Below are 57,671 nucleotides of genomic sequence, written 5' to 3' on the forward strand. Positions count from 1 at the left end.
CATTCGAAGTCATAATAATAATCGTATCTTTAAATGAAACTGTTCGACCTTGTGAGTCGGTTAGGCGGCCGTCATCAAGAATTTGCAAAAAGATATTCATGACTGAAGGATCTGCTTTTTCAATTTCATCTAACAAAATTAAACTGTACGGATTATGACGAACTCGTTCGGTTAATTGACCAGCTTCTTCATAACCGACGTAGCCAGGAGCAGAACCAATTAGTTTCGAAACAGAATATGATTCCATATATTCAGACATATCAAAGCGAATCATTGCTTCTTCTGTACCAAACATTTGCTTAGCCAATTGTTTAGCCAGTTCAGTTTTACCAACTCCAGTTGGACCAACAAATAGGAAAGATCCAATTGGGCGACCTGATTCGTTAAAGCCGATTCGGTTTCTTCTAATAGCTCGAGCAACTTTGTCAACTGCTTGGTTTTGACCAATAACGTGTTTTTCAAGCGTTGGTGCCAAGTTTTGCAGTTGATTTTCTTCTTGCTTTTGTAGTTCGCCAACTGGGATACCAGTCTTTTCTTCTACAATTTTGTTCATGATTTTACTGGTAATTACTGGTGATTTATCAGGATCGACCTTTTGGTCTTGCATCTTGGTATATTTGTCGATTTGGTCACGATAATAAGCCGCTTTTTCGTAATCCTCGTTTTTAAGGGAGTCTTGCTTTAATTTTTGGGCTGCATCGATCCGTTCTTTAATTTTATCTTTATCAACAAACGGGATGGTAAGATTCATCCTAGAACCTGCCTCATCCAATAGGTCAATTGCCTTATCGGGTAGGAACCGGTCTTGGATATACCGTTGCGATAATTCAGCAGCTGCTTTAATGGCATCATCAGTATAGTGAACATGGTGATAGTCTTCGTAGCGCTTCTGAATCCCTTGTAAGATTTTAACTGTTTCTTCAACTGAAGGCTCTTTTACTTCAACTGGTTGGAATCGACGGGCTAAAGCAGAGTCTTTTTCAATATCCCGATATTCTTTAATTGTTGTTGCACCAACTAGTTGCAGTTCGCCCCGGGCCAAAGCAGGTTTAATAATATTACCTGCGTCCATGCCGCCTTCGGCATTGCCAGCACCGACAATTTCATGAATTTCGTCGATAAATAGAATAACATCGTCTTTACTTTGCAATTCTTTAATTAGTTGTTGCATTCTTTGTTCAAATTGTCCGCGAATCCCGGTTCCTTGAACTAACGAAACCACATTTAATGAAATGATTTGCTTGTCCTGCAATTTGGCTGGTACTGAGCCGTCAACAATCTGTTGAGCTAAACCTTCAACAACTGCCGTTTTACCAACTCCAGCCTCTCCAATTAAGACAGGATTATTTTTGGTTCTTCTATTTAAAATTTCAATCACTCGAGCGATTTCTTGATCGCGACCAATGACTGGGTCAATTTTACCTTTTTTAGCAAGATCAGTCAGATTTGTTCCGTATTGCTCAAGCAAAGAATTACCATTTGGTCCTTGACCTCCACCTTGGTTTAGTGGGCCTTGCGGGCCTTGGTTTAAATTGCCCCGTGAATTACCATTCATTGAGCCAAACAAATCTCCGAAATCACCAAAGAAATTACTATTTCCGTTTTCGTCCATATTAATATTTCCTTGTTGTTTTAAATCTTGATAACATTTTCCACATAAATTTATTTCTTGACTTTGACCATTTACCTTAGCAAACAGGTGAATGGAGGCTGGTCTTTTTTGACAGTTTTGACAAAGCACTGATAGTTACCGCCTTTCATTTTTGATTTACTAAATTATATAATTAGCACTCTAAACAGTCAAGTGCTAACTACTGAATTTTATTTTTGCTATATTAGGTAATGATGGTAAAATTAATTCTTCAGATAAATGTTAATTTGATTAAATTAATAAAGAGATGGTAAAGATTTGGATTATCAAAAAATTCTTGAACAATTGGTCCAAGGAGAGCTAGAGCAATACGAAGTTGAGCCTGATAAGGCGTTTGAATTTCAATCAGCACTAAGATCTTTTGGCAAGAGACAAAATATCAAGGGGCGGGCTTTAAGAGGTGGAAAAATTGTTTATACAGGTGTAAAGTAGAAAATTACGATGTAAACTGTTACAATTATGTTGTCTATTGTGCCAAAAAATGATAGGCTAATACACGAATAGGTAGTTACTACCAGTTTGATTTTTCAATTTAAAGGAGATAATTATAATGGAAAAACGCGATTTTCATGTTGTTGCAGATACAGGTATTCATGCTAGACCAGCTACCCTTTTGGTACAGGCTGCGTCAAAGTTTGGTTCAGATATCAATCTAGAATACAACGGCAAGTCAGTTAACTTGAAGTCAATCATGGGTGTTATGTCACTCGGCGTTGGTAAAAATGCTGATGTAACAATTACTTGTGACGGTGATGATGAAAAAGATGCAATTGCAGCTATTTCAGACACAATGAAAAAAGAGGGCCTAGCTGAATAATGACCAAGACTTTACAAGGAATTGCTGCCAGTGACGGAATTGCTGTCGCACCAGCTTATCTCTTGGTAGAACCGGATCTTTCATTTAAGAAAACTACTGTAACAGATGTAGATAGCGAATTAGCTCGTTACAACGAAGCAATTAAGGCTTCTACTACTGAAGTAGAAAAAATCCGTGATGCTGCTAAGAAGAGTATCGGTGAAGACGAAGCGCAGGTATTTGAAGCTCACTTGATGATTTTGAATGATCCTGAGTTTACTGGTGCGATTGAAACTGAAATCAAGGAACAAAAAGTCAATAGTGAAGCAGCTCTTGATGAAACTGCTCAAAAATTTATTGGTATTTTTGAGGCGATGACTGATAATGCTTATATGCAACAGCGTGCTGGTGATGTTCGTGATGTTTCTAAGCGGATTATGGCACATTTGCTGAATAAGGAATTGCCTAATCCTGCCACAATCGATCATGAAGTGATTGTCGTAGCTCATGACTTGACGCCAAGTGACACTGCACAGTTAAACAAAAAGTTTGTTAAAGGTTTTGTAACTGATATTGGTGGTCGGACTGCTCACTCCGCAATTATGGCACGTTCACTTGAATTGCCAGCTGTTGTTGGTACTGATTCAATCACTAAGGATATTCAAAGTGGTCAAACTTTGGCTGTTGATGGTCTAAGCGGTGATGTTATTATTGAACCAAGCTCTGAGCAAGTGGCAGATTACCAGCAAAAAGGTGAAGCATTTTCTAAACAAAAAGCTGAATGGGAAAAATTGAAGAATGAACCATCAGTTACTGCTGATGGTAAACAATTCACCATTGCAGCTAATATTGGTACACCTAACGATATGCAAGGTGTTAATGATAATGGAGCTGAAGCCGTTGGCTTGTACAGAACTGAATTTCTGTATATGGATTCAAAGGATTTCCCGACTGAAGACCAACAATTCGAGGCTTATAAAGAAGTTATCGAAGGTATGAACGGTAAGCAAGTTATTATTCGTACCATGGATATTGGTGGAGATAAGCACCTTGATTACTGGGACTTACCAGATGAAATGAACCCATTTTTGGGTGTTCGGGCAGTTAGATTATCATTGATGAATAAGGACATCTTCCGGACCCAATTGCGGGCACTCTTGCGAGCATCTGCATATGGTAAGTTAGGGATTATGTTCCCAATGATCGGTACTTTAGATGAATTACACCAAGCAAAAGCAATTTTGGCCGAAGAAAAGGACAAGTTGGTTAAGCAAGGTATCAAGGTAGGCGAAGACTTACAAGTAGGAATGATGATTGAAGTTCCTGCTGCTGCTGTTCTTGCTGATCAATTTGCTAAAGAAGTCGATTTCTTCTCAATCGGAACTAATGACCTCATTCAATATACAATGGCAGCTGATCGTGGTAATGATAATGTTTCATATCTATATCAACCAGCCAATCCAGCTGTTTTACGCTTAATTAAGCACACAATCGACGCAGCCCATGAAAATGGTATTTGGTGTGGTATGTGTGGTGAAGCTGCTGGTGACAGTATTATGTTCCCGATTTTGTTATCAATGGGACTTGATGAATATTCGATGAGTGCAACTTCAATTTTACGGATTAGAAGTTTGATGAAGAAAATCAATACTGAAGATATTAAGGATCTGGCTGATCAAGTCTGCAACGTTTCCCAAACTGCTGCAGAAAATGAAAAACTAGTTAATGACTTGATGAAGAAAATCAATCAATAACGTTGATCAAAGACACATTACATAATGTGTCTTTTTTCTTTAACCTTTTTTGGTAAAAAGTTCATAGATAATTCAATCTTTACACTTATTATGATATATAAATCGAAAAATAACGGTCATTACTTACAAAAGACAAGTAATATGCTATAATGAAATTAAGGTAAATGTAGCAATATTCAAAGGAGCGTGAAATATATGGTAAATTTATATATATCTCCGAGTTGTACCTCGTGTCGCAAGGCTAAGGCTTGGTTAAGGAAGCATGATATTCCTTTCAAAGAAAGAAATATCTTCTCAGAACCCCTTACTAAAGACGAATTGATTCAGATTCTACGGATGACGGAAAACGGCACCGAGGAAATTATTTCTACGCGTTCAAGAGCTTTTCAACAGCTAAAAGTTAATCTCGATGACTTATCTATTGACCAATTACTTGACTTGGTAGAGAAGAATCCAAGTTTATTACGACGTCCAATTATTATGGATGATCGTCGCTTGCAAGTTGGTTATAATGAAGATGAAATTCGTCGGTTCTTACCAAGAAAGGTTCGTCGCCTTGAACTAGAAGAAATGCAAAAGATTGCAGATCTGTAATGTTCAAGTTTATTAATAAAAAAGCGTTAGTTTTTTAGCTAACGCTTTTATTTTATTTCCAAAATAGGCTACAATAAAGAGAAGAAGTTGAGGGAGGCGATGCTTCGTGCAAGTTGAGCATATTGATGCAAACACTATTCGTGTTAGAATTAATAAAAGTGAATTAGCTAAGCGTGGACTTAAAGTATTAGATTTATTAGGTGATAAAAATAAAATTCAACAATTCTTTTATTCAATTTTAGAAGAAGTTGATACTGATCATTCATTTAGCGAAGATAATCCGGTCACTTTTCAGGTTATGCCAAATGATGGAGGTCTAGATTTATTAATTAGCAAGGTAAATAGGGAAAATAAGAATGACGAACTATCAAGTTTTCTTGATGACGTTAATCAACCATTGGATGATGATCCGCGGCATTCATTTTTAGACTTAGATGCTGATGATGATTTAGATGAAATATTTGATGATGAAAAAGATGCTGAGTATTATGAAAATTATGTAAATCAGGAACTTAAAGATCTTAATAGGCGCAAAGCTGAACAAAGAAATGCTTCGCAACCCAAGGTTAGTAAGAATTTCTGGAAATTTCAAAAAAAACAGGCATATAGCTTTAAAGATTTTGGTGTGCTAGGAGAACTAGCTAATAGCCTGCAGGTTAGTGATTTAGACTCGGCACTGTACTATGAGCATGACCGATTTTACTTAGAGTTATCCTTTAACGATGAAAATTATGCTGAACTTAAGCCGGCTGATGCATGGGCAATTGCCAATGAGTATGGCGTTCAAGTTAAGTCTGAAGAAATGGCCAGGGTTAGAACTGTTGGTAAATGTTTAATTGAAACTGCTGCATTAGAGCAATTACGGGGTTGCTTTGCACATTGATTGATTTTTCGAATAATAAATAAAAAAGACAAGGTAACACTTGTCTTTTTTGCGTATTTATTATTAGGTGATAATTTTGTATGCAGCACTTTTAAATGATAAGTTAGTATTAGCGGTAGCCGAAGCCCAATTAATTAAGCAACATGCTAAAAAAATACCGCAACCACAGTATTTTTGTCCTAAATGTTACCAAGAAGTACAATTGGTGACTAAAGTTAATCAACCCTATTTTAAGCATTTTGCCCAAAATAATAAGTCGCTAGGTGAAAAAGCAGAGCATGCTCAGAGTAAACGATTATTGCAATGCGGGCTGGTCGCTGCGGGCTTTAAAACAGCTAGTCAGGAAATTAGTTTAGCACAAGGGCGCTTGCGAGCAGATGTTTTAGCAAATTCACAACTAGCCTTTGAGGTGCAGTGTGCACCGCTCAGTAGCAGGGAATTTGCACATCGACATGCGCTATATCAGCAGATAAAGATCTGTGATGTTTGGATAGTTGGTAAAAGACATTTCTTGAAGCACAAAATAAAAAAGTCACAATTAATTTATTTTCGTAAAAATCAATTGTGGCACGATTATTATTTAGAAGTAGATCCAAGTCAGGAAATTTTAAGGTTAAAATATAATATTCTGCTTGAACCGCTAGTTAATGAATTACATTATCAAACTCAAGAATTTAGATTGACTGCACAGGGATTACAAGCATTATGGCAATTTTCTCCAGAGCTTAAGCATTATAAGGTTGACCAAGTAAGGCAAAAAAATTATCTACAAAATCAGCTAAACCAAAAAACCAAAGTAGGGTTAGAAATTGCAACTCAGTTATATCAACAAAGATTAACAGTAGCAGATTTACCCACCTGGGTTTTTCATGATTTTCGTCAGGTTACAGCAGATAACAATATTACCAAATACCTTAAATCAATCGTAAATGACTAGATGCAAAATACTTAGTTTGTTTTGGCTGTGGTTGATTAGCGCTATTCTTAAAAATATCAATCAGTTTATCATGGGCGACAATTCCTTCAAGTAAGATACCATTATAATTACCACTTTGATTATAAATAATCGTAGTAGGAATATTATGGACATTTAACTTTTCTGCTAAATCTTGATCTCGCTTAATTGAATCGTCAATATAATGACTGACTTTTGCATCTCGAATTTTAGCGAAATTCATATTTAACTTTTCCGCAATTTCTTGTGGTAAATTTTCAGAATAGTCATTAAAATCAGCACTGATTGCTTTTTGTAAATTAAACAGATACGTGCGTGCTTTCTTTTGACCATACGTAAATCTAATTGCGTGAAAAGCCCTTAAGGCTTGATAAGATACCATCGTAAATTGAGGTATATCATTAATTTTTTGGCCCATTTTTTTGCGTCTAATAAGGTCTCCCTTAATGATTTCAGCACTATTAATGGGAATAAAATGAAAACAAATATCAATATTAAGTTCACTAAGAGCTTCTTTTAAAGCAACTTCAGTATTGTAACAATGAACACCAATTGGATTAACAAAGAGAAATATCTCAAACATGGCATAACACCTCATCAGTTTTAGTCATTAGTAACTCTACCAAATATCTGACATTAAAACAAAAGAAAAGCTCATACAATCACATTTAATTTTTATGCAAAAGTGCGCGGGCAATTTTTGCTTGATTTGTGTTAGTTGAATTTTGTGTAAATGAATAGTCTCGCTCAAGTTTAGTAAGGATAGTATTGATTAAATCTGGATTAGAATTTTCTATTTCTAACTCATAGTCTTCATAAAGATCTGGATATTTGGTGGCATCAAGAGTTAATTCACAATCTTTGGGACCGATTAATAAAATACGGTGAGTTTTACTAAAAGTTTGTAACCATAAAGTACAATTATTGGGAAAATTTTTTTGCAAATATTTTCCAACACTACCATTGAAGATTAAGCTATGCTGGTTTTGTGCCTGCTGCACTAGTGACTGTGCCTTTATATGTGTAAGCTCATCATTAATTTCAATTGCTTCATGAAATGTATGACTTGCTGTTAGGGAACCAGGAATTTTTAATGTTTGTTCGGCATGATCGGCAAATATACGAATCCGACAACTAATTTGTTGCTTTTTTAGCAATTCATCTTGAGTATCAAAATAGTAATTTGCCTGATTAAAGTTTGCTTTAACTGGAAAATCAGCACAAATTTTTTGATAAATAGTTTTTGGTAAAAGCGTTTTAGCTTCAATTTCATTATTTTGTGACATATCTGTTTACTCCAATCTGTTTATCTCTATTATATGGTAAAATAAGAATATTGCTTGAGAAAGGAATTATTTCTATGAAGATGGATTGGGACAACTTTTTGTGGCCATATGGCGAAGCGGTTAATGAGTTAAAAGTTAAATTTCGCTGCCTGCGTCAAGGTTTTTTAACTAAAGGTGAACATTCGCCAATTGAATTTGTAGTTGGCAGAGTCAAAAGTGTCGATTCAATTAAAGAAAAGATGCAGCGACGTGTGATTAGTCCGGAAGTAATTGAAACTGATATGCAAGATATTGCTGGGATTCGCATTGTTTGCCAATTTGTCGATGATATCTATAAAGTGGTTGACTTGATTCATGCACGTGATGATATGGATGTTATGGAAGAGCGCGATTATGTGCAAAATGCTAAACCATCTGGATATCGATCATATCACATGGTAATTTCTTATGTGGTTTATCAGCCTGAAGGTGCTAAAAAAATTTTGGCTGAAATTCAAATTAGAACTCTAGCAATGAATTTTTGGGCCACTGTTGAGCATACATTGAATTATAAATATCAGGGAGTATATCCCGATGATATTTCACAACGCTTAAAGTCGACTGCAGAGACGGCATATAAACTTGATGAAGAAATGTCGCTTATAAAAGATGAAGTCCAAGAAGCACAGAAGGTTTTTACAAAAAATAAGGGCAAGGAAAAATCATGAAAGTAACGATTGCGCATAATACTAATCAAGAAACTTTGCGTGTCGTAACTCGTCTAAAGGACTTGCTGGAACAGAAGAAAGAAATCGTATTTGACGCTAAATATCCTGATGTAGTAATTACAGTGGGTGGAGATGGCACCCTGATTAACGCCTTTCATCGTTATGAAAAGCAAATTAGCTCTATTCGTTTTATTGGTATCCATACGGGACATCTGGGTTTTTATACTGATTGGCACAGCTCTGATATTGATAAAATGGTTGAAGCCTTACTCTTACATAAAGCTGAGTCTGCGAAGTATCCATTACTTGAAGTGGAATTGGTTACGGAAGCAAATGAGAAAAAGCGCTTTTTGGCATTAAATGAATCAGCTGTTAAGCGGGTATCGCATACTTTAGAGGCTGATGTTTATATTAATGACCAGTTGTTTGAGAACTTTCGCGGCGATGGCTTATGTATTTCAACACCAACTGGCTCGACTGGCTATAATAAGTCACTTGGTGGCGCAGTGATTCACCCGCAGCTGCGGGCACTGCAAATGGCAGAGATTGCTTCAATTAATAATCGGGTTTTCAGAACTTTGTCATCACCAATTGTGATTGCTCCTGAGCAATGGATAACGATTGTGCCAAATGCAACTCATTTTGTGATGACGGTTGATGGCAGCAGAATTGATGTACACAATGCTAAAAAAATTATCTATCGAATTTCGCATAAGGAAATCCGTTTTGATCGTTTCGGTCACACCCATTTTTGGTCACGAGTGCAGAGTGCCTTTATTGGAGATAATCATGACGCTGTTTAAGTTAGTTGTACAACAAAAGATGCCCCCAAAATTAGGGGCGTTTTTACTTAAGCACGGCTTTTCCAAGCAGGCAATTAATAATGCTAAACATAACCAAGGATTAATTTTGGTTAACCATAAGCGCCGCTATACCAGTTATCAGTTGCATTTGGATGATGAGATTATTTTTGTTCCAGGGCGAGAAAAGCGTAATGTATGGCTACATCCTTCAAACTTACCGTTAGCAATAGTTAAAGAAACTACTAATTATTTGGTAATAAATAAGCCGGCTGGCGTATTATCGATTCCTTCTAGGTTTGAGGATGATAGTGCAGTGGTTAATCGAGTGTTAGGTTATTTTGCGCGAAAAAATCAGCCGGATCTCAAGCCACACGTTGTAACTCGTCTTGACAAAGATACATCAGGACTTGTATTAGTTGGCAAAAATCCGATTGCACACTCGCGTTTTAGTAAAATTTCTAAGACTGATTTTGTTAAAAAATATCATGCAATTGTACACGGTAATTTTGCGTCTGACGAAGCAGTAGGCCTGATTGATGCACCAATTGGACGATCAAGTGAGGCTATAGAGCGTAGTGTTACTACAAGTGGTAAAAAAGCTCAAACGCAATACCAGGTACTTGAACAAGTTGATGGTGCAAGTCTAGTAGAACTGCGTTTATTAACTGGTCGGACACATCAAATTAGAGTTCATATGCAGTTTTTGGGTCATCCTTTATTTGGTGACCAACTTTATGGGATAGCTGATGGATTTCAGAGACAAGCATTGAATTGCTACTACTTAGCTTTTCCTGATCCATTCATGCAACAGCAAAAAATAGAGCTAAAAATTAATGATCCACTTGATATGACTAATTTATGGGGAAAGATAAAAAATAGTGCTAGTTAAAGGAAACTAGCACTATTTTTTATTAAGTATCATCAATCGATAGCAATTTTACTAAGTTAGCTGCAAGCTCATTTACAGATTCAGGGGTATCATTTTTTAACCATTGAATAGTGATGTTAAAAATAGACCCTGAAATAATTAGTACTCGGTATTTGTCTAAATTGTGGTAACTAGCTAGGACTTTTTCGGCATATTCGTTAAATAAGTCTAATAATAAGTTGCTAAAACCATTATCATATAATAATAAAAAATTAGTTTTATTTTTCTTGGCTAAAGTAAAGGCATTTACCAAAACCCAGTTAAAATTTTTTGGTAGCAAAATATTTGCAAAGTTTGGAGATGCTTCGGTAAATTGTATCAATTCCTGGTGGAGATTTTCAACATACCCTTTAACTATGTCTTCTTTATAATAGAAATTACGATAATAGGTAACGCGTGCAACATTGGCTTCGTTAACAATTTCGGTAACCTTAATATCTGAAAAATGCTTTTTTCTTAATAATCGGAAAAAGGCATCAACAATTGCTTTTTTTGCTGCATAATTACGTTTAGTTCCTTGATACATATAACTCCTCTATAAGTAATTAAATACTAATCAGCTTAATGTAACACTTCTTGCAAATTTGTACCAATAAATATAAGAGGCTTTTTTTGCAATTGGTGTTACAAAATGTTTCAATAAATTTTAGTTAAATACTATTTTTAACGACAAAATTAGGAGGCAAAACGATGAAGTTAGATATTAAGGTTTACATGAATGGGCATGAAATTTTTTATGATCAAGTTGAATCAATTGAATATGAAAGAAATAAACATGTTCTTCATGAAATGAAGGCTTTAGGTGCTTCGGTAAAAAATAATGGTCAAGATTTATCCGACTCGGAAATTGATGCATTATCCCAAACTGATGCTAGACGAGTTAATGTTGCTACTCGGAGTCAATACTCAGCTAGTGAATTAGAAAATCTTTACCATGATAAAATTGCTTTGAGTGATCAAATGTGGAAGGATATCAACAAAGACTTTAAGATGGGCGATCCGATGAAAGCGGGTGTGACGGAATTTGAGGTTCATGGTGTTGATCCACAAGTCTTAGCTCAAGGTTTAAGCCCAGATGCCGCAGCAAATGGAAATGCCGAGACTGAATATGAAACTAATCCAGAGCACTTTATTATGACAGGTCACGGTGATGATGGCTTGCATGTTATGGAAACTTTCGGCATGTACGGTGAACCAACTGATATGTTTGTTAATGTAGTTAAGGAAGGTGACTTGAATATCAATTTACCAATTAGACGTGAACCTGACTACCCAATTCTTTCAGTTGGTAATCCAGTTTTGGCATCTGATGGTAGCGAGATTAATAATATTCCATTCCATCAATTTAAGCCTTTACCTGATGGTATTAAAATTAAGGGAGCAATTTTTGTACCTAAAGCCGCGCCAGACGAAATCGTTAGCGGTCATCAGTGGCATCTAGCAATTGAATCTTGGGAGCAAATGCGCTTATTAGAAAAAAACAGCTAATCCTTTAAGCAAGAAAATCAAAAACGACTGATGAATTTTGTTCATCAGTCGTTTTTGATTGGATTAACAGCAATTACTCATTTTCAAATACCACACAGGTTCCTTCCGGCACTTGAATATCTTTTTGAAGTGGCGTTAATGAACCGTTATCAGCATCACGCTCATATAAGGTAGCATTATTGGTATTTTGGTTAGCAACCACGACGTATTTTTCAGCCTGATCCCAATTGAAATCACGTGGAAATTCGCCAAAGGTGGAGATGCGTTGACTAATTTCTAGAGTATGGTCGTCTTTAACTTTAAAGACGGTAATTGAATTATGTCCACGATTAGAAACGTAAATGAATTTTCCATCACTGCTCATTCTAATAGCGGCTGCTCCGTTATGTGCAGTGTAATTTGCTGGTATTGTCGAATAAGTTGCCAAGTTATCAAATTGCCAAGTTTCTTCATTAAATTTGACTAAATTAATCTTGCTTGATAATTCACCTACGACATAAAAATAGTTCCCATCTGGACTAAAGACTAGGTGCCGACTGCCAAAACCCGCCTCATTTTGATATTCAGCGACGTGTTGGAGCTTTTGATTTTTAAATTGGTAAAAATCGACCCGATCATTGCCTAAATCACAACTAACTAAGTTGCCTTGTGGTGTTTGATCGAAGAAGTGAGGATGTGCACCATCTATTTGTTCAGGTCTTGGTCCTAAATTGTCTGCCTTGTGTGTTACTGAATCAAGTAAGGTTAATTTTCCAGCAGTAGTATAGGAATATACGGCTAATTCTGCTGTATGATAATTAGCTGTATAGAGCAACTTGTGCGGTCGATTAATGCCAATATAGGCTGGAGAAGAACCAGTACTCAATGCGGAGTCGGTTTCTTGATAATGTTGCTCAGTTAATTTAAATGCACTGATACCGCCCTTGTCACCAGCATTATTAATAGTAAAGAGCAGTTGCTCATCTTTAACAAAATAGGTTGGCCCACCAATTTTAATTATTTCTTGAGCTTGTCCCACTTTGATTGGTTGCCCCTCAGTAACAGGTAATTCATAGATACCAGTAGCCTTATTTTTAGTGTAGCCACCAATTAATAGTTTCATATTCATGCCTCCATCTGAACATTGTAATATACTTAATTTAATAAGTATAACACGACAAGCAAGGATAAAGAATTTCGTGTTTTTCTTGGGAAATGTTATTTTGTGACCTTGATATTACTTCAGGGCGGAAAGTCTAAGAGGCGACTCTAATGGATCAAAATACAATTCGTAAACTTTATGCTGAAGATGAGCTTACGGCAGTTTATGCTAATTTGCATTCGACTGATAGTGGATTAAGCGATAATGAAGCTGAGCAGCGTTTGCAAAAGTATGGTATTAATGAAATTAAAAAGCCCGAACAGCAAGCACAATGGAAGGCTTTTTTAAAGAACTTCCTGAGTACCATGGCAATTTTATTATGGATCTCGGGTGCGATTGCAATTATTAGTGGCACTGTTGGTCTTGGAATTGCAATTTGGCTAGTGAATATCATTAATGGTTTATTTAGTTTTTGGCAAGAGCGGGCTGCTAAGAAAGCAACAGCTGCACTTAACAACTTACTGCCAACTTATGTCGATGTTATTCGAGCTGGTAAACGGCTGCAAATTGATGCTAAGCAATTGGTTCCTGGGGATGTTTTTATTTTGCAGGCTGGTGATTCGATTCCTGCAGATGCACGGCTAATCAGTACCAATTCGCTGCAAGTTGATCAAAGTGCCTTGACTGGTGAATCTGTTCCAACTGCTAAATCAACTAAATATGCGCCAGGGGAAGGTAGTTATGCAGAAACTAATTTGGTATACTCTGGAACTACCGTTAGTGCTGGGAGTGCTAAAGCGATTGCATTTAACACAGGAATGAATACTGAATTTGGTAAAATTGCTCAATTGACCCAAAAGCAGTCACAAGTAACTAGTCCTTTAACTGAAGAACTTAACCGATTAACTAAGCAATTATCGATTATTGCTGTTTCAATTGGTGTGTTGTTTTTGCTAGCTGCAATTTTCATCGTTAAATATCCATTTGCCAAAGCCTTTATCTTTGCTCTTGGAATGATTGTGGCCTTTATCCCAGAAGGGCTATTGCCGACAGTTACCTTGAGTTTGGCGCAAGGCGTCCGTAGAATGGCTAAAAAGCATGCTTTGGTCAAAGAGTTAAATTCTGTTGAAACTTTGGGCGAAACTACGGTTATTTGTTCCGATAAGACTGGCACTCTGACTCAAAACCAAATGACCGTCCACTATCTATGGACACCTGAAAATGAATATACTGTAACTGGTAATGGTTATGTAAATAATGGTCACGTTGAACTTAAAGGGCAAAAATTAACTTATTCAGCTAATCCGGATTTAGCAAGGGCTGTGCAAATTGCCGCGTTAGACAATGATACTAATGTTCAGCCTAGTAAAACAAAGAATGGTAAACCTAAAATTCTTGGTACGCCAACTGAAGCAGCTTTGGTAATTATGGCGCAAAAAGCAGGATTTGACTTACAAACAGAGCAGGCAAAGTATCCGCGTTTAAGAGAATTACCCTTTGACTCTGAGCGTAAACGGATGTCAACGATTCATCATTTAACTGAGACAGAGAATATTGTTTTTACTAAGGGATCTTTTAGTGACACGATTAAACAGTGTGACCGAATTCAAGCTGGAGGCAAGGTTCGACCGCTATCTGAAGACGACCGCAAGCAGATTGCTAAAGTCAATGCTAATTATGCTGCCCAAGGCTTGCGTAGCATGGCACTTGCCTACCGCGTAATTACAGCAAATAATGATGTCAATCAGCTAACAATTGCTGATGCAGAACAACAATTGGTCTTTGTCGGCTTAACTACAATGAGTGATCCACCACGACCAGAAATTTATGCTGCAATTCGTCGCTGTCATGAGGCTAAAATAAAAATCATCATGGTTACTGGTGATTCAGAATTAACTGCTAAATCAGTGGCCGTCCATATCGGGTTAACTTCAGATAAAGCACGTGTAATTACTGGTAGTGAACTAAGTTCGATGAGCGATACTGATTTACGGGCAGCGCTGCGGGGCGAAGTTATTTTTGCTAGAGTAGCTCCTGAACAAAAATATCGGGTAGTCAAAACGCTGCAAGCAAATGGTGAGATTGTAGCTTCAACAGGCGACGGTGTTAATGATGCGCCAGCTTTAAAGCAGGCGGATATTGGGATTGCAATGGGTTTAACTGGAACAGATGTTGCTAAAGATGCAGCTAATATTATTTTGACTGATGATAATTTTGCCTCGATCGTGGCTGCTATTGAAGAGGGGCGTGCCGTTTATAGTAATATTCGTAAGTTTTTGACCTATATTTTGACCTCGAATGTGCCTGAGGCTTTTCCATCAATTTTATTCCTGTTTTCAGGTGGTCTAATTCCATTACCAATGACGGTTATGCAGATTCTAACAGTTGACTTAGGAACTGATATGTTACCTGCTTTAGGTCTTGGAAGTGAATCAGTGGATCCTGATATTATGCAGCAAGCACCACGTAAACGTAGTGAACATTTGTTAAATCGGCAAGTAATTAGACGGGCATTTTTCTGGTATGGCTTGATTGCCAGCCTTATTTCAGTTGGTGCATATTTGCTGGTTAATTTGCAAAATGGTTGGCCTAATGTAGCTTTGGCCGCTAACGGTCCGGTATATGCACGTGCAACTACTATGGTTTTAGGAACGATTATTTTTACCCAAATTGCTAATGTTTTAAATTGTCGTACTAATAAAATTTCAATTTTTCAAAAGGGCTTATTCAGCAACCGTAATATCTGGTATGGAATTATTTTTGAAATTATTTTGTTTTTAATTTTAACAATAACTCCAGGATTGCAACAAATATTCAATACTAACCAATTATTACCAACCGATTGGTTATTTCTAGCTTGTCTACCAATCCCACTTGTATTAATTGATGAAGCTCGAAAATGGTTGTTCTACCATAAAAAATAAAAAAATAAAACCGCTTAGATATTAGTTAAGCGGTTTTTGGTATGCTAGAATTAAGTTCTAAGGAGAATAGTAAAATGAAGTGGATTTCAACAATTAAGCAAATTGGTCAGCAAGCCTTTGTAGCTGATCAGCAAATGGTAATTTTATTTGGTGAAAATGTGAGTCCAGAATTGGTAGATGTGTCTGTGATACAAAAGTTTGATCACGATAGTCCCGCAAATAATTTTGTTTTGAAAAAAGGTGACACCGTTACTATTGATGGTCAAACATATTTGGCTGATTATGTTGGACCAATGGTCGAAAGCAATATGCGTGCTTTGGGACATTCTACTCTGTTTATTGGTCAAAAGATTCCTAAGAATCCGCTTGCCAATGCTATTTATCTGAGTCTAACAGCAAAACAAACTCAGCCGCAATTTGAAATTGGCGCTGAAATTATTTATGAACATATTTGATTAGGATATTTTAATGAATTACGAACGAAAAGATAAGCAAACTACTGTATTTCAAAAATGGTTTTTAAATAATCGCTTTAGTGTAGTGTTGGTTAATTTGTTACTGTTTTTTCTAGTTATTTGGCTATTTAACAAAGTTTCTTTTGTGTTAAATCCAGCCAAATTGTTTATGAGTGCAGTGTTGCCGCCATTAATACTGGCAGTAATTCAGTACTATATTATGAATCCGCTGGTTGATTTACTTGAACGCAAGTTTAAGGTTCCTAGAGTAATAACCATTGTTGGCTTACTTGTAATAGTAGCGGTTTTGTTAATTTGGGCAATCAATACGCTGTTGCCAATTGTGCAAAGTCAAATTAATTCATTGATTAAGAATTGGCCACATATTTGGGAGGATGCGGTAAGTGCAGTACAAAATGCGTTGCAGGATCCACAGCTCCATAGTGTTAAAAATAGTCTCAATAGCGCACTTAGTCAGGCACAAAACCTATTATTTAAATCCGGGAAAACTGCCTTTAATACAGCAATTACCAATATTTCGTCGGCAATTAGCGTGGTTACAATGATCTTTATGACTTTGTTTACAGCACCCTTTATTTTATTTTTTATGTTGAAAGATGGTCATCAATTGCGGCCATATTTGACGGGGTTTGCTCCTAAGCGTTGGCAAGCTAGTTTTAGTCAGTTGCTATATGATATTAATACCGCTCTAGCCTCATATATTCGAGGACAAATTACGGTTGCCCTGTGGGTTGGCATAATGTTTGGAATTGGGTACACTGTTATTGGTGAGCCCTATGCAGTTGCTTTGGCAGTTTTAAGTGGCGTTTTGAATTTAATTCCATACTTTGGCACTTTTATTTCTATTATTCCTGCATTAGTGATTGCCATGATGGTTTCTTTTCCAATGCTAATCAAGGTTTTAATTGTATTTGCGATTGAACAAACTATCGAATCGCGAATAATTAGTCCCTTGGTTATGGGTAATAAGATGGAAATGCATCCGGTAACTACGATTTTACTGTTAATCGGTGCTAGTTCAGTTTGGGGACTTTGGGGAGTGATCTTTGGGATTCCAATTTATGCAGTCTTAAAGATCATTACTATGCGTGTGTATAATTATTACCGTAAGGTTTCACAAGTCTTTGCTGAGGATCAGTCTGACAAAGATCAGGCCAAGACAGCCAACCAAGTTAAAGATACAAAAGATATAGTAAAGGATTAACAAAGGGATGTGGGCTAAGAGAACCCTCATCTTTTTAATTAAGGAGAAAATAATGACTAATCATGTAGTATTATATGAGCCACTGATGCCGGCTAATACTGGTAACATTGCCCGAACATGCGCGGGGACTAACACTGTGCTAGACTTAATTGAACCATTAGGATTTCAAATTGATAATAAAAAAATGAAACGTGCGGGTTTGGATTATTGGGATAAGGTTGAAGTCCATCGTCATGATGATTTAGCTGCTTTTTTGGCAACTTTAACAGCTAATGATGAACTGTATTTGATTTCTAAATTTTCAACCAAGAATTATGCCGAAGTTGATTATACTGATAAAAATAAGAACTATTATTTTATCTTTGGTAAAGAAACAACTGGATTGCCCGAAACTTTTATGCGGGAATATTATGATCGCAATCTTAGAATCCCGATGTCGGATAATATTCGGTGTTACAACTTGTCAAATTCAGTTGCAATGGTACTGTTGGAAGCATTACGTCAACAGGGTTTTCCTAATTTAGAAACTAGTCATCATTATGAAAATGATAAATTAAAAGATAATTATAATCGCCCGCAGCGATATGAACGGAATTTAGGAGATAATTAAGCATGGACTTTTCAAAAGAAACGCCAGTTATGGTGAAAAACTTTCATTACGATATTAACGCTGAGCCAGAGACTAAGGATCAAGTTGAGTTTGGCTTAAAAAAAGTTGAAAAACAAAATGAAGATGGTACTAGAGATGAAGGGCAAGACGGCAATTACTTTGAAATTAACGTCGTGTTTGATGTCGCACCCATGCCAGGAGACTTTTCAGTTAGTGGGATGATTAGTCAAATTGTTCAGATTAAGGATTATTTTGGTGATGGTAGCGATTTAGATAAGACCGACTATAAATTGCTTAGTCGGCCCTTAGTGGAATATATTGAAACTTTAACTTATGAAGTTACCCGAATTACTTTGGATCAGCCAGTCAATTTGAATTTTCAAGCTAATTTTTAGTAGTTGAATAGGATATAGTTATGCCTAAGAAGAAAAAAAGGAAGACAGCTAAGCCACGTAAAAAGGTGCAAAAGACTGGAATAACCTGGGCAGTGACTGGTCTGGTTCAGATAGTAATTGCACTATTTGCGTTTGCTAAATTTGGCTGGTTAGGTAAACAAATTGCCAATGCTTACCGACTCTTTTGCGGAGATTCCTATTTATTAGCAGCCGGCTTATGCATTTTATTTGGGTTAGTAATGTTGATTTATAATCAGCCATTGCATTTCAAGTTTAAGCGAAGTTGCGGGTTATTTTTGGCATTTTTAGGATTATTGTTGATTCAAAGTAGTATTTATTTTGAACATGAATTAGTCAACAATGCTTTTATGAATGCTTTTTGGCATGAAATGAAAGCTGAGTTCGTGCGAGCAGGAGTAACTTTGCCACTTGGAGGTGGCATAATTGGTGCAATTGGCTACCAATGTTTTTACCCGTTACTTGGCCATATCGGGTTGCGAATTTTAGCAATTTTATTGATTCCCAGTGGAATATTGATGTTTTGTGATGTCAAGTTTAGAACCTTGATCAACGTGATTCAAGCCGCAGGACAATTATTTGTTAGGCAGAATCAACAAGCTGGACTTAAGCTAAAAAACAAGTATGGTAAAATTCGTCAGCAGCATCAACAACAGCAAAAAACACCTGTCGAACCTTTACCAGAAGCGGTTGATCGTTCAACTGAATTTCCTAATGTTGACGACTTTAAAATTGCTAATACTCAAGTTGATAAAGTTGCTTCTAATGCAGATGGTCAAAAAGATGCGGCTACGTCAACGACATCAAATCAATCAGTAAAACAAGACGAGCCACAAATTCAAATTTCAAGTCATAATCATCCTCAAAAGCAGGCAATTAAAAGTAATTCGGAGTCTGACTCGCTTCCAAAATCACATTTAGCCGATCAAGAAGATCAGCAACTTGAACAAAAGTTGGGAGCCATTGACCATGGTGAATTAAAGCAGAATCAGCGGACTGATTCGACATATCAGCGTCCGCCATTATCGTTACTCAATGCCGTTAAAGAAGTTGATCAAAGTACGGATGAGTCCTTAATTAGAAAAAATACTCAAATATTGCAGTCTACTTTTAAAAGTTTTGGCGTTAACGTTATCATTAAAAAGGCAATTTTGGGGCCAACAATTACGCGCTATGAGGTGCAACCAGCTGTTGGGGTCAAAGTAAGTCGCATTGTTAATTTGGCGGATGATTTAGCTTTGGCATTGGCTGCCAAGGATATTCGAATCGAGGCGCCAATTCCTGGTAAACCATTTATCGGTATTGAGGTACCGAATCGAACTAATTCGGTGGTTTCTTTTAAAGATGTAATGCAAAATCAGTCTGAAAAGGCTCATAAAGATCCAATGGAGGTTCCATTAGGTAAAGATGTAACTGGGCAAACAATTTCAGCTAATTTAGCCAAAATGCCGCATTTACTGATTGCTGGTTCCACGGGATCGGGAAAGTCGGTAGCAATTAATACGATTTTAACCAGTGTCTTAATGAAAGCTAAGCCTGATGAAGTAAAATTGGTCTTAATTGATCCCAAGATGGTGGAATTATCAGTTTATGGGGGTGTGCCACATTTGCTAATTCCCGTAGTTACTGATGCCAAATTGGCAGCTAACGCTTTGAATAAGGTAGTCAAAGAAATGGAGCGACGGTACCAACTATTTGCAGCTAGCGGTGCACGAAATATGGCTGAGTACAATCAAAAAGTGCAACTCAATAATCAGGATAAGGAAAAGTCAGTAATGCAACCTTTACCATATATTTTGGTAATAGTTGATGAACTTAGTGACTTAATGATGGTTGGTGGTCATGACGTTGAAGGTGCAATTGTTCGTTTGGGACAAATGGCTCGGGCAGCTGGAATTCATATGATCTTAGCCACTCAACGACCAAGTGTTGATGTTATTACTGGTTTGATTAAGGCTAATGTCCCGTCACGGATTTCCTTTGCTGTTTCGAGTGGAGTTGATTCCAGAACAATTTTAGATCAAACTGGTGCTGAAAAATTGCTGGGACGTGGTGATATGCTTTACATGCCTGTTGGTGCGTCAAAGCCTGAGAGAATTCAAGGCGCCTACGTTTCCTCAAGTGAGGTTGAGCAAGTAATTACCTGGGTTAAGGATCAGCAAAAGCCAGAATATGATCAAAGTCTTATTCCTCAAGCAAGTGATAATGCAGCAGCCAGTACTGATGATGAGCCAGAAGATGAACTTTATGCGCAGTCCGTTGAATTAGTTAGACACCAGCAAACGGCGAGTGTTTCATTATTGCAGCGTCGTTTTCGAATTGGTTATAATCGCGCAGCCCGAATTGTTGATGAAATGGAAGCCAAAGGAATAGTGGGTCCGTCTGAAGGTTCTAAACCTAGACAAGTTTTGCTGCCGGCTTCTGACGACGAGGCAGCTGATTAAAATTTTAAGAAAGTTTAGCATGTTATGTTTTTGTACTTTTTTTATTGTAAAAAATGTTAAAATAAATTTGAACATTGTGCTCGGGAAAAACTGGAAATACGCTGGTGAGTATTATACAATTTGAGGTATTGTATTGCTTATTTATGTGAACAAATAAAAAGGAAGTTTTAAATGCAGCGAGCAATTGTATTCGGTGGTACTGGCGGAATTGGACAAGCAATTTGTCGGGACTTGGCAGCTGCTGGTTGGTCATTATATGTTCATTGTAATGACCAGTGGCAGTTGGCGTGTGAATTATGTGAAAACTTGACACAGCATTACTCTTCGCAAGATTTTATTCCGATTAAGTTTGACTTTTTAACTAATAATGAAAACTTGTCGGCTTTTGTAAAGCAGTTATTGCCAGTCAATGCACTTGTTTTTGCACAGGGAATAACTGATTATCAATTTGTTGGCAAGCAAAAGCTAGCAACTATTGATAAGTTAATGCAACTTAATTTACAACTGCCTATCAAGTTGACAGCTTTGTTTGAACCAATTTTGGTTAAACAGGATTATAGTCGAATAGTTTATCTGGGATCAGTATATGGCAAGCAAGGCAGTGCTCTTGAAGCAGTATACAGTGCTACTAAGGCTGGGTTAAGCGGCTTTGCTCAAGCATACGCGCGTGAAGTCGCTTCGGCTCAATTAACCGTTAATGTAATTGCACCGGGAGCAGTAGATACACCAATGAATGCAATGTTTGATCCAGCTACAATGGATGAAGTGCAAGCAGAGATTCCTGCTGGACGTTTAGCTACAGGTGATGATATTGCCTTTTGGGTAACTAATCTACTTGATGAGCGTTCTGATTATCTAACTGGGCAGACAATTTATGTCAGTGGTGGCTGGTTAGTTTAATCAAGATTAACTAAAAAACCAACTTGAAGTATTAATAAAGAGGTAATTATGGCAGATATCGGAGAGAAATTATGCAGCGCCAGAGAAGCAAAAGGACTTTCAATTGCAGATATTGAAAAGGCAACGAAGATTCAAAGTAGATATCTGACGGCAATTGAGCAAGATGAGTTTGATAAATTGCCCGGTGATTTTTATGTTCGGGCCTTTATTAGGCAATACGCTCAAGTTGTAGGCCTAGATGGTAAAGAATTATTAAGCGAATACCATCAAGACATACCTAAAGCGGAACCTGATGAGTACGTTGAAGATTCAATTGATAATAAAAGTGAAGAAGTTCGTAAAACAACTGATAATAAGAAGAAAATTTGGCAGGATTATTTACCACGAATCATTATTGGTTTGGGAGTTGTAGTAGTGATACTAGTTTGTTACGTAGTGTATGCACACTTTTCTTCAAATAAGCAAACTGACACCACTGACAATGATGTAGCGGTATCTTCAACTAATAATGCTAAGCCTAAGAAAAAGAAACGGGCTAAGCGAAATTCAGTTAAGATTAAAGAAATTGCTACTAATCAATTTCAAGTTACTGGTTTAAAGAAGGATCGTAACTTGGTTGTTCGTGCTGGTCAGCAAAGTGTTACTGTGACTATTACGATTGACGGTGCTAATCAAGGTTCGCAAACGTTAGTTGCTGATCAAAAGCGAACACTAGAATTATCACCAAGTGCCAATAATGTAGTAGTTACTTTAAGCAATGCTGCCGATGCGACAATTACAATTGGAGGTAAAAAAGTTCCGTTTACCAAACAAGAAGGTAGTATGTCATTGACGTTCATCTTAGGTAAATCTAGACAGTCTAAACCAAGTCAGTCTAATGATACAAATAATAATTATCAGCATAATAATACAACTGATTCTAACCAACATCAGACTAATCGCAATAATAGGCAACAGAATCAAACTCAAAGCCAAAATCAACCTGCTCACAATAATCAGTCTAATCAACAACAAGGGCAGACTGGTCAACAGAATAATAACCAAACAAATAATACTGAGCATAGCAATCAAAATAGTGGCACGAATGGTACGAATAATTCATCTACTACTAATAATGAGAACGGAAATAACTAGTAATATAGGAGAAGCAAGCGAAAAATGAATTTGCCTAATAAATTAACGGTATTTAGAATAATTTTGATTCCAGTCTTTGTGCTGGTAGTAATGTTTGGTGGAGATGCGAGCGTTCAAGTTGGCAATGCAACGGTTTACTGGAGATTAGTCATTGCCGCGATAATTTTTGCCGTTGCTTCAGCAACTGACTGGTTTGATGGTCATATTGCTCGTTCACGTAATTTGGTTACTAATTTTGGCAAGTTTGCGGATCCGTTAGCTGATAAGATGTTGACGATGACTGCTTTCATTATGCTAGTTGATCTAAAATTGGCTCCGGCATGGGTGGTAGTGATTATAGTTTGTCGTGAACTTGCGGTTACAGGTTTGCGTTTAATACTAGCAGAGAATAAGGGTCAGGTAATGGCAGCGGCTATGCCAGGTAAAATTAAGACTACTTGTCAAATGTTATCAGTTATTTTTCTATTAATCGGTAACTTTTATTATATTGGTACAATTTTGTTATACGTTGCATTAATCTTCACTATTTATTCAGGTTGGGATTATTTCCATAGTTCATGGAGTGTATTTAAAGGTTCAATGTAAGATTACATTTAAAAAGCACTAACTGGGTTAGTGCTTTTTTGGTTCAGTTATTTTACATAATCGATATTTTTGCTTACTGGCAATGCTTTTGTTAACATTAAAGTAATAGACTTTTTTAAAAGAGGAGACATTATGACAGAAGAAATTCCGATGGTTGAGTTTAAGGATGTAACAAAGTTATATCCTAAAACTAAAAAACCAGCTGTTGAAAACGTTAATTTTAAAATTAAAAAAGGCGATTTTTGCTGCTTAATTGGTACCTCTGGTTCTGGAAAAACCACGTTAATGCGGATGATTAACCGTATGAATACAGTAACCAAGGGAAAAATTCTAGTTAAAGGTAAAGATGTGAACAGTTTTAATCCGGTTGATTTACGTCGCCATATTGGTTACGTGATTCAAAATAACGGATTAATGCCACATATGACAATTCGAGACAACATTGTTTTGGTACCGAAATTATTAAAGTGGCCTAAAGAAAAGTTGGATTCTGAAGCGGAGCGATTAATCAAATTGACCGAACTACCAGAATCATATTTGGATAGATATCCTACTGAATTATCAGGTGGTCAACAACAAAGGATCGGGGTTGTCCGGGCACTTGCGGCTAATCAAGACTTGATTTTGATGGATGAGCCATTCGGTGCTTTAGATCCAATTACTCGAGAGAATTTACAAGATTTAGTCCAAAAACTGCAGACTAAGTTTGGTAAAACTATTGTATTTGTAACCCATGATATGGATGAAGCCTTGAAATTGGCCACTAAAATTGTGGTAATGGATAATGGACAGATGGTTCAAGAGGGTACACCAGATGAAATCTTGCAAAACCCTGCTAATGATTTTGTTAGGAATTTAATCGGTGAAGAACGACTAGCAGAAGCTCAATATGATACGGTGCAAGTTAAAGATGTTATGAAGCCAGATCCAGTTAAGATCAATATTGGTGCTAGCTTGCGTGAAGCCTTGAAAGTAATGAAGCAAAAACACGTTGATACATTACTAGTTGTTGATGATTCCGATCATTATAAGGGAATTGTCCCAATTGAAAAATTGCAGCAACAGTATCGAATTAGCTCCAGTGTTAGTGATATTGTCAATAGGCAAATTCATACCATTGGACCTGATGAATATTTGCGTGATAATTTCAGCCGAATTATGGGACGAAACGTGCACTACATTCCAGTAGTTGATGATCAAGGAAAGTTAGTTGGAATTGTAACTCGGTCTAGTTTAGTTGATGCTGTATATCAAACTATTTGGGGTGATACCTCGCCATTAACGCAATCGCAGGATCAACCGGAGAGTGATACTGATTCTATAAAGAAGGCGAGTGAATAATGGAAGCATTTTTGGCACAACATGGTTCTGAATTAATTGAAAAGACCTGGGAACAAATTTATCTTTCAGCTATTTCACTAGGCTTGGGTGTCCTAGTAGCTGTTCCTTTGGGAGTAATCCTTTCCCGTTTCCCTAAAACTGCTAATGTCGTGATGAATATTGCTAGTATGTTACAAACGATTCCTGCATTGGCTTTGCTTGCTTTGATGTTACCGATTTTTGGAATTGGGAAGCTGCCATCGATTGTCGCTTTGTTCATTTATAGTTTGATGCCTATCTTGCGTAATACATATATTGGTATGAAAGGCGTTGATGCTAATGTGATCGATTCAGCAAAGGGATTGGGAATGACCAACTTTCAATCGATTATGAAAGTAGAGGTTCCATTGGCAATGCCTGTAATCATGTCAGGAATTAGGTTGTCAGCAATTTATGTAATTGCGTGGTCAACGTTAGCATCCTATATTGGTGCAGGCGGACTAGGAGACTTAATCTTTAATGGCTTGAATCTGTTCCAGCCCGATTTAATCATTGGTGGGACTGTTCCAGTAATCTTACTGGCAATTTTGACAGATTATTTGCTTGGAAAGGTTGAGGCTAAATTAACCCCAGCAACCCAGAAGAGTAACTAAAGGAGGCAAACGACATGAAGAAAAAAATAATTCGTTGGCTAACTTTATTAGGAATAATGCTGGTTACTGTATTTAGTAGTGGTTGTAGTTTACCTGGCCTGGGCTCGGCACAGGGTGGAGCAGACAGCGTTCGCATAGCTTCTTTGAATACTACTGAGTCACAGGTATTGGCCAACATCATTTCAGAATTGATTAAACATGAAACCAATTACCAAACAGAAATTGTCGATAATTTAGGTTCTGCACCATTAATGCATCAGGCACTAGTGCGCAATGATGCGGATATTCAGGCTGCCTCTTATACTGGTACAGAGTTGACAACTAATTTGAATTTGCCACCAACTAAAAACGCTAAAAAAGCCAGTCAAACTGTCAGGCGAGAAGTTAAGCAGCGTTATGATCAGACAGACTTTCCCTCATATGGCTATGAAAACCTGTTTGCTTTTATGGTAACCCAAAAGGATGCTAAAAAATATAAGTTAGAAACAGTCTCTGATCTTAGCAAAGTTGCGGATAAGTTTAAGTTTGGGGTAGATAGTAATTGGATTAATCGTAAAGGTGATGGCTATCAGGCTTTCCAGCAATATTATCATATGAGCTTTGCACAAGCATATCCGATGCAGATTGGGTTAGTGTATTCGGCCTTAGCTAGTGGAAAAATGAATGTTGTCTTAGGTTATTCAACTGATGGTCGTGTTGACAGTTATCACTTGAAGCAATTAAAAGATAATCGGCACTTTTTCCCACCATATGAAGCTTCAATGATTGTTAATAACTCGCTTTTGCGTAAGCATCCTGAATTAAAGCCATTGTTGCACCGACTTGATGGCAAGATTGATGTACATACAATGCGGAGTTTGAATTATCAGGTTGATGATCAGCTGCTGGAGCCCAAAGTTGTTGCCCAGAAGTTCTTAAAGAAGAATAATTATTTCCGAGGTGATAAATAAATGTCACATTTAAATACTTTTCAGCAATTGCTGTATTATTATAATCACAATGGAATGTATGTTTTAGAACAATTTACCCGGCATTTTTTAGTGTCAATTTATGGGGTTTTGTTTGCGGCAATTGTGGGAATACCAATTGGTATTTTTATTGCACGCAATCATAAGTTAGGCAATTTTGTCATTAGTGTTGCTAACGTTATTCAAACTATTCCGTCATTGGCATTGCTTTCAATCATTATGATTGGCATGGGCTTGGGAGTTAATACGGTGATTGTCACAGTATTCTTGTATTCGCTATTACCAATTATTAAAAATACATATACTGGCATGCGAAATGTTGATCGTAATATCATTGATTCTGGACGCGGCATGGGTATGACTAATTGGCAAATTTTGTATATGGTCAAACTGCCATTGTCCTTATCAATTATTTTGGCTGGTATTCGAAATGCATTAGTTTTAGCAATCGGAATTACTGCGATTGGTGCCTTTGTTGGAGCTGGAGGTTTAGGTGATATTATTATTCGCGGAACTAATGCAACTAATGGTAGTGCAATCATTTTAGCAGGTGCGATTCCGACTGCATTAATGGCGATTATCTCTGATACTATTTTGAATTTCTTACAAAAATTTTTGGAAAGAAAAACAACGAAAAAATAAGTTGCGGCTTTTGCGTATTTAAGAATGAGTAAAGACGTTAAACGTTCGTTCGGTTTTTTCTTGCAAAATTAACATAAATCAACGTATAATTAATGAGTATTAATAGAGGAGGAAAACTGCTTGGCCAAAGATGAAAAACAGACTGCATTGGATAATGCACTCAAAAAAATTGAAAAAAATTTTGGTAAAGGTGCCGTAATGCGGATGGGTGATAAGGCGAATACCAAGATTTCGACTATCCCAACTGGTTCGTTAGCTCTTGATGCAGCTCTTGGTGTTGGAGGTTATCCACGCGGAAGGATAATTGAAGCATATGGTCCTGAGTCTTCAGGTAAGACAACAGTAGCTTTACATGCAGTTGCTGAAGTTCAAAAGCGCGGGGGTACTGCAGCTTATATTGATGCTGAAAATGCCATGGATCCAGCTTATGCAGAAGCTTTAGGGGTGGATGTTGATTCCTTGATTTTATCACAGCCTAATACTGGTGAAGAAGGACTCCAAATTGCTGATACTTTAATTGCTAGTGGGGCAATTGACATCTTAGTTGTCGACTCAGTTGCAGCACTAGTTCCGCAAGCCGAAATCGATGGAGAAATGGGCGATAGCCATGTTGGTTTGCAAGCTCGACTAATGAGTCAGGCCTTACGTAAACTTTCTGGTAATATTAACAAGACTAAGACTATTGCTATCTTTATTAACCAAATTCGTGAAAAAGTTGGTATTATGTTTGGTAATCCTGAAACCACACCAGGTGGTCGTGCACTAAAATTCTACGCTACTATTAGGCTAGAAATTAGACGAGCAGAAAAGATTAAGCAAACAGGCGGCGACATTACTGGTAACCGCGTTAAAATTAAAGTGGTTAAGAACAAGGTTGCTCCGCCGTTTAAAGTTGCTGAAGTTGACATGATGTATGGTCAAGGGATTTCTCAAAGTGGGGAGTTGCTTGATATGGCAGCTGAAAAGGATATTATTGCTAAAGCTGGTTCATGGTATTCTTACAATAATGATCGAATAGGTCAGGGACGTGAAAATGCTAAGAAGTATTTAGAAGAGCATACTGATGTCTATACTGAAGTTGAACAAAAAGTAAGGCAAGCCTATGGAATTGATGAAGACTCAATTGCAGAACGTGAAGATCCTGAAAAGGTAAAAGCCAAAACTGCTAAAGATGAGACTTCTGTCAAGGAGGCTGCTAAGTCAGAAGAAACCACCAAAAAAAGCAAATAAAATAGAAGAAATTGATCTTGACTTAGGAATTTAGGTCAAGGTTTTTTTCTTGTTGATTGACAGTTGCAATTTGGTTCTTTATTATTAATATTGTGTGAATAATCTGAAAAAAGGCGATAGTAATCATGACAAACACAATTTTGATTCCCGTCGCGGTTGCAATTATTTCAATTTTAGTTGGTTATGGCATTGGCTACGCAATTCGGAAGAATTGGTGGGAAAAGCAAACTCAAAATGCTCAACAAGATGCAAACCATATTTTAAGCGATGCAAAGGCGCAAGTAGCTACTGCCAAAGCAGAAGTTAATGCGCAAAAGCAGGCAGCAGATGCTCTCAAGCAAAGTGCTCAAAATACTAAAAAAGAAAAAATTCTTGAAGCTCAAGAACAAATTCAGGATTATCGACAAAAAGTTGAAGACGAGTTAAATGTTAAACGGGATGCTGTAGCGCGTGACCGTAACCGTCTGAAACAACGCGAAGATACCTTCAATCACAAAAATTCTTTGTTGAAAGAGCAAGAAAATGAGCTCAATCAACAGGCAAAGCAACTAACTAAGCAATCTGAGCAACTGAAACAACAGGCTCAGGCAGCAGATGAATTAATTCAAAAGAGACAGCAAAAGTTGTATGAAGTAGCCAATTTAGATGAAGAACAAGCTAAGAAGCTGGTGTTAAGCCATCTGTCTGATAAGTTGGTTAAAGAGCAAGCAGAAATGATTAAGGATAGCAATGAGGAAGTCCAGGCTAAAGCTGATCATTATGCTCGTCAAGTAATTATTGATGCAATTCAAAGTAGCTCTGCAGATACAGTTGCTGAGACAACAGTATCTGTGGTTGATTTACCTAATGAAGAAATGAAAGGGCGAATTATTGGCCGTGAGGGGCGTAATATTCGTTCTTTTGAGGCTTTAACTGGTGTGGATTTAATTATTGATGATACACCCAAAGTTGTTACTTTAAGTGGTTTTGATGCGATTAGGCGCGAAATTGCTAAGAGAGCGATGGAAAAGTTAGTTAAGGATGGTCGAATTCATCCAGCTCGCATTGAAGAGACGGTTGATCGAGCACGTAAAGAAGTTAACGATGATATTTATGAAGCTGGAGAAAGCGCCTTAATGGAGCTCAGCATTCATAAAATGGATCCAGAATTAGTTAAAATTTTAGGTCGATTAAAATATCGGACGTCGTATGGTCAGAATGTTTTAGGGCATTCAATTGAAGTAGCAAGGCTAGCTGGCACTATGGCAGCTGAGCTTGGTTTGAATGAAAAATTAGCAGTCCGCGCGGGATTATTACACGATATTGGAAAAGCCATCGATCATGATATAGAGGGCTCACACGTTGAAATTGGCGTAGAGTTAGCCCGTAAGTATCACGAATCTGATGTAATTGTTAATGCAATTGCGGCACATCATGGTGATGTACCCAAATTATCATTTATTGCGGAACTTGTTGTAGCGGCTGATACGCTGTCTTCAGCGAGACCAGGAGCAAGAAGTGAAAGTTTAGAAAACTATATTAGAAGGTTAACTGAACTTGAGCAAATTGCTAAGAGATATCATGGTGTGAAACAAGCATATGCCATTCAGGCAGGCCGTGAAATTCGAGTAATGGTTGAACCTGAAAAGGTTTCGGATGATCGGATTACTGTTTTAGCACATGATATTCGTAATCAAGTTGAAAAAGAACTTGATTACCCGGGAAATATTAAAATTACCGTGATTCGTGAAAAACGAGTTGTTGCAGTTGCAAAATAAAAAAACTGGACCTTGAAAGTCCAGCTTTTTTATTATTTAAAATTTAGACTGTAAGCAGACAAAATATCTAAATAATTGCTATAATTAGACTAATTTGTACAAAAAGACGCTAACCTGTATAATTAAAGCAATTAAATTATGAAAGTAGCCAATTATGTTTAAAATTATTGTCGAACTGTTCTTTTTAGTAATTATCCAAGTAGCAATCACTCCATTTATTAGGCGGCTAGCCTTCGTTTTAGGTGCGGTTGATAACCCTAATGCTAGGCGAATTAATAAGAAGCCAATGCCTACTTTAGGGGGATTAGGAATTTTTGTAACTTTTAATATTGGCGTCTTTGTTTTATTGCGAGATCAATTTCCTACTCATGAAGCTTTTAGCGTGCTGCTAGGTTCAAGTGTGATCGTTTTAACTGGCATTATTGATGATATTATGGAATTAAAGCCGCGTCAGAAAATGTTTGGCATTTTTGTTGGCGCTCTGGTTATTTACTTTTTAGGTGGTATTAAGATGAATGTCGTTAATTTACCGTTTATTAACAAGCAGATTGATCTAGGCTGGTGGAGTTTGCCGATCACGATTTTTTGGATTTTGGCGTTAACTAATGCTGTCGATCTAATCGATGGTTTAGATGGGTTAGCTGACGGGGTTTCAATGATTTCTTTAGTTACAATGGGAATTGTCGGTTACTTTTTCTTACATACACGCCAGTTGTATATCCCAATTGCCTGTTTTATGTTGGCTGCCTGTTTACTAGGATTTTTACCGTACAACTTTCATCCAGCTAAAATGTTTCTGGGGGATACTGGTGCATTGTATATCGGATTCATGATTGCCGTATTGTCGCTTAAAGGATTAAAAAATGTCACTTTTATTTCTTTATTAGTGCCGATTACAATTCTTGGTGTACCAATCACTGATACGATCTATGCGATGATTCGGCGAAAGTTGAATAATCGACCAGTTTCACAAGCTGATAAACACCATTTGCACCATCAGTTGATGAAAATGGGGTTGACTCATCGTCAGACCGTCTTATCGATTTATGCAATTTCACTAAGTTTTTCATTTATCTCATTGTTGTTCCTGCTTTCACCGTTATGGGGTACCTTAGTTTTGATTCTTGGATTATTGCTGGCACTTGAACTCTTTGTTGAATCGATTGGGTTACTGGGAGAAAAATATAAACCGCTTTTGCGGTTAATTCAAAGAATAATTAATTCGCGTAATAAAAATGATCCGACAGTTGAAGTTTGGCACCTTGGACAAGAAAAACCAGAACAATTAAAAAACAAGCATGAAAAAAAAGATTAGGAATGTTCCTAATCTTTTTTATTGGTTATGGTAATCATGTTCATTGATATCAATTTCATTGTAGCGACTCTGTCCTTGAGTAAAGCTTATTTTACCTGCCAGCAAGTTAGTTAGCGAGCTTTTTACTGCTTCTTGCTCGGGCATGTCGGTAAAAAGGTGTATTTCTACGTTGATGCCATAGTTGATATTAGCAATGTAAATATTTTTTTGTTGTAAAAAATGTTTGACTTCATCTAGACGATTATAAGGAATTTGAAAAATCAATTCTTGTTGTAGTACTCGTCTAACAACCCCAATGTTGCTGACTGCTTCAGTGACGCTGTTAGAATATGCGCGAATTAAACCGCCAGCGCCAAGTTTAATACCACCGAAATACCGAGTAACTACTACTGTTACGTTTTTTAGCTTCATCAATTGTAACGCCTTTAATTCGGGTACACCGGCTGTTCCAGATGGTTCGCCGTTATCACTAGCTTTAACTTGGCGATCATCTAGGCCAAGTGTGTATGCATAGGTGTTATGTGTTGCATCATGATATTTATGGCTAGTAGCTGTTATAAATTGCTCTGCCTGATTAACAGATTTAGTCCGGGCAATTGTCGCAATAAATCGACTTTTTTTAATGATTAGCTCATGATTGCCGGTTTGTTTAATTGTTAAATAATCTTCTTTCATAAAAAATAACCTTCTTTTTTGCGTATTTAAGAGTGGAGGCAAAGAGATGGAGGATTTAGCATTCCTTGCTGGTCGCCAATGGATTGGTAATCAAGAGGATTTTAGCACAATAACTAATTTGAAGAAAATTCCAGCAATTGAAAATAGCTGTTGCAATCGCTGTGGGGCATTTGTAAATGCGCAATTACCTAATGGTAAAAAATATTGTCGAGCATGTCTTGGTATTGGGCGAATAGTTGAGGGCGATTGGCTAATGCGCAATTTGAATACTGCAATTTTTCCGCAAAGAAATCAAGTTTTAACTTGGCAGGGTAAGTTGACTGCAGCACAGGCAAAAATCTCGGCTAATTTAGTTGAAAATTTTGGAAAAGGTCAAGATACCTTAGTTCATGCTGTTACTGGTGCGGGTAAAACAGAAATGCTATTTGCCCTAGTTGCTGAGTGCATTAAGCAGGGTAAGAGAGCAGGCATTGCGACACCGCGAATTGACGTAGTTAATGAATTATATCCAAGATTTCAAGCAGCATTTGCAGAAATAGCAATTGGTAAGTATCATGGCCGAGAATTTAAGCAGCCAAGGCTGGAGCAATTAACGATTTGTACAACACACCAATTACTTAAATTTTATGAAGCATTTGATTTATTAATAATTGATGAGGTAGATTCGTTTCCTTATGCTAATGATCCACAGTTACATTTTGCAGCCAAAAATGCAGTGAAAAATACTGGGTTACGAGTCTATTTGACTGCAACGCCAACGCCTGACTTATTAACAGAAGTTAAACAGGGGAAATTAAAAAAATTAGCTTTAAAACGTCGCTTTCATGGAGGACTCTTACCTGTACCTGAAGAATACTTATTTTTGCAGCCTTTTTTACAAAAAAATCGGATTAATCCTAAGTTAATGCGAAGAATTATCAATGTCATCAAAGCAGGACATCCATTGCTATTGTTTGTGCCACGAATTGAGCAAATACCACTTTATTTAGCAGCTTTAAAACAAGAGCAAGCATTAAAACAGGTTGCTATGGCAGGAGTACATGCAGCAGATGCTAATCGGATTGATAAGGTATCACAGTTTCGGGCCGGTGAATTACAGTTGTTGGTAACCACTACGATTTTAGAGCGTGGCGTGACCTTCAATCACGTATGGGTAATTGTGGTTGAAGCTGACGATCAAATCTATACGGCTTCTAGCTTGGTACAAATTGCTGGTAGAGTTGGACGTGCTCAAGCAGATCCAACAGGTCTAGTTTTATTTTGTTACCGCAAGTATACCGCAAATCTAAAAAGCGCGATGCAACAGATTAAGGCGATGAATCAATGAAGCAATGTTTATTGTGTGGGCAAGATTTTATTCCAGCGATTTCTTTGCTACAGGTTTTTTCATGGCGTCAGCAAAACAAGCAATGTATTTGTCCAAATTGTTTGAACAAATTTCGATTACTAACCGAACCTACTTGTCCGATTTGCTCTGTTGAATTGTCCAGTACTAAGATTTGCACGGATTGTCTAACTTGGCAAAAAAGCTATGGTAATCAATTATTGCGTAATTATGCGCTATATCGATATAATCAGGCTTTTCATGACTTGATGGTCAATTATAAGCGGTATGGTGATTTTGTTTTAAGACTCGCATTGGCACAGCTGTGTGCATTGCCACTAGCTAAAATTAAGGCGGATTTTTATGTTCCTTTGCCTACATCCCCAGAACATTTACAAAAACGGCAATTTGATACTGTTATGGGAATTTATCAAGATGTTGTGCCATTAACCCCATTATTAGTAACTACTGGTGGGTTTGGGGCGCAAGGTGAAAAAAATCGTCAAGAACGTTTAGCAAGACCACAGAGTTTCTCTGTAGTTGATCAAGCTAAGGCTGATCTTAATCACCATAAGGTATTATTATTAGACGATATATATACTACTGGTAGAACATTATATCATGCGCGTGATGCAATTTTGGCAGTTTTTCCTCAAGCAAAAATTGAAAGCTTTACAATTTGTCGCTAATTTAAATACAAAGTAAAAATATTTTAGGTATTAACTGTATTATACTTGTAGAGCGCTTTCTCTTTTTGTTATAATAAAGATAGTAAAAGACTAATCTAGTCTGAAAGGAGAGTCTCATATGTTAAAGTATAATGTTCGTGGTGAGAATATCGAGGTAACTGATGCTTTAAGGAGTTATGTTGAAAAACGCTTGAAGAAATTGGAAAAATATTTTGATATGAACCAAGAAATGGTTGCTCACGTAAATCTAAAAATCTATCGTGATCATACAGCTAAAGTTGAAGTAACGATTCCACTACCATACTTAGTATTGAGAGCCGAGGATACTACCGATGATATGTATCGGAGTATCGATTTTGTTTCTGAAAAGTTGGAAAGACAGATTAGGAAATATAAGACGCGGATTAATCGCAAGAGTCGGGAAAAAGGGATTAGTGAATTTTTTGCTGAAGCACCTCAAGAAGAAAAAGCTCCTAGCGAATTCGACATTGTCCGTAATAAACAAATTGGGTTAAAACCAATGAGTCCAGAAGAAGCCATTTTACAAATGAATATGTTGGAGCATGACTTCTTTGTCTTTCAGGATGCTGAAACTAATGGCACAAGTGTTGTCTATCGCCGAAATGATGGTCGCTATGGTCTGATTGAAACTAATTAAAATTAGCGCTTTTAAGCAAAGACCCCACAATTATTGTGAGGTCTTTGTTTTGTTTTATTTTAATTTAGCGCTAATCATGGTAAAATTGTTATGTGTTTTTATACTTGACTACATATAATTAAGGATCGATTAAATGGTAAACGTTTTAAAGAAACTATATAATAACGATAAACGAGAACTTAAAAAGTTCGAAAAAACAGCAGCAAAAGTTGAAAGTTATGCTGATGAATACAGTAAGCTTTCTGATGAACAGTTGCAGGCTAAAACGCCTGAATTTCGTGATCGCTTGCAAAAAGGTGCAGACTTAGATAGTCTGCTTCCTGAAGCATTCGCGGTAGCACGAGAAGGTGCCAAGCGGGTGCTAGGTCTATATCCATTTCATGTCCAAATTTTAGGTGGAATTGCACTACATTTTGGTAACATCTCTGAAATGATGACTGGTGAGGGTAAGACTTTGACAGCTACCATGCCAGTTTATTTAAATGCGCTGACTAGTAAGGGCGTGCACGTTGTTACCGTTAATGAATACTTATCAAGCCGTGATGAAGAAGAAATGGGTCAGTTGTATAAATGGCTTGGTCTAACTGTGGGTTTGAATCTCAATGCAATGTCACCAGATGAAAAGCGTGAAGCCTATGAATGTGATGTTACTTATTCGACTAACTCAGAATTAGGTTTTGACTACTTGCGTGACAACATGGTGGTCTATAAAGAACAAATGGTTCAGCGTTCGCTCAATTATGCAATTATTGATGAAGTTGACTCAATTTTAATTGATGAGGCAAGAACGCCGTTGATTATTTCTGGTGAGTCAGAGCAAGCAACGGGCGACTATGTGCGCGCAGATCGTTTTGTTAAAACTCTTAAAGAAGATAAAAGTGACGATGATGTCGATGACGATAAGGATTATGGCGATTACAAGATAGATTGGCCAACTAAGACAATCTCATTGACAAGAACGGGAATTCAAAAAGCGTGTGAGCATTTTGGTTTAAAGAATTTGTATGATGTTGAAAATCAAAAATTAGTCCACCATATCGATCAGGCACTCAGAGCCAACTTTATCATGCTTAAAGATATTGATTATGTTGTGCAAGACAACGAAGTTTTGATTGTTGACTCATTTACTGGTCGAGTAATGAAGGGACGTCGCTATTCAGATGGTTTGCACCAAGCTATTGAAGCCAAAGAAGGAGTTAAGATTCAAGAGGAATCTAAGACTCAGGCAACGATTACTTATCAGAACTTCTTTAGAATGTACAATAAATTGTCTGGAATGACAGGAACTGCCAAGACTGAAGAAGAGGAATTTCGTGAAATTTACAATATGCAAGTAATTACGATTCCGACTAATCGTCCATTAGCAAGAAATGATCGCTCAGATATTTTGTATCCGACTTTGGACTCAAAATTTGCTGCCGTGGTAGAAGAAATTAAAGAACGTCACTCTAAGGGACAGCCAGTTTTAGTTGGTACAGTGGCGGTTGAAAGTTCGGAAAGATTAAGTAAACTGCTTGATCAGGAGCATATTCCCCATGCTGTCTTAAATGCTAAAAACCACGCTAAAGAAGCACAAATTATTATGAATGCTGGACAACGTGGTGCTGTTACGATTGCTACTAACATGGCAGGTCGTGGTACTGATATTAAGCTAGGGCCTGGGGTTAAAGAAATTGGCGGTTTAGCCGTTATCGGAACTGAACGTCATGAATCTCGGCGAATTGATAATCAATTGCGTGGTCGTTCTGGTAGACAAGGAGATCCTGGAGTTACTCGGTTCTATTTGTCTCTGGAAGATGATTTGATGAAGCGTTTCGGAGGAGATCGAGTTAAAGACTTCTTGGATCGGCTTTCAGATAATGATGATGATAAGGTAATTGAAAGCAGGCTGATTACTCGTCAAGTTGAATCTGCTCAAAAGCGGGTTGAAGGTAATAATTATGATACGCGTAAGCAGACTTTGCAATACGATGACGTTATGCGGATGCAACGTGAAATTATTTATGGCGAGCGGATGCAAGTTATTGGCGAGCAAGACTCGCTTAAAGATATTTTGGTAGCAATGATTAAGCGTACGATTAACAGTCAAGTTGATATGTTTACGCAAGGCGATCGTAGTAAGTGGCGGCTTGATTCACTGCGCGATTTCATTGTTTCGAGTATTGCCACAGAAGAAACTGCAGATTCAATTGATTTCAAGACAATTACTGTTCCTGAATTAAAAGAAAAACTGTACGAGGTAGTTGACGATAACTTTAAAGATAAGGAAAGTGTTTTGGCTGATCCAGCTGATATGCTAGAATTTGAAAAAGTAGTTATTTTGCGAGTAGTTGATGATCGTTGGACTGATCATATTGATGCAATGGATCAATTGCGTCAGTCAATTGGTTTGCGTGGTTACGGTCAACTTAACCCATTAGTTGAATATCAAGATTCTGGTTATAATATGTTTGAAGAAATGATTTCAAATATTGAGTTCGACGTAACTCGCCTATTCATGAAAGCTGAAATCAGACGAAATCTTAGTCGTGAATAAGTTAAGATGGAAGGAGAAAGCTGCATGCTTTCTCTTTTTTATTAATAAAATTTAGGAGAAAATATTAATGGAAATTAGTGAAATACAAAGTGTATTAGCTAAACTGGCTGACCGTTTGGCGCACTTTAGGGGGTCTCTTTGACCTAGAATCAATTACTGAAAGTATTGCACTCAATGAAGCCCAAATGCAGGAACCTGATTTTTGGCAAGATCAATCTAAAGCCCAAAAGTTAATTTCTGAAAATAATCGTTTAAAGGAAAAGCGTGACTCATTTTTAGCATTGGACAAGGCTTATGAAGATGAGGCAACTGCTTTAGAACTGCTACGTGAAGAGCCTGATGCAGATTTGCAGTCAGAGGTTGAACATGACCTCGCTGATTTGCAAGCCAAGTTTCACGATTATGAAATGGCACTTTTATTGTCTGCGCAATATGATGATCATAATGCCTTGTTAGAAATTCACCCTGGTGCCGGCGGGACCGAGGCAATGGATTGGGGGCAGATGCTACTGAGAATGTATCAGCGGTATGCTGAAATGCAGGGCTTTAAATTTATTATTAATAATTATGAGCCTGGTGAAGAAGCTGGACTAAAAAGTCTGAGCGCTCGGATTGTCGGTAAAAATGCTTATGGTATGCTTAAATCGGAAAATGGCGTGCACCGGTTGGTACGGATTTCTCCATTCGATTCTGCTAAAAGGAGGCACACTTCTTTTGCTTCAGTTGAGGTAATTCCTGAAATTGATGATAGTATTAAAATTGATCTTGATCCTAAAGATTTAAGAATCGATGTCTATCGTTCTAGTGGTGCCGGTGGTCAGCACATTAATAAAACTTCGAGTGCTGTCCGCATTACCCACTTGCCAACCAAAATTGTTGCAACTTCGCAAGCGCAACGCTCGCAGATTCAAAATCGTGAAACGGCACTAAATGAATTACGTGCCAAATTATTTCATTTAGAAGAAGAAAAAAAACGGCAACACAAACAAGAACTTAAGGGTGACCAAATGGAAAACGGCTGGGGTTCACAAATCCGTTCTTATGTATTTCATCCTTATAATTTAGTTAAAGATTTGCGAACAGGCTATGAAACTGCAGATACAAGTGGTGTAATGGATGGAAAGTTACAAAATTTTGTTTATGCATATTTGCAATGGTTGCTTAGCAAAGAAAATCCAGAATAGGTGGAAAAATGAGTTTTTGGGGAATAATTGGTTTGATAGTATTAGCTGTATTAGTTATGGGGCTACTTTCCATGGTCTTTCATATCTTTTTTATGTTTTTACCAATTTTATTAATTGTCGCGTTAATCATTTGGTTAATTAGACATTTTAGTAAAAAGAATCGTCCAAGTACTGCTCGGCCACGTAGCTCAGCTTATACTACTTGGCAAGAGAAGCGAAGTACACGTACTAAACGCAAGCAGGCTCGTAATGTTAAAACTAAAGATGTTGATGATTAATTAAGAAGGGCGAGTCGAGATGACTAAAGCAATTAAATTAAAAAATTTGCTACGCGATAATAAAATTATCCAAGTTGCTCAAGGTATTGAGAATATAGCAAACAAAACATTGGTAGTATCTGACATTTATCGTCCAGGTCTAGAATTAACTGGTTATTTTGATTTTTATCCTAAACAACGCATACAGTTGTTAGGCCGCACGGAAATCTCCTATGCTGCACGCTTAGATCATGAAAGTTTAACACATGTATTCACTAAGTTATGTACACCCGAAACTCCGTGCTTTGTGATTTCTCGATCATTGCCAATTCCGTCGGAATTAAAAGTAGCAGCCGAGCAAGCGCAAATTCCTATTTTAACGTCATCTGAGTCAACAACTTATGTTTCAAGTATTTTAACCGAATATTTGCGTGAACGTTTGGCAGTTCGCGATACTATTCATGGAGTGCTAATTGAAGTTAAAGGATTAGGTGTCTTGTTAACTGGTGATTCTGGTGTTGGTAAATCTGAAACTGCTTTAGGACTGATTCATCGCGGACATCGGCTAATTGCTGATGATCGGGTTGATGTTTACCAGAAAGATGTTGAAACTGTGATGGGTGAAGCACCGCTAATTTTAAAACATTTAATGGAAATTCGTGGAATTGGGATAATTAACGTGATGGATTTGTTTGGTGTTGGTGCAGTTAAAAATCGCTCAAATATTCGATTGGTAATTAAGCTAGTTAATTGGGACAACAAGGTTAACTACGATCGTTTAGGATTTGAGGAAAGTAAACGTAATATCTGCAATGTTGAAGTGCCACAAATTACGATTCCAGTTAAGGTTGGACGCAATATGGAAGATATTATTGAAATTGCCACAATGAATTTTAGAGCAAAAAAAATGGGTTATGATGCCACACAGACATTTGATGATAATTTAACAGCTTTAATTGCTGATAATTCCAGGCAGGACACAATAAAGGATGAAGATAAATGAGTTTAACAATTAATCCGGTTGCTTTTAATCTTGGTGGCCTAAGTGTCAGATGGTACGGAATTATCATGGCTGTGGCAATTGTTTTGGCTGTGTCAATGGCAATTATTGAAGGCCAAAAAAGGCAGATTGCCAGTGATGATTTTATCGATCTATTGCTTTGGGCGGTTCCGTTAGGTTATGTTGGTGCACGTATCTATTATGTGATTTTTGAATGGCCGTATTATGCTAAGCATCCGGATCAAATTATTGCTATTTGGAATGGTGGAATTGCCATTTATGGTGGGTTAATTGTCGGCTTGATAGTGTTACTAATTTTTTGCTATCGACGGCTATTGCCACCATTCTTAATGCTAGACGTGATTACTCCAGGGGTAATGGCTGCACAAATAGTTGGCCGTTGGGGAAACTTTATTAATCAAGAGGCGCATGGTGGGCCAACTACGCTACACTTTTTGCAAAGTTTGCATTTGCCACAATTTATTATTGGACAGATGAAGATTGGTGGTACTTATTATCAGCCCACTTTTTTGTACGAATCATTTTTTAATTTGATCGGATTAATCTTGATCTTAGTTTTACGGCATCGTCATCACCTGTTTAAGCAAGGTGAAGTTTTCATGCTTTACGTAGCCTGGTATGCAATTGTCCGGTTCTTCGTTGAAGGACTTAGAACCGACAGTTTATATTTAGCTGGAACAATTCGGGTTTCACAATTAGTAAGTGTCATTATGTTGGTTGCTGCTTTAGGGATGTTTATTTATCGTAGAATGAAGGTTAAGCCTAAGTGGTATCTTGATGGTAGTGGATTGAAATATCCGTATACTAGAGATTAAATAAGGTATTTAGAGAAAGTCAGGAAGAAAATGACAAAAATTGCAGTTTTAGGAGCAGGTTCTTGGGGAACAGTCTTAGGGTCGATGCTAGCTGATAAGGGTAATCAGGTTGTGTTATATGGAATTGATGAGCGGGTAAACCAAGAGATTAACGAGCGACATACCAATGAACACTATATGAAGAACTGGCAGGTAAATGCAACAGCTAAAGCAACTAGCGATTTGGCGGTAGCACTAGAAAGCGCCCAATATGTGTTGTTTGTTTTACCGACTAGTGCCATTCGCAGTGTTGCTAAAAATGTCCGTACAATTTTAGAGCAAACGGGTCAAAAGCCGCTTTTAATTACTGCTACCAAAGGAATTGAGCCACAAACTAAAAAATTGATTTCGGAGATTTTGACTGAGGAAGTTTACCCAGACAATCCCGATCAAATCGTGGCAATTTCTGGTCCAAGCCATGCAGAAAATGTTGCTCAAAAAGATTTGACTGCTATTGCCTGTGCGTCAACTAGTATGAAAAATGCGCAAACTGTGCAAGAGCTACTATCTAATGATTACGTTCGGTTTTATACCAATGATGATTTAGTTGGGGTTGAAGTAGCTGGTGCCGTTAAGAATGTCATTGCAATTGCTGCTGGAATTTTAGCTGGGAAAAATTATGGTGATGATGCTAAGGCAGCCTTGATGACCCGTGGATTAGCCGAAATAACCCGTTTAGGTGTTAATTATTTTGGTGCTAAGCCGCTAACTTTTAGCGGGCTGGCTGGTATTGGTGACTTAATTGTGACCTGTACGTCGGTCAATTCACGTAACTGGCGATGTGGCAAGCAACTTGGTGAAGGCAAGAGCTTTAATGATATTGTTAACAATATGGGACAAGTAATTGAAGGTGCCACTACTGTTAAAGCTGTGCATGAATTGTGTACTGACAAACAAATTGATATGCCAATTAGTGAGGCAGTTTACCGAGTTTTATACGAAAATACCAGCGTTGATGACGAAATTGAGCAAATGATGGGTAGAAGTCCCAAACAGGAAATTAGACTTTAACTATTTTGTGTTGTACTATTTACTTACTAAAAATAAGAAACTACTTGAGGTGAAAGTATGACCAAAAAATACGATGTAATCATTATTGGTGCAGGACCTGGCGGACTAACTGCTGCTTTATATGCGTCACGGGCTAACTTGTCGGTACTATTGCTTGACCGCGGATTATATGGTGGTCAGATGAACAATACTGATGCAATTGATAATTATCCAGGTTTTAGCGAAATTAAGGGACCAGAGCTTGGCGAAAAAATGTATAATTCAGTAATGAAATTTGGTGCTGAATTTGCGTATGGTGATGTTCAATCGGTTGCTCTAGATGGTGACAATAAGCTTGTCAAAACTGATACTGGTGAATATGAAGCTCCTGCATTAATTATTGCCACAGGTGCTGATCACCGCCATTTGAATGTACCTGGTGAGGATGAATATTCTGGTAAAGGTGTTTCTTACTGTGCGGTTTGTGATGCGGCCTTTTTTAAGGATGAAGATATCGCTGTCGTTGGCGGCGGTGATTCGGCAATAGAAGAGGGCATTTATTTGGCTCAATCTGCTAAGTCGGTAACTGTGATTCATCGCCGTGATCAATTACGGGCGCAGCCTACTTTACAAAAACGGGCTTTTGCCAATGAAAAGATGAATTTTATCTGGAATGCCCAAACTGAGTCAATTGACGGTGATGAGCAAAAGGTTACTAGTGTAACTTACAAGGACAAAGCTACTGGCGAAGAAAAACAGCTAGCTGTTCGCGGCGTTTTCATTTATGTGGGAGTTATTCCACAAACTGCACCTTTTAAAGAACTCGGTGTAACAGATGACAAGGGTTGGATTCCAACTGATGAACATATGCGGACCAAGGTTGATGGGATATTCGCGCTAGGTGATGTCCGTGCTAAAGATTTACGTCAAATAGCTAATGCGGTTGGTGATGGCAGTATTGCTGGTCAAGAAGCCTATAACTATTTACAAACTTTAAATGATAAATAAAAATTAAAGAATTCAGTCAGAAGCTGAATTCTTTTTGTTTATTGCGGATAGCGACTAAGATAAATGTTAAAATAAGAATAATAAGAAGGATTTAAGTTTTAGAAATTGAGGTTAATGGTGAAGATGAATGCTAAAGAAAGCTTTAAGCAATGGCAACAGACGCCAAACTTGCCAGATTATTTGCGGATGCAATTAACTGAGTTAGGTCAAGATGAAAGTTGGGTCGAAGATGCTTTTGGCCAAGATATTGACTTTGGGACTGCTGGGATGCGCGGCAAGCTTGAACCTGGCACTAATCGAATCAACTTGTTTACTATTGGACGAGTAACTGAAGGGCTGGCTCGTTTGATTGATGAAAATGGTCAGGCAGCACAACGGCGTGGAGTCGCAATTTCTTTTGATTCTCGTTATCATTCTCGTGAGTTTGCGCAGTTAGCTGCTCAAATTTTAGGTGCTCATGGAATTCAGGTTTATTTGTTTGATGACTTGCGACCAACTCCAGAATTGTCGTATGCCGTGCGTTATTTAAAAACTTTTGCTGGTATTAATATTACGGCTTCACATAATGCCAAGCAATATAATGGGTACAAAGTATATGGTGCAGATGGTGCACAAATGGGACCAGAAAATGCTGCACGAGTTTTTGCCCATGCCCAAGCAGTTAAAGATATTTTTCAAATTACGGCTGCTCCAGTTGAAGAATTACGTGCCAATGGCTTGCTGCAATTAATCGGCGAAGATCTTGATGAAGCATACCTAGCCCAGTTAAAGCAGGTTAATGTCAATCCCAAGTTAATTGCTGCTAATGCGGACAAATTAACCATTGTTTATACACCACTACACGGTACTGGTAAGATGCTTTATGAGCGAGCATTTAGACAAAATGGCTTCACAAATGTGATTCCTGTAGTAAGCCAATCAATTATTGACCCCGAGTTTCCAACTACTAAAAAACCGAATCCAGAATATCGCGATGTTTTTGATCCAGGGGTAGCTTTAGCTAATGAAAAAAATGCTGATTTAATCATTGCGACTGATCCTGATGCAGATCGGATGGGTGCTTGTGTCAGGACCCAAAATGGCGATTTTCAAGTTTTAACTGGTAACCAAATTGCCACGTTAATGGTCTATTATTTGTTAAATAACCTCAAGCAGAATAGTCAGCTAACTGCTGATTATGAGTTGATTACTTCAATTGTATCTAGTCAGATGCCACTTAAAATTGCACAAGATTTTGGGATTCAAACCAAGGCAGTGTTAACTGGTTTTAAATTTATTGGTGAAGAAATCGATCGTATGAACAAAGCTAACGATGGCAAATTTTTAATGGGCTTTGAAGAAAGTTATGGTTATTTGTTTAAGCCATTTGCGCGTGATAAGGATGCTATGCAGGGAGCCTTGATGTTTGCGGAAGTTGCTTCATATTATGCTTCACGTGACATGAGCGTGTTAGACGGTTTACAAGAAATTTGGCAAAAGTACGGTACTTCTTACGAAATTACTAGAGCAATCGAAATGCCGGGGATTGGTGGGCAACAGAAAATGGCTGACCTAATGACCAAATTACGTGGCGAGGGTTTAACTGAAATAAATGGCGTTAAAGTTATTAAGACACAAGATTTCTGGTTACAGGAAGAAACGACTACAACTGGAAAAGCGGCCATGAACGATTTACCTAAGGCAAATGTTCTTAAATATTTCCTAGCAGATGAAACTTGGCTAGCATTGCGACCATCAGGTACTGAACCAGTAATTAAAGCATATGTTGGTGTGAATCAGCCAGACATTGCAACTGCCCAAACTGTGGCGACTAAATACCAAACTGCTCTAGCAGACCTGTTAAAATAAGTTAAAGAGCGTGCGAAAAAATGTTCGAAAGAGTAAAATAGTAAACATCAAATAAAGGTTGGACTTTGGTCCAACTTTTTTACGAGGAGTCTTTCAATGATAAAACGACAAGAAAAACGTAAATTTGATTTAGTATCCAAGTTTAAACCAGCAGGAGATCAGCAACAGGCGATTGATCAGTTAACCGCGGGCTTTAAAAAGGGTTATCATGAACAAATTCTTGAAGGAGCTACTGGAACTGGAAAAACTTTCACGATGGCTAATATTATTGCCAAATTAAACAAGCCGACCCTAGTAATTACTCATAACAAAACGCTGGTAGGGCAACTATATGGAGAGTTCAAAGAATTTTTCCCCAATAATGCTGTCGATTATTTTGTTTCTTACTATGATTACTATCAACCTGAAGCTTATGTGCCACAATCTGACACTTACATTGAAAAAGATTCAGCAATTAATGATGAAATTGACCAGCTTCGTCATCAAGCTACTAGTGATCTGATGGAACGCAATGATGTAATTGTTGTGGCTTCCGTATCTTGTATTTACGGCTTGGGTGATCCTCATGAATATGCGGCAAGTGTGATCACTGTTCATGAAGGTGAAGAATATGATCGTAATACCTTGTTGCGTGATTTAGTTAATTTGCAATATGATCGCAATGATATCGATTTTCAAAGAGGACGTTTCCGGGTACGCGGCGATGTCGTAGAAATTTTCCCAGCAGGTAACTCAAGTCGAGCATATCGCATTGAATTTTTTGGCGATGAAATTGATCGAATTGTTGAAATTGATTCTTTAACCGGTGAAATCATGGGTGAGCGGGAAAGTATTTCGCTATTTCCGGCAACCCACTTTATGACCAATGATGAACAGATGCAGCGAGCTCTAAAGCTAATCTCTGAGGAAATGAATGTCCAGGTAAAAGAATTTGAAGGTCAAGGTAAGTTATTAGAGGCTGAACGGATTAAACAACGTACTACCTATGATATGGAGATGATGGACGAGGTTGGCTTTACTAGTGGAATCGAGAACTATTCTCGACATATGGAAGGCCGTAAAGAAGGTGAGCCACCATATACCTTACTGGATTTCTTTCCTGATGACTTTTTGATTTTGATAGATGAGTCTCATGCGACTATGCCGGAAATTCGAGCAATGTATAATGGCGACCGCAATCGTAAACAGACTCTAATTGATTATGGTTTTCGCTTACCATCAGCGTTAGATAATCGTCCATTGAAATTAGCGGAATTTGAAAAATTTGTTAAGCAAATTTTATATGTTTCAGCTACTCCAGGAGAGTATGAATTGGAGCATACAGATCATAAGGTTGAACAAATTATTAGGCCAACAGGGTTGCTTGATCCCAAGATTGAGGTTAGACCGATTGATGGCCAAATTGATGACCTTGTTGGCGAGATTAATAAGCGAATTGAACGTAATGAACGGGTCTTTGTGACCACCTTAACTAAAAAAATGGCGGAAGATCTAACTGATTATCTCAAAGATTTAGGGATTAAAGTTCAATATTTGCATTCGGACGTTAAGACGTTAGAAAGAACCCAAATTTTACGTGATTTACGTTTGGGTAAATATGATGTTTTAATTGGTATTAACTTGTTGCGTGAAGGGATCGACGTTCCTGAGGTGTCACTAGTTGCAATTCTGGATGCCGATAAAGAGGGCTTTTTAAGAGCATACCGTCCTTTGGTGCAGATTATGGGACGAGCTTCGCGAAATGCTAATGGCGAAGTAATTATGTATGCAGATACGATTACTGATTCGATGCGTGAAGCAATTGACGCGACCCAAAGTCGGCGTAAACGACAAGAAGCTTTTAATGAAGAGCACCATATGCAACCTAAGACGATTGTTAAGCCGATTAGAGAAATGATTTCGGCAACTAAGGTAAGTGATGATGCTGATTCTGGTGATAGTTTTGCTGATTTAAACTTTGATGAGTTAACTGCTAAGCAAAAGCAGACTATGATTAAAGATTTGCGTAAGCAAATGCAGGAGGCTGCTAAGAAGCTTGACTTTGAAGGAGCCGCTAATTTACGGGATGCGATCATGGAATTGGAATCTTCGAGTAGAAAGCCGATTAAGAAAAAGGGAAAAACATTAAATGGTAAACGATAAAATTGTTGTTCGCGGAGCGCGTGAGCATAATTTAAAAGACATTAGTTTGACAATTCCAAAGGATAAATTGGTAGTTATTACAGGACTGTCTGGTTCTGGTAAAAGTTCGCTAGCTTTTGATACCTTATACGCTGAAGGACGCAGACGCTATGTACAATCATTGTCAAGTTATGCACGGCAATTTTTAGGCCAGATGGACAAGCCGGATGTTGATGCGATCGATGGGCTAAATCCTGCAATTTCAATTGATCAAAAAACGACTTCTCATAATCCGCGCTCAACGGTTGGTACAGTGACAGAAATCAATGATTATCTGCGTCTGCTTTGGGCTAGAGTTGGGCACCCAGTTTGTCCTAATGATGGAACACTAATTGAACGTCAATCAGTAGAGCAAATGGTGGATCGAATTCTTGCTTTGCCTGAGCGAACTCGTATTCAACTTTTGGCGCCAGTAGTACGTGCTAAGAGAGGCGAGCATAAAGACGTTTTTAAGCGGGTACAGCGGTCAGGTTATGTACGAGTAATTGTCGATGGTGAAATGCATGAAATAGACGAAGAGTTTACTTTGGCTAAGAATAAGCGGCACACAATTGATATTGTAGTTGATCGGTTAGTGGTTAAGGAAGGCATTCGTTCACGATTATTTGATTCTGTTGAAGCAGCGCTGAGACTGTCAGATGGCTATATGAATGTCGATATTATTGACGGTGAAACCCTTAATTTTTCTGAAGATTATGCTTGTCCAAAATGTGGTTTTACTGTTGGTGAAATGGAACCGCGGTTATTTTCTTTTAATGCACCATTTGGAGCTTGTCCAGACTGTGATGGTTTAGGAGTAAAGCTTTCCGTTGATCAAGATTTGGTAATTCCTGACGATGGTAAAACCTTAGCTGAAGGAGCATTAGCACCTTGGAAAAATTCTAAGTATTATACGCAAATGCTTGAACAAGCTTGTGCAGCGCTGAAAATTCCGCTTGATAAACCGTTTAAAAAGTTAACTAAAAAACAAAAAGAAACTATTTTGTATGGTTCAGACAAAAAGATTAAGTTCCATGTAACTGGCGACTTTGGCGTTAATGACACTACTGCTGCTTTTGAGGGAGTAATGGATAATGTTGAACGGCGGTATCAACATCCAATGTCTAAGTTTATGCGCGATGTCATGGGCAAGTATATGACCGAGCTAACTTGTACAACTTGTCATGGGAAGCGTCTGAATTCTAAGGCACTTGCTGTTAAGGTGATGGGCAAGGATATTGCGGAAGCTTCTGAATTAGCAATTAATTATGCGTTAGATTTTTTTAAAGAAGTTAAACTAGATAAGCAAGAAAGCGCGATTGCTAAACCGATTTTGAAAGAAGTTTGTGATCGGTTAGCTTTTTTGAGCAGTGTAGGGCTTGACTATTTAACTTTATCGCGGTCGGCTAATACCTTATCTGGTGGTGAGGCACAAAGAATTCGTTTGGCAACTCAGATCGGCTCTAACTTGTCAGGAGTCATGTATGTTCTTGATGAACCATCAATTGGCTTGCATCAGCGTGATAATGATCGTCTGATCGCGGCGCTAAAAAAGATGCGTGATTTAGGCAATTCGCTAATTGTAGTGGAGCATGATGATGAGACTATGCGCCAAGCAGATTATCTAATTGACATGGGCCCTGGAGCAGGGAGTTATGGCGGCAAAGTAATGGCTGCTGGTACACCGCAAGAGGTGGAACATAACCCCAAATCGTTGACAGGTCAGTATTTAGCTGGTAAAAAGTTTGTACCGGTGCCGCTTGAGCGTCGCAATGGCAATGGTAAGAAAATCACAATAACTGGGGCTAAGGAAAATAATCTAAAGAATATTAAGGTAGCATTTCCTTTAGGTAAATTAGTGGTGGTAACTGGTGTGTCAGGTTCTGGTAAGTCTACTTTGGTTAATACTATTTTAAAACGAGTGCTTGCTCAAAAGTTAAACCGAAATCAGACTAAACCTGGTAAGTACGGTAGCATTAGTGGCTATAAAAATATCGAAAAGATTATTGATATTGATCAGAGCCCGATTGGTCGTACGCCACGCAGTAACCCAGCTACTTATACTAGTGTGTTTGATGATATTCGAGCACTTTTTGCACAAACTAATGAGGCAAAATTGCGCGGTTATACTAAAGCACGGTTTTCTTTTAATGTTAAAGGCGGTCGCTGCGAAGCATGTCACGGTGATGGAATTATCAAGATTGAGATGAATTTTTTGCCGGATGTGTATGTGCCCTGTGAAGTATGTCATGGTAGTCGCTATAATTCAGAAACTTTAGAGGTTACGTACCGTAAGCATAATATTGCCCAAGTGCTTGATATGACGATTAGTGAGGCTTGTGAGTTCTTTGATAAAATTCCGAAGATTGCGCGAAAGTTGCAGACAATTGTTGATGTTGGCTTAGGCTACGTTAAATTGGGACAATCTGCAACGACCCTTTCTGGTGGAGAAGCCCAAAGGATGAAATTAGCAGCCGAGTTGCAAAAAATTTCAACTGGGAAAAACTTTTATATCTTAGATGAGCCAACAACCGGCTTGCATACCGATGATATTAAGCGACTGTTGGAAGTTTTGCAGCGTTTAGTCGATCAGGGGAATACTGTTTTGATTATTGAACATAATCTCGATGTAATTAAGAACGCTGATTGGCTAATCGATCTTGGTCCAGAGGGCGGAGAAGGTGGTGGCGAAGTTGTTGCTACTGGGACGCCTGAGCAGTTAGTTGAAAATAAGCAAAGTTATACCGGACAATATTTAAAACCAGTTTTAGAACGTGATACGATATTAACCAAAAAGGCTAAGCAAAACAAATAAGCATAAGTTTATTACTAAAGAGTGTACAATTAGCACCAAGGAGGTCTAAATTAAAATGAATAATTATTCTAATTATGATCAGCCACGTGGCTTTGATTGGGGAGCACTGGTTGCTGGAGTGTTAATGATTATCGCTGGGATGTTTTTAGTTGGTCACCCAGGTAAAGCTCTTAAGGCGTTCGTATTACTATTTGCCATCTTGTCAATTTTACAAGGTTTTGTCTGGCTAGTCTTTTACAGTAGATTTCATAACTTTATCTCTTTTGGCTGGGTTGCGATTGTCTCCGGTATTTTAGATATAGTAATCGGGATTTTGTTCTTGCGTTCATATGATGCTGGTGGGTTAACACTTGCTTACCTGTTTGCAATTTGGTTTTTGTTTGATTCTATTTCAGGAATCGTTTTTGCCAGTCATTTACGTAATAAGTCGAACTTTTACTTCTGGATCAGTTTGATTTTGAATATTTTAGGTTTGTTTGTGGCGATCGGCTTGATGTTCAATCCGGCTTTATCGGCATTAACCTTAATTTGGTTAATTTCTTTCTGGTTGTTTATGTTTGGTATTAATGAAATTGTAGTTGCGTTTGCTCATCGTTAAATTAATTTTAGAAAAGATCCCAAGCAGGATCTTTTTTATTTTGTTTGTAAAAGACACGACGAAACACCCGGTATGTTATAATCTAAATGAAGGAGAGAGCGCAAATGTCTGAAAAGAAAAAGCAGTTATTAATTGTTACAGGGATGAGTGGCGCAGGTAAAACTGTTGCCTCACATGCGTTAGAAGATATGGGCTATTTTGTGGTTGATAATTTGCCGCCAACTTTACTAAGTAGCTTTTGGGACTTAATGGTTAATTCCAACGATTTTACTAAAGTAGCTGTGGTAATCGATTTGCGCATGAAGAGTTTTTACAAGGACTTGATTAATGCCGTCAATTCATTGGAAGATAATGCGTCAGTTCAAGTAACCACGCTTTTCTTAGATGCTGCTAACGACGCCTTGGTTGCCCGGTATAAGGAAACACGTCGCTTGCCACCACTTGTTAGTAGGGGTGGATTACTTGACGGAATAGTGGCTGAACGGCAAATCTTAACGCCAATTAAAAATCGAGCTAATAAAATTATTGATACTTCTGAATTGTCAGCCAGTCAGTTGAAGCAAAAATTAATTGCTACTTTTAGCGAGCAGCAACAGCAGCCTTTTTCAATTGAAGTAATGTCATTTGGTTTTAAATATGGTGTACCAATTGATGCAGATATTGTGATGGATGTCAGATTTTTGCCCAATCCATTTTATTTGCCAGAGTTGCGGCCATTTACCGGACTTGATCAACGGGTTGCTAACTATGTTATGGACAAACCTGAAACCAAAGAATTTTATCAAAAATTCTTGGATCTTTTGCAGACAGTATTGCCTGGCTACATCAAGGAAGGTAAGCAACAATTAACGATTGCAATTGGGTGTACTGGTGGCCAACATCGCAGCGTCGCGATTGCACAGCAATTAGCGCGTGATTTAGCTAAAGATTATCCAGTTAATGTTACCCACAAGGAAATTAGCCGTTATACAAGAAAATAGGTGAAAATATGACTTATGGCGAAGAAAAAATAATTCGCGTCATTAAGGGTAGACGTCCCAAAGTGGTCGTAATTGGTGGTGGTACTGGCTTGCCGGTTATTTTAAATGCATTAAAAGATCAAAATGCTGAAATTACTGCCATTGTGACTGTTTCAGATGATGGTGGTTCTTCTGGCTCGATCCGGAATTTTATCAATGTAGTGCCGCCAGGTGACATTCGTAATGTTTTAGTCTCTTTGAGTGATTTGCCACAAGAAGAAAAAGATATTTTTCAATATCGCTTCGATTCTTCAGATTCCTTTTTTTCTGGGCATGCGATTGGTAATTTAATCATTGCGGCTTTAAATGAAATGCATGGAAATATTTTTGAGGCAGTGCAATCTTTATCTAAGATGATGAAGATTGATGGTAATGTTTTTCCGGCCTCTAACGAGCCATTAACCCTCAATGCTGAGTTTGTTGATGGTAGTGTACAGGCTGGAGAAAAAGAAATTACTGACAAAGATAAGCGAATTAAGCGAGTTTGGGTTACTAATAGTAATTCTGATGAGACACCACAGGCTGTTTTACCAGTTTTGGCAGCTATTATGCAGGCAGATGCTGTTGTCTTGGGACCCGGAAGTTTATTTACGTCAATTTTGCCTAATTTAATGATTCCTAACTTAGGTGAAGCCGTACGCCAGACCAAGGGTGAAGTAATTTATATTTGTAATATTATGACTCAGCTTGGAGAAACCGATCATTTTTCTGATAGTGAGCATGTAAAGGTGATTAATCACCATTTGGGTGGGCACTTCATTGATACTACTCTGATCAATGGTGCGCCAATTGACATGTCGCAGTTTAATCCAGACGATTATGATGCTTATCTTGAACCAGTTAAAAATGACTTTGCCGGTTTGCGTGATCAAGGTAGTCGAGTAATTACTGCTGATTTCATTGATCAACGCAGCGGCCTGGTCTTTCATGATGGTCAAAAAGTGGCTAAAGAAATTATTGCACTGGCTTTTGAGGCGATGTCACGTAGAAAGAGAACTAACAAATAATGGCAAGTTATGCAAGTGAAGTTAAGAAAGAATTGACGTCGCTTAAGATTAATCCTGAACATGCGAAAGCAGAATTAGCCGCGTTTTTGCGAATGAATGGTGTGCTAAACTTTCACGACCACCAGTTTAGTTTGGACATTACTACTGAAAACCCGGCGATCGCCCGTCATATTTTTTCATTGATTAAGACTGCTTATCGAGTAGAACCCCTGCTAATTGTTTCGCGGAAGATGAAATTAAAAAAGAATAATCAGTATTTGGTTCGCTTGCAAAATCACGTGCGTGAAATCCTATCAAACTTAGAAATCTTAACACCGCAAGCAGAATTAGTTACTAGAATTCCTGAGCGGATTACTTCGTCTAGGGAAGGCTCAATGTCATATTTGCGAGGAGCCTTTTTGGCTAGTGGTAGTGTCAATAATCCGGAAACTAGCAGATATCATTTGGAAATTTATTCAGCTTATCAAGATCACAACAATGATTTGCTTGAACTAATGAATCATTATTTTAATTTGAACGCTAAGACGACTCCTAGACGTAATGGCTACATTGTTTATCTCAAGGAAGCTGAAAAAATTGGTGATTTTTTGCATATTGTCGGAGCCTTAAATGCGATGCTGGCGTTTGAAGATTTGCGAATTATGCGGGATATGCGTAATTCTGTTAATCGGCTAGTTAATTGCGATACTGCTAATTTGAAAAAAACGGCAACGGCGGCTGCTAAGCAGGTTGAAGATATTGAATTAATTAAGCAAAAAATGGGCTTAACTGAATTACCAGAAAAACTGCAAGATTTAGCGCGTTTGCGCCTAGATAATCCAGAATTATCACTCAAAGAAGTGGCCGAGCAAGTTGCAGATGGACCAATTTCTAAATCTGGGGTTAATCATCGTTTTAAAAGAATTCATGAAATTGCTGAAAATTTACGACAATAATATGGTTTTTAAGATGCTAGCAGGGCAAATAAAAAGGACTCACTTTGAAATGAGTCCTTTTTAGTATCTAATTAATTATTTTTTCTTGTTAACCATGATTTCGTCAATTAAACCGTAATCTTTAGCTTCTTGTGCGCTTAAATAATTATCGCGTTCAGTATCTTGTTGGATCTTCTCCAATGGTTGACCAGTCGTTTCATGTAAGATTTGGTTAATCTTTTCTCTGGTCTTCAAGATTTCCGTAGCGGCAATTTGGATTTCAGTCTGTTGACCTTGGGCACCACCAGAAGGCTGGTGAATTAAAACGGTAGCGTTTGGCAATGCAAAACGTTTGCCCTTTGTACCACTAGTCAATAGCAGTGAGGCCATTGAAGCAGCCATTCCAGTCGCAATCGTGGAAACATCTGACTTGATAAAGTTCATCGTATCCATGATTGCTAATCCTGAGGTTACTACACCACCAGGAGAATTAATGTAAAGCGAAATGTCTTTTGTATTATCTTGTGCATCCAGGAATAGTAATTGCGCAATAATTGAGTTTGCCATGTCATCATTAACTTCGCCACTCAACATAATAATCCGATCTTTTAGTAAACGTGAATAAATATCATATGCACGTTCTCCTTGAGCTGTTTGTTCAACAACAGTAGGTACTAGCATTTTTTTGCCTCCTAAAATTTAAGTTCAAAAATAATTAGCACTCTAATAAGTACAGTGCTAATTAAATCACTTCCGTTAAATACTGTCAATGAAAGTGTATCAATTTTGTATTTTTTGTAACACGCTTCTTATATTACAATGTAATAGAGAAGATTAATTATCGGAGGAATAGTTTTGAAGCAATTTAGAAAAATCGCAACGATTATCACGACCATCATGGTAAGTCTAGTAGTCGCAAGTGGCTATGGGCCTGCGTTAGTTATGGCAGATTCGACCACTACGCAGTCGCCGGCTTCAGATAGTTCAAATGAAGCTGGATCTGGGGCTAGTTCGGATAACTCAAGCCAAACAACTACAACTAAGCAGCCTAAGCAAACAACTACTGGTTACGCAATGATGACCAAAGTTGCTGGGGACAAGAACTATAAGGTTTGGCAGAGTGTGTCGAATGGTAAGGTTCATAAAAAGGTAGCTGATGGAATTGATTATCGCTATAACCATATTCAGTCAGACCAATTAGTGAAGACTAAGAAGTATAATTATTGGCGGATTTATGTTGACGGTCGTCAGGTTGGCTATGTTAATGAAAACTATTTTGCCAAAAATAAAATCTCTGTGCCAAAGACGATTAGCTTAGTTCGCAACGAGCATTATGAATTTTCAACTGTCGATGCTATTTCTTATGCAACTGATGATACTGGAACAGTAGTTGACAATAGTCAAGTACAAATCTCTAAGACTGGCATTTTTTGTGATGAACCGAAAACCTATAAGGTTAACTACTCTTATGGTAAAGCTAAAGCAACCACCAAAGTAACCGTCAGAAAGAGTACTAAAGAAGGTATGGTTGACGAAAGCGACTTTGATAGTGTAAAGGCACAAAAGGGGACTAATGACTACCAAGCCTGGAAGACACATTATGGTTCATCAGTTAATTATGTCAGTCCTACAGAATATACGCCTGAAACCGAAAAACGGACGCTGACTAGCGGTGATTTAACACTAAAAACCCGGTTTTATCAACCCGTATTGTTAAGTGTTAAGGATCCTAGTGATGATAACATTAACCGCGTTGGTCATATTCCTGAAGGAGTTACAGTTGCCGATGATGGTTGGACTTATACCAGTTTATTAAGTCATACTAATTTAATGTCTGGTCATATTGTTGGCTATGATTTGCAAAAGTTGACCAATCCGTATAATGCGCAGCATTTACTTGATATGTCACAAAAGAAATTCAATAATTATGTTAAGCATGTTAAAGTTAGTCCGTATATTCCAATTGGTCACGGTCAAGCAATGGGTAATAGTAAAAAATATATTTACATTATCAATAATGATCATGATCAAAAAGAAAGTACTGATGCCAACGAGCTAATTCAAATTCGCAAGAGTGATATGCAAATTAATAAAATTTGGACGTTCAAGGCTTGGGTTGGCGATGATTCTAAGCCACGCTATTTCCAAAATGGGGTAGTTGTTTCAGATAAAGATATGTACATGGTTTACCATGACGAAGCTAACAACTGCTACGAATATTGGGAATTTAAACGTACCGGTGACAACTGGTATCCAGAATTAGTTGGTAAAACGGATGGCAACTTTGTCAATAACGGAGCGCCAGTACAAGGATTTACTTATGACCCAGGCCACAAGAATTATTACTTGGCCTTTAATGATCTGATTTTTAAGATTGGACGTAGCGGCCAAATGAAACAGGCTTACCAATTTAATACTGGTCGTGAAATTGAAGGAATGTCAGTAGCTAATAATCGCTTATATGTCAATTTAGCTCAACGAGCAGAATTGTTAGTAAGTATGGATATTGATTAAAATAAAAATAAGAGCTGATTAGCTCTTATTTTTTTGCACTTTTTGTTGGCAGTCAGTACACAGACCGAAGATTTCTAGATGACTAGTTGACGTAACAAAGCCAGTTTGTTGTTCAGCTTCTTGGCGCATTTCGTTCTCAATTTGGGCAAAATTAGGATAAACCACATCGGCAATCTTGCCACATTGCATACAAATGATATGAAAATGTGGTTTGACAAAATAATCATAATGAGAAGAATTATCACCATTTTTGACCTCAATAATAATTCCGGCGTCAACCAATTTTTTGAGGGTATTATAAACGGTTGCTCGATAAGTTGAATGACCATTGCCGATTGCCTGATAAATCGTAGCTGCTGTGGGATGATTATGATGGGTCATCAAATAAACTAGGATTTTACAGCGTGGCTTGGTTACTTTTAAATGATGTTTGCGTAATAAATTGTGTGCTTGCGCTTCATAGTCTGCTTGCAAAATTATCAGCTCCTTTTGCGCATTTTAGTTTATTTTAGCATTATTTAGCAGAAAAAAACCGCCTTTTGCAAGCGGCTTTTTTAATCTTTAATTATAGCTAGTAAATTATTTTTGATGTTTTCGAATGGTTGGTAAGATCATTCCTAGCAAGAATAAAACAACTGGTGTAGCAATATTTAGTGCCAAAGTGGCAGGATCATTCGAATAAACTCCTAATAAACAACAAGCCGCGGTCACGATAAAGCACCAAACTCCAGCAGTGTAGGCCAAGCCTTGATGCTTAGTCATTTGATAGCTTTCGTTAGTTTTGAACTTTTTAGCTTGCTTACGCAAAGCGATGTAGGCGACGAAAATCCATAGATAACGCATCGGCATAATAATTGAATTTAATTTGATCAATTGAGCCATAATTGCTTGGGCATCAGGCATTAACGCTTGTACCAAAATTAGGCCACCAGATAAGGCAACGATTAGCCAAATACCATTGATGTAGGCACCGTGCTTGTTAAGCTTGAGGAGTTTCTTAGGGATGTAGTCTTTAGCTTCCTTGCTTCCTAAAAGCATGCGTAGCGGTGCATCAATACTGATAACTAGGGTTGAGAATTGACCGATAACATTACACCAAGCGTAAATGTACATGAATAATCCACCAACGCCATAATATTTACCCAGCTTGTCAAATGCCATGTAGGGCCCATTTGAAATATATTCGTTTAAATGAGCATTTACGACTTTAGGGTCAAACATCATGGCCATTGCAATTGTTCCTAAAATGGCAGAAACCATTACCATAATGGCTAGACTGATCATTGCTTTAGGAAAATTGGATGATGGATTTTTTAATTTGTTGACATAAGGTGAAATATTTTCTGCACCGCCAACCGCAAAAATCAAAATTGATAAAGAAGAAAAGTACTTAACATTAAAAGTTGGTAGAAAGTTTTTCCAATTCCAACTAATATTTAAATAATTGGCATGTGGATTAATTAATGGCGCCGCAAACATCATAATAATGAATAAGATGGACATCGCAAACATTGCGGCACCTGCAATAGTTGAAAAAGTCTTAATCACAGAAACGCCGCGGCTTGCCAGCCAACAGAAAAACAAAAAGACGGCCAAGGTAGCTAGTTGAGTCCAGGCAGTTGGCAAGCTGTCATACCAAGTGGTATTGCCGAAAATTCCCCATGACATGCCGCGAAGACCCGTGGTACCTTTACTTGAGATATAAACAACTCGCACAGCCCAGAAAGTCCAACCGGTATAATATGCCCATTTGGGTCCCATAGTCGCATTGACCCAAGAGGAAACGCCACCTTCAGAATCCTTAAAAACAGAACCTAGTTCGCCAACCATTAGCGCATAAGGTACGAAGAATAGTAAAAAGACGATAAGCCAACTGAAGATGACTTTAGTGCCATCAAAATAAACAAAACCATTGACAACATTACCAAAACTCCAAACAGTGGAGAAGGACATCATTGCCAAGGTAGTCCACATCATTTTTTTGGACTTTTGTTGTGATTCAATCATAAAATCAAAATTCCCTTCAAAATAATAATAACAACATGATTATTGTACACTAGCGAAATCAAAAAATGAAAAGCAAAAAAATCGGATTTTTT

General features: G+C 37.7%; 53 protein-coding genes (1 of these 53 cut by a window edge). 44 read left to right on the plus strand and 9 right to left on the minus strand.

The features are described from left to right. Nucleotides 1–1,741, minus strand: the 5' portion of a protein-coding gene (locus tag OZX59_RS00360; protein ID WP_277126167.1) for an ATP-dependent Clp protease ATP-binding subunit. It extends 461 nt beyond the left edge of the window; 1,741 of the gene's 2,202 nt are visible here — the first part of the coding sequence; it begins with the start codon at nucleotides 1,739–1,741; its stop codon lies off the left edge, out of view. Nucleotides 1,742–1,909: 168 nt separating this feature from the next. On the opposite strand from OZX59_RS00360, the gene OZX59_RS00365 reads away from it, so the two are divergent. The 6 genes from OZX59_RS00365 to OZX59_RS00390 all read left to right on the plus strand — a co-directional run bounded on the left by OZX59_RS00365 (nucleotide 1,910) and on the right by OZX59_RS00390 (nucleotide 6,615). After that, complete coding sequence (locus OZX59_RS00365) at nucleotides 1,910–2,083, plus strand: hypothetical protein (RefSeq protein ID WP_277126168.1); 174 nt, start codon at nucleotides 1,910–1,912, stop codon at nucleotides 2,081–2,083. A gap of 118 nt (nucleotides 2,084–2,201) precedes the next feature. Further along, entirely contained in the window at nucleotides 2,202–2,468 is a 267-nt protein-coding gene (locus OZX59_RS00370; protein ID WP_277126169.1) for a phosphocarrier protein HPr, read from the plus strand. Then, nucleotides 2,468–4,201, plus strand: coding sequence for a phosphoenolpyruvate--protein phosphotransferase (gene ptsP / locus OZX59_RS00375; protein ID WP_277126170.1), 1,734 nt, complete (start codon nucleotides 2,468–2,470; stop codon nucleotides 4,199–4,201). The genes OZX59_RS00370 and ptsP overlap by 1 nt, the downstream gene beginning before the upstream one ends. A gap of 195 nt (nucleotides 4,202–4,396) precedes the next feature. Next, the gene (spxA, locus tag OZX59_RS00380) at nucleotides 4,397–4,795 is read left to right on the plus strand and encodes a transcriptional regulator SpxA (RefSeq protein WP_277126171.1); all 399 of its coding nucleotides are present in this window, start codon (nucleotides 4,397–4,399) and stop codon (nucleotides 4,793–4,795) included. Nucleotides 4,796–4,901: 106 nt separating this feature from the next. After that, entirely contained in the window at nucleotides 4,902–5,678 is a 777-nt protein-coding gene (locus OZX59_RS00385; RefSeq protein ID WP_277126172.1) for an adaptor protein MecA, read from the plus strand. Between the two features lie 67 nt (nucleotides 5,679–5,745). Next, entirely contained in the window at nucleotides 5,746–6,615 is an 870-nt protein-coding gene (locus tag OZX59_RS00390) for a competence protein CoiA family protein (protein WP_348635952.1), read from the plus strand. Here OZX59_RS00390 and OZX59_RS00395 read toward each other — a convergent pair. Next, complete coding sequence (locus OZX59_RS00395; protein ID WP_277126174.1) at nucleotides 6,593–7,216, minus strand: DsbA family protein; 624 nt, start codon at nucleotides 7,214–7,216, stop codon at nucleotides 6,593–6,595. The genes OZX59_RS00390 and OZX59_RS00395 overlap by 23 nt on opposite strands. Nucleotides 7,217–7,301: 85 nt before the next feature. Further along, nucleotides 7,302–7,919, minus strand: coding sequence for a CYTH domain-containing protein (locus tag OZX59_RS00400; protein ID WP_277126175.1), 618 nt, complete (start codon nucleotides 7,917–7,919; stop codon nucleotides 7,302–7,304). 74 nt (nucleotides 7,920–7,993) lie between these two features. On the opposite strand from OZX59_RS00400, the gene OZX59_RS00405 reads away from it, so the two are divergent. The 3 genes from OZX59_RS00405 to OZX59_RS00415 are packed head-to-tail and all read left to right on the plus strand — an operon-like array spanning nucleotide 7,994 to nucleotide 10,318. Further along, nucleotides 7,994–8,626: a GTP pyrophosphokinase family protein gene (locus OZX59_RS00405; RefSeq protein WP_277126176.1), complete on the plus strand. Its 633-nt coding sequence runs from the start codon at nucleotides 7,994–7,996 to the stop codon at nucleotides 8,624–8,626. Beyond that, nucleotides 8,623–9,429 (plus strand): NAD kinase, encoded by an 807-nt coding sequence (locus OZX59_RS00410; protein WP_277126177.1) that lies wholly within the window; start codon nucleotides 8,623–8,625, stop codon nucleotides 9,427–9,429. The genes OZX59_RS00405 and OZX59_RS00410 overlap by 4 nt, the downstream gene beginning before the upstream one ends. Further along, nucleotides 9,413–10,318 carry an RluA family pseudouridine synthase gene (locus tag OZX59_RS00415; protein WP_277127022.1) on the plus strand — a complete coding sequence of 302 codons (906 nt, stop codon included), beginning with the start codon at nucleotides 9,413–9,415 and terminating at the stop codon, nucleotides 10,316–10,318. The genes OZX59_RS00410 and OZX59_RS00415 overlap by 17 nt, the downstream gene beginning before the upstream one ends. A 22-nt stretch (nucleotides 10,319–10,340) precedes the next feature. Here the strand turns inward: OZX59_RS00415 and OZX59_RS00420 are convergent, their stop codons facing one another. Beyond that, nucleotides 10,341–10,883 carry a TetR/AcrR family transcriptional regulator gene (locus OZX59_RS00420; RefSeq protein WP_277126178.1) on the minus strand — a complete coding sequence of 181 codons (543 nt, stop codon included), beginning with the start codon at nucleotides 10,881–10,883 and terminating at the stop codon, nucleotides 10,341–10,343. Between the two features lie 164 nt (nucleotides 10,884–11,047). On the opposite strand from OZX59_RS00420, the gene OZX59_RS00425 reads away from it, so the two are divergent. Further along, the gene (locus OZX59_RS00425) at nucleotides 11,048–11,845 is read left to right on the plus strand and encodes a hypothetical protein (protein ID WP_277126179.1); all 798 of its coding nucleotides are present in this window, start codon (nucleotides 11,048–11,050) and stop codon (nucleotides 11,843–11,845) included. A 73-nt stretch (nucleotides 11,846–11,918) separates the two neighbouring features. On the opposite strand, the gene OZX59_RS00430 is transcribed toward OZX59_RS00425, so the two are convergent. Next, nucleotides 11,919–12,947: a lactonase family protein gene (locus tag OZX59_RS00430; RefSeq protein ID WP_277126180.1), complete on the minus strand. Its 1,029-nt coding sequence runs from the start codon at nucleotides 12,945–12,947 to the stop codon at nucleotides 11,919–11,921. 149 nt (nucleotides 12,948–13,096) lie between these two features. On the opposite strand from OZX59_RS00430, the gene OZX59_RS00435 reads away from it, so the two are divergent. The 16 genes from OZX59_RS00435 (at nucleotide 13,097) to OZX59_RS00510 (ending at nucleotide 31,501) form a co-directional block, all read left to right on the plus strand. Further along, nucleotides 13,097–15,850, plus strand: a complete 2,754-nt coding sequence (locus OZX59_RS00435) for a cation-transporting P-type ATPase (protein ID WP_277126181.1) — start codon at nucleotides 13,097–13,099, stop codon at nucleotides 15,848–15,850. A 74-nt stretch (nucleotides 15,851–15,924) separates the two neighbouring features. Further along, a complete protein-coding gene (locus tag OZX59_RS00440) occupies nucleotides 15,925–16,305 on the plus strand; it encodes a PTS glucitol/sorbitol transporter subunit IIA (RefSeq protein ID WP_277126182.1) in 381 nt (126 codons plus the stop codon). 13 nt (nucleotides 16,306–16,318) lie between these two features. Then, nucleotides 16,319–17,530: an AI-2E family transporter gene (locus OZX59_RS00445; protein WP_277126183.1), complete on the plus strand. Its 1,212-nt coding sequence runs from the start codon at nucleotides 16,319–16,321 to the stop codon at nucleotides 17,528–17,530. A 52-nt stretch (nucleotides 17,531–17,582) separates the two neighbouring features. Continuing rightward, nucleotides 17,583–18,140, plus strand: coding sequence for a tRNA (cytidine(34)-2'-O)-methyltransferase (locus OZX59_RS00450; protein ID WP_277126184.1), 558 nt, complete (start codon nucleotides 17,583–17,585; stop codon nucleotides 18,138–18,140). Nucleotides 18,141–18,142: 2 nt separating this feature from the next. After that, nucleotides 18,143–18,535, plus strand: coding sequence for a DUF1149 family protein (locus tag OZX59_RS00455; RefSeq protein WP_277126185.1), 393 nt, complete (start codon nucleotides 18,143–18,145; stop codon nucleotides 18,533–18,535). A gap of 20 nt (nucleotides 18,536–18,555) precedes the next feature. Then, nucleotides 18,556–20,997 (plus strand): DNA translocase FtsK, encoded by a 2,442-nt coding sequence (locus tag OZX59_RS00460; RefSeq protein WP_277126186.1) that lies wholly within the window; start codon nucleotides 18,556–18,558, stop codon nucleotides 20,995–20,997. A 171-nt stretch (nucleotides 20,998–21,168) separates the two neighbouring features. Beyond that, on the plus strand, nucleotides 21,169–21,897 hold the full coding sequence (locus OZX59_RS00465; RefSeq protein WP_277126187.1) for an SDR family oxidoreductase: 729 nt from the start codon (nucleotides 21,169–21,171) through the stop codon (nucleotides 21,895–21,897). 48 nt (nucleotides 21,898–21,945) lie between these two features. Next, entirely contained in the window at nucleotides 21,946–23,031 is a 1,086-nt protein-coding gene (locus tag OZX59_RS00470; protein WP_277126188.1) for a helix-turn-helix domain-containing protein, read from the plus strand. Nucleotides 23,032–23,055: 24 nt separating this feature from the next. Beyond that, entirely contained in the window at nucleotides 23,056–23,616 is a 561-nt protein-coding gene (pgsA, locus tag OZX59_RS00475) for a CDP-diacylglycerol--glycerol-3-phosphate 3-phosphatidyltransferase (RefSeq protein ID WP_277126189.1), read from the plus strand. Nucleotides 23,617–23,748: 132 nt separating this feature from the next. Beyond that, nucleotides 23,749–24,957 (plus strand): ABC transporter ATP-binding protein, encoded by a 1,209-nt coding sequence (locus OZX59_RS00480; protein WP_277126190.1) that lies wholly within the window; start codon nucleotides 23,749–23,751, stop codon nucleotides 24,955–24,957. Continuing rightward, on the plus strand, nucleotides 24,957–25,589 hold the full coding sequence (locus OZX59_RS00485) for an ABC transporter permease (protein WP_277126191.1): 633 nt from the start codon (nucleotides 24,957–24,959) through the stop codon (nucleotides 25,587–25,589). Before OZX59_RS00480 ends, OZX59_RS00485 begins: the two co-directional genes overlap by 1 nt. A gap of 56 nt (nucleotides 25,590–25,645) precedes the next feature. After that, the gene (locus OZX59_RS00490) at nucleotides 25,646–26,539 is read left to right on the plus strand and encodes an osmoprotectant ABC transporter substrate-binding protein (RefSeq protein ID WP_277127023.1); all 894 of its coding nucleotides are present in this window, start codon (nucleotides 25,646–25,648) and stop codon (nucleotides 26,537–26,539) included. Continuing rightward, entirely contained in the window at nucleotides 26,540–27,199 is a 660-nt protein-coding gene (locus OZX59_RS00495; protein ID WP_277126192.1) for an ABC transporter permease, read from the plus strand. It begins immediately after the preceding gene. A 120-nt stretch (nucleotides 27,200–27,319) separates the two neighbouring features. After that, a complete protein-coding gene (gene recA / locus OZX59_RS00500) occupies nucleotides 27,320–28,429 on the plus strand; it encodes a recombinase RecA (protein WP_277126193.1) in 1,110 nt (369 codons plus the stop codon). 125 nt (nucleotides 28,430–28,554) lie between these two features. After that, complete coding sequence (gene rny / locus OZX59_RS00505; RefSeq protein WP_277126194.1) at nucleotides 28,555–30,186, plus strand: ribonuclease Y; 1,632 nt, start codon at nucleotides 28,555–28,557, stop codon at nucleotides 30,184–30,186. A 154-nt stretch (nucleotides 30,187–30,340) separates the two neighbouring features. Then, nucleotides 30,341–31,501, plus strand: coding sequence for an MraY family glycosyltransferase (locus OZX59_RS00510; protein WP_277126195.1), 1,161 nt, complete (start codon nucleotides 30,341–30,343; stop codon nucleotides 31,499–31,501). 18 nt (nucleotides 31,502–31,519) lie between these two features. Here the strand turns inward: OZX59_RS00510 and OZX59_RS00515 are convergent, their stop codons facing one another. After that, complete coding sequence (locus OZX59_RS00515) at nucleotides 31,520–32,176, minus strand: YigZ family protein (RefSeq protein ID WP_277126196.1); 657 nt, start codon at nucleotides 32,174–32,176, stop codon at nucleotides 31,520–31,522. Nucleotides 32,177–32,222: 46 nt separating this feature from the next. Here OZX59_RS00515 and OZX59_RS00520 point away from each other — a divergent pair, with 46 nt between their 5' ends. The 17 genes from OZX59_RS00520 (at nucleotide 32,223) to whiA (ending at nucleotide 53,079) form a co-directional block, all read left to right on the plus strand. Beyond that, entirely contained in the window at nucleotides 32,223–33,503 is a 1,281-nt protein-coding gene (locus OZX59_RS00520) for a DEAD/DEAH box helicase family protein (protein ID WP_277126197.1), read from the plus strand. Then, the gene (locus tag OZX59_RS00525) at nucleotides 33,500–34,189 is read left to right on the plus strand and encodes a double zinc ribbon domain-containing protein (RefSeq protein ID WP_277126198.1); all 690 of its coding nucleotides are present in this window, start codon (nucleotides 33,500–33,502) and stop codon (nucleotides 34,187–34,189) included. Before OZX59_RS00520 ends, OZX59_RS00525 begins: the two co-directional genes overlap by 4 nt. A gap of 118 nt (nucleotides 34,190–34,307) precedes the next feature. Next, nucleotides 34,308–34,847: a ribosome-associated translation inhibitor RaiA gene (raiA, locus tag OZX59_RS00530; RefSeq protein ID WP_277126199.1), complete on the plus strand. Its 540-nt coding sequence runs from the start codon at nucleotides 34,308–34,310 to the stop codon at nucleotides 34,845–34,847. A gap of 133 nt (nucleotides 34,848–34,980) precedes the next feature. Next, nucleotides 34,981–37,383 (plus strand): preprotein translocase subunit SecA, encoded by a 2,403-nt coding sequence (gene secA, locus OZX59_RS00535; protein WP_277126200.1) that lies wholly within the window; start codon nucleotides 34,981–34,983, stop codon nucleotides 37,381–37,383. A 67-nt stretch (nucleotides 37,384–37,450) separates the two neighbouring features. Then, a protein-coding gene (gene prfB / locus OZX59_RS00540; protein ID WP_277126201.1) for a peptide chain release factor 2 occupies nucleotides 37,451–38,567 on the plus strand; the annotation gives its coding sequence in 2 pieces (ribosomal slippage) (nucleotides 37,451–37,522 and nucleotides 37,524–38,567; 1,116 coding nt in all). A gap of 8 nt (nucleotides 38,568–38,575) precedes the next feature. Further along, nucleotides 38,576–38,845 carry a hypothetical protein gene (locus OZX59_RS00545; protein ID WP_277126202.1) on the plus strand — a complete coding sequence of 90 codons (270 nt, stop codon included), beginning with the start codon at nucleotides 38,576–38,578 and terminating at the stop codon, nucleotides 38,843–38,845. 19 nt (nucleotides 38,846–38,864) lie between these two features. Further along, nucleotides 38,865–39,827: an HPr(Ser) kinase/phosphatase gene (gene hprK, locus OZX59_RS00550; protein WP_277126203.1), complete on the plus strand. Its 963-nt coding sequence runs from the start codon at nucleotides 38,865–38,867 to the stop codon at nucleotides 39,825–39,827. Further along, on the plus strand, nucleotides 39,824–40,660 hold the full coding sequence (gene lgt / locus OZX59_RS00555) for a prolipoprotein diacylglyceryl transferase (protein WP_277126204.1): 837 nt from the start codon (nucleotides 39,824–39,826) through the stop codon (nucleotides 40,658–40,660). The genes hprK and lgt overlap by 4 nt, the downstream gene beginning before the upstream one ends. A gap of 30 nt (nucleotides 40,661–40,690) precedes the next feature. After that, nucleotides 40,691–41,710, plus strand: a complete 1,020-nt coding sequence (locus OZX59_RS00560; RefSeq protein ID WP_277126205.1) for an NAD(P)H-dependent glycerol-3-phosphate dehydrogenase — start codon at nucleotides 40,691–40,693, stop codon at nucleotides 41,708–41,710. A 57-nt stretch (nucleotides 41,711–41,767) separates the two neighbouring features. Next, complete coding sequence (gene trxB / locus OZX59_RS00565; RefSeq protein WP_277126206.1) at nucleotides 41,768–42,697, plus strand: thioredoxin-disulfide reductase; 930 nt, start codon at nucleotides 41,768–41,770, stop codon at nucleotides 42,695–42,697. 123 nt (nucleotides 42,698–42,820) lie between these two features. Continuing rightward, nucleotides 42,821–44,545 (plus strand): phospho-sugar mutase, encoded by a 1,725-nt coding sequence (locus OZX59_RS00570; RefSeq protein ID WP_277127024.1) that lies wholly within the window; start codon nucleotides 42,821–42,823, stop codon nucleotides 44,543–44,545. 96 nt (nucleotides 44,546–44,641) lie between these two features. After that, complete coding sequence (gene uvrB, locus OZX59_RS00575; protein ID WP_277126207.1) at nucleotides 44,642–46,687, plus strand: excinuclease ABC subunit UvrB; 2,046 nt, start codon at nucleotides 44,642–44,644, stop codon at nucleotides 46,685–46,687. Continuing rightward, on the plus strand, nucleotides 46,674–49,520 hold the full coding sequence (gene uvrA / locus OZX59_RS00580) for an excinuclease ABC subunit UvrA (protein WP_277126208.1): 2,847 nt from the start codon (nucleotides 46,674–46,676) through the stop codon (nucleotides 49,518–49,520). The genes uvrB and uvrA overlap by 14 nt, the downstream gene beginning before the upstream one ends. Nucleotides 49,521–49,575: 55 nt before the next feature. Further along, nucleotides 49,576–50,118, plus strand: a complete 543-nt coding sequence (locus OZX59_RS00585) for a DUF308 domain-containing protein (RefSeq protein WP_277126209.1) — start codon at nucleotides 49,576–49,578, stop codon at nucleotides 50,116–50,118. A gap of 104 nt (nucleotides 50,119–50,222) precedes the next feature. Next, complete coding sequence (gene rapZ, locus OZX59_RS00590) at nucleotides 50,223–51,098, plus strand: RNase adapter RapZ (protein ID WP_277126210.1); 876 nt, start codon at nucleotides 50,223–50,225, stop codon at nucleotides 51,096–51,098. Between the two features lie 8 nt (nucleotides 51,099–51,106). Next, nucleotides 51,107–52,144: a uridine diphosphate-N-acetylglucosamine-binding protein YvcK gene (gene yvcK, locus OZX59_RS00595; RefSeq protein ID WP_277126211.1), complete on the plus strand. Its 1,038-nt coding sequence runs from the start codon at nucleotides 51,107–51,109 to the stop codon at nucleotides 52,142–52,144. Then, nucleotides 52,144–53,079 carry a DNA-binding protein WhiA gene (gene whiA, locus OZX59_RS00600; RefSeq protein ID WP_277126212.1) on the plus strand — a complete coding sequence of 312 codons (936 nt, stop codon included), beginning with the start codon at nucleotides 52,144–52,146 and terminating at the stop codon, nucleotides 53,077–53,079. Before yvcK ends, whiA begins: the two co-directional genes overlap by 1 nt. Nucleotides 53,080–53,154: 75 nt before the next feature. On the opposite strand, the gene clpP is transcribed toward whiA, so the two are convergent. Beyond that, complete coding sequence (gene clpP, locus OZX59_RS00605; protein WP_277126213.1) at nucleotides 53,155–53,739, minus strand: ATP-dependent Clp endopeptidase proteolytic subunit ClpP; 585 nt, start codon at nucleotides 53,737–53,739, stop codon at nucleotides 53,155–53,157. A 174-nt stretch (nucleotides 53,740–53,913) separates the two neighbouring features. Between clpP and OZX59_RS00610 the strand changes: the two genes are divergently transcribed. Continuing rightward, nucleotides 53,914–55,572 (plus strand): SH3-like domain-containing protein, encoded by a 1,659-nt coding sequence (locus OZX59_RS00610; RefSeq protein ID WP_277126214.1) that lies wholly within the window; start codon nucleotides 53,914–53,916, stop codon nucleotides 55,570–55,572. A gap of 18 nt (nucleotides 55,573–55,590) precedes the next feature. Here OZX59_RS00610 and OZX59_RS00615 read toward each other — a convergent pair whose 3' ends face one another. Together OZX59_RS00615 and OZX59_RS00620 are read right to left on the minus strand one after the other, a co-directional pair. After that, a complete protein-coding gene (locus OZX59_RS00615) occupies nucleotides 55,591–56,046 on the minus strand; it encodes a Fur family transcriptional regulator (RefSeq protein WP_277126215.1) in 456 nt (151 codons plus the stop codon). Between the two features lie 105 nt (nucleotides 56,047–56,151). Continuing rightward, nucleotides 56,152–57,579, minus strand: a complete 1,428-nt coding sequence (locus OZX59_RS00620) for an amino acid permease (RefSeq protein WP_277126216.1) — start codon at nucleotides 57,577–57,579, stop codon at nucleotides 56,152–56,154. Nucleotides 57,580–57,671 lie beyond the last annotated feature (92 nt).

The sequence above is a fragment of the Lactobacillus sp. ESL0681 genome (assembly GCF_029392835.1).
Taxonomy (GTDB): domain Bacteria; phylum Bacillota; class Bacilli; order Lactobacillales; family Lactobacillaceae; genus Lactobacillus.

Excerpts from the sequence above, each read along its gene's own strand:
- OZX59_RS00370 (WP_277126169.1), top strand. The coding sequence starts at position 2,202 with ATGGAAAAACGCGATTTTCATGTTGTTGCAGATACAGGTATTCATGCT.
- ptsP (WP_277126170.1), top strand. The coding sequence starts at position 2,468 with ATGACCAAGACTTTACAAGGAATTGCTGCCAGTGACGGAATTGCTGTC.
- spxA (WP_277126171.1), top strand. The coding sequence starts at position 4,397 with ATGGTAAATTTATATATATCTCCGAGTTGTACCTCGTGTCGCAAGGCT.
- OZX59_RS00395 (WP_277126174.1), bottom strand. The coding sequence starts at position 7,216 with ATGTTTGAGATATTTCTCTTTGTTAATCCAATTGGTGTTCATTGTTAC.
- OZX59_RS00400 (WP_277126175.1), bottom strand. The coding sequence starts at position 7,919 with ATGTCACAAAATAATGAAATTGAAGCTAAAACGCTTTTACCAAAAACT.
- OZX59_RS00405 (WP_277126176.1), top strand. The coding sequence starts at position 7,994 with ATGAAGATGGATTGGGACAACTTTTTGTGGCCATATGGCGAAGCGGTT.
- OZX59_RS00410 (WP_277126177.1), top strand. The coding sequence starts at position 8,623 with ATGAAAGTAACGATTGCGCATAATACTAATCAAGAAACTTTGCGTGTC.
- OZX59_RS00420 (WP_277126178.1), bottom strand. The coding sequence starts at position 10,883 with ATGTATCAAGGAACTAAACGTAATTATGCAGCAAAAAAAGCAATTGTT.
- OZX59_RS00425 (WP_277126179.1), top strand. The coding sequence starts at position 11,048 with ATGAAGTTAGATATTAAGGTTTACATGAATGGGCATGAAATTTTTTAT.
- OZX59_RS00430 (WP_277126180.1), bottom strand. The coding sequence starts at position 12,947 with ATGAAACTATTAATTGGTGGCTACACTAAAAATAAGGCTACTGGTATC.
- OZX59_RS00435 (WP_277126181.1), top strand. The coding sequence starts at position 13,097 with ATGGATCAAAATACAATTCGTAAACTTTATGCTGAAGATGAGCTTACG.
- OZX59_RS00440 (WP_277126182.1), top strand. The coding sequence starts at position 15,925 with ATGAAGTGGATTTCAACAATTAAGCAAATTGGTCAGCAAGCCTTTGTA.
- OZX59_RS00445 (WP_277126183.1), top strand. The coding sequence starts at position 16,319 with ATGAATTACGAACGAAAAGATAAGCAAACTACTGTATTTCAAAAATGG.
- OZX59_RS00450 (WP_277126184.1), top strand. The coding sequence starts at position 17,583 with ATGACTAATCATGTAGTATTATATGAGCCACTGATGCCGGCTAATACT.
- OZX59_RS00455 (WP_277126185.1), top strand. The coding sequence starts at position 18,143 with ATGGACTTTTCAAAAGAAACGCCAGTTATGGTGAAAAACTTTCATTAC.
- OZX59_RS00460 (WP_277126186.1), top strand. The coding sequence starts at position 18,556 with ATGCCTAAGAAGAAAAAAAGGAAGACAGCTAAGCCACGTAAAAAGGTG.
- OZX59_RS00465 (WP_277126187.1), top strand. The coding sequence starts at position 21,169 with ATGCAGCGAGCAATTGTATTCGGTGGTACTGGCGGAATTGGACAAGCA.
- OZX59_RS00470 (WP_277126188.1), top strand. The coding sequence starts at position 21,946 with ATGGCAGATATCGGAGAGAAATTATGCAGCGCCAGAGAAGCAAAAGGA.
- pgsA (WP_277126189.1), top strand. The coding sequence starts at position 23,056 with ATGAATTTGCCTAATAAATTAACGGTATTTAGAATAATTTTGATTCCA.
- OZX59_RS00480 (WP_277126190.1), top strand. The coding sequence starts at position 23,749 with ATGACAGAAGAAATTCCGATGGTTGAGTTTAAGGATGTAACAAAGTTA.
- OZX59_RS00485 (WP_277126191.1), top strand. The coding sequence starts at position 24,957 with ATGGAAGCATTTTTGGCACAACATGGTTCTGAATTAATTGAAAAGACC.
- OZX59_RS00490 (WP_277127023.1), top strand. The coding sequence starts at position 25,646 with ATGCTGGTTACTGTATTTAGTAGTGGTTGTAGTTTACCTGGCCTGGGC.
- OZX59_RS00495 (WP_277126192.1), top strand. The coding sequence starts at position 26,540 with ATGTCACATTTAAATACTTTTCAGCAATTGCTGTATTATTATAATCAC.
- rny (WP_277126194.1), top strand. The coding sequence starts at position 28,555 with ATGACAAACACAATTTTGATTCCCGTCGCGGTTGCAATTATTTCAATT.
- OZX59_RS00510 (WP_277126195.1), top strand. The coding sequence starts at position 30,341 with ATGTTTAAAATTATTGTCGAACTGTTCTTTTTAGTAATTATCCAAGTA.
- OZX59_RS00515 (WP_277126196.1), bottom strand. The coding sequence starts at position 32,176 with ATGAAAGAAGATTATTTAACAATTAAACAAACCGGCAATCATGAGCTA.
- OZX59_RS00520 (WP_277126197.1), top strand. The coding sequence starts at position 32,223 with ATGGAGGATTTAGCATTCCTTGCTGGTCGCCAATGGATTGGTAATCAA.
- OZX59_RS00525 (WP_277126198.1), top strand. The coding sequence starts at position 33,500 with ATGAAGCAATGTTTATTGTGTGGGCAAGATTTTATTCCAGCGATTTCT.
- raiA (WP_277126199.1), top strand. The coding sequence starts at position 34,308 with ATGTTAAAGTATAATGTTCGTGGTGAGAATATCGAGGTAACTGATGCT.
- secA (WP_277126200.1), top strand. The coding sequence starts at position 34,981 with ATGGTAAACGTTTTAAAGAAACTATATAATAACGATAAACGAGAACTT.
- OZX59_RS00545 (WP_277126202.1), top strand. The coding sequence starts at position 38,576 with ATGAGTTTTTGGGGAATAATTGGTTTGATAGTATTAGCTGTATTAGTT.
- hprK (WP_277126203.1), top strand. The coding sequence starts at position 38,865 with ATGACTAAAGCAATTAAATTAAAAAATTTGCTACGCGATAATAAAATT.
- lgt (WP_277126204.1), top strand. The coding sequence starts at position 39,824 with ATGAGTTTAACAATTAATCCGGTTGCTTTTAATCTTGGTGGCCTAAGT.
- OZX59_RS00560 (WP_277126205.1), top strand. The coding sequence starts at position 40,691 with ATGACAAAAATTGCAGTTTTAGGAGCAGGTTCTTGGGGAACAGTCTTA.
- trxB (WP_277126206.1), top strand. The coding sequence starts at position 41,768 with ATGACCAAAAAATACGATGTAATCATTATTGGTGCAGGACCTGGCGGA.
- OZX59_RS00570 (WP_277127024.1), top strand. The coding sequence starts at position 42,821 with ATGAATGCTAAAGAAAGCTTTAAGCAATGGCAACAGACGCCAAACTTG.
- uvrB (WP_277126207.1), top strand. The coding sequence starts at position 44,642 with ATGATAAAACGACAAGAAAAACGTAAATTTGATTTAGTATCCAAGTTT.
- uvrA (WP_277126208.1), top strand. The coding sequence starts at position 46,674 with ATGGTAAACGATAAAATTGTTGTTCGCGGAGCGCGTGAGCATAATTTA.
- OZX59_RS00585 (WP_277126209.1), top strand. The coding sequence starts at position 49,576 with ATGAATAATTATTCTAATTATGATCAGCCACGTGGCTTTGATTGGGGA.
- rapZ (WP_277126210.1), top strand. The coding sequence starts at position 50,223 with ATGTCTGAAAAGAAAAAGCAGTTATTAATTGTTACAGGGATGAGTGGC.
- yvcK (WP_277126211.1), top strand. The coding sequence starts at position 51,107 with ATGACTTATGGCGAAGAAAAAATAATTCGCGTCATTAAGGGTAGACGT.
- whiA (WP_277126212.1), top strand. The coding sequence starts at position 52,144 with ATGGCAAGTTATGCAAGTGAAGTTAAGAAAGAATTGACGTCGCTTAAG.
- clpP (WP_277126213.1), bottom strand. The coding sequence starts at position 53,739 with ATGCTAGTACCTACTGTTGTTGAACAAACAGCTCAAGGAGAACGTGCA.
- OZX59_RS00620 (WP_277126216.1), bottom strand. The coding sequence starts at position 57,579 with ATGATTGAATCACAACAAAAGTCCAAAAAAATGATGTGGACTACCTTG.